At 70.1% G+C, this 57,671-nt stretch carries 49 protein-coding genes (1 of these 49 only partly in view); 33 read left to right on the top strand and 16 right to left on the bottom strand.

Translation table 11 applies throughout. The annotated features are described in order from the left end of the window. Both IF46_RS0100545 and IF46_RS0100550 read right to left on the bottom strand, forming a co-directional pair. Nucleotides 1-379, bottom strand: the beginning of a protein-coding gene (locus IF46_RS0100545; protein WP_030486249.1) for a hypothetical protein. It extends 575 nt beyond the left edge of the window; 379 of the gene's 954 nt are visible here — the first part of the coding sequence; its start codon is at nt 377-379; its stop codon lies beyond the left edge, outside the window. Further along, nucleotides 379-1,425 carry a hypothetical protein gene (locus tag IF46_RS0100550; protein WP_030486250.1) on the bottom strand — a complete coding sequence of 349 codons (1,047 nt, stop codon included), beginning with the start codon at nt 1,423-1,425 and terminating at the stop codon, nt 379-381. Before IF46_RS0100550 ends, IF46_RS0100545 begins: the two co-directional genes overlap by 1 nt. 371 nt (nt 1,426-1,796) lie before the next feature. Here IF46_RS0100550 and paaA point away from each other — a divergent pair, with 371 nt between their 5' ends. Genes paaA through paaE form a run of 5 tightly spaced genes read left to right on the top strand, consistent with a single transcriptional unit; the run spans nt 1,797 to nt 5,554 of the window. Beyond that, on the top strand, nt 1,797-2,873 hold the full coding sequence (gene paaA, locus IF46_RS0100555) for a 1,2-phenylacetyl-CoA epoxidase subunit PaaA (protein ID WP_030486251.1): 1,077 nt from the start codon (nt 1,797-1,799) through the stop codon (nt 2,871-2,873). A 32-nt stretch (nt 2,874-2,905) separates the two neighbouring features. Beyond that, nucleotides 2,906-3,190 carry a 1,2-phenylacetyl-CoA epoxidase subunit PaaB gene (gene paaB / locus IF46_RS0100560; protein WP_030486252.1) on the top strand — a complete coding sequence of 95 codons (285 nt, stop codon included), beginning with the start codon at nt 2,906-2,908 and terminating at the stop codon, nt 3,188-3,190. Beyond that, entirely contained in the window at nt 3,187-3,912 is a 726-nt protein-coding gene (paaC, locus tag IF46_RS0100565) for a 1,2-phenylacetyl-CoA epoxidase subunit PaaC (protein WP_030486253.1), read from the top strand. Before paaB ends, paaC begins: the two co-directional genes overlap by 4 nt. Before the next feature lie 53 nt (nt 3,913-3,965). Continuing rightward, on the top strand, nt 3,966-4,439 hold the full coding sequence (gene paaD, locus IF46_RS0100570) for a 1,2-phenylacetyl-CoA epoxidase subunit PaaD (protein WP_030486254.1): 474 nt from the start codon (nt 3,966-3,968) through the stop codon (nt 4,437-4,439). Then, a complete protein-coding gene (gene paaE, locus IF46_RS0100575) occupies nt 4,436-5,554 on the top strand; it encodes a 1,2-phenylacetyl-CoA epoxidase subunit PaaE (RefSeq protein WP_030486255.1) in 1,119 nt (372 codons plus the stop codon). Before paaD ends, paaE begins: the two co-directional genes overlap by 4 nt. Nucleotides 5,555-5,669: 115 nt before the next feature. Here the strand turns inward: paaE and IF46_RS0100580 are convergent, their stop codons facing one another. Further along, nucleotides 5,670-6,755 (bottom strand): AAA family ATPase, encoded by a 1,086-nt coding sequence (locus IF46_RS0100580; protein ID WP_198041320.1) that lies wholly within the window; start codon nt 6,753-6,755, stop codon nt 5,670-5,672. A gap of 379 nt (nt 6,756-7,134) precedes the next feature. On the opposite strand from IF46_RS0100580, the gene mqnC reads away from it, so the two are divergent. The 20 genes from mqnC (at nt 7,135) to IF46_RS0100685 (ending at nt 30,269) form a co-directional block, all read left to right on the top strand. Next, a complete protein-coding gene (gene mqnC, locus IF46_RS0100585) occupies nt 7,135-8,325 on the top strand; it encodes a cyclic dehypoxanthinyl futalosine synthase (protein ID WP_030486257.1) in 1,191 nt (396 codons plus the stop codon). Nucleotides 8,326-8,705: 380 nt separating this feature from the next. Then, nucleotides 8,706-10,160 carry a hypothetical protein gene (locus IF46_RS34990; protein ID WP_036390796.1) on the top strand — a complete coding sequence of 485 codons (1,455 nt, stop codon included), beginning with the start codon at nt 8,706-8,708 and terminating at the stop codon, nt 10,158-10,160. Between the two features lie 118 nt (nt 10,161-10,278). Continuing rightward, nucleotides 10,279-10,989 carry a demethylmenaquinone methyltransferase gene (locus IF46_RS0100600; RefSeq protein ID WP_030486259.1) on the top strand — a complete coding sequence of 237 codons (711 nt, stop codon included), beginning with the start codon at nt 10,279-10,281 and terminating at the stop codon, nt 10,987-10,989. A gap of 87 nt (nt 10,990-11,076) precedes the next feature. Next, a complete protein-coding gene (locus IF46_RS0100605; protein WP_030486260.1) occupies nt 11,077-11,301 on the top strand; it encodes a hypothetical protein in 225 nt (74 codons plus the stop codon). A 139-nt stretch (nt 11,302-11,440) separates the two neighbouring features. Then, the gene (locus tag IF46_RS0100610) at nt 11,441-12,718 is read left to right on the top strand and encodes a geranylgeranyl reductase family protein (protein ID WP_030486261.1); all 1,278 of its coding nucleotides are present in this window, start codon (nt 11,441-11,443) and stop codon (nt 12,716-12,718) included. Between the two features lie 192 nt (nt 12,719-12,910). Beyond that, entirely contained in the window at nt 12,911-13,276 is a 366-nt protein-coding gene (locus IF46_RS0100615; protein ID WP_007454588.1) for an NADH-quinone oxidoreductase subunit A, read from the top strand. Nucleotides 13,277-13,290: 14 nt separating this feature from the next. After that, a complete protein-coding gene (locus IF46_RS0100620) occupies nt 13,291-13,968 on the top strand; it encodes a NuoB/complex I 20 kDa subunit family protein (protein WP_030486262.1) in 678 nt (225 codons plus the stop codon). Next, nucleotides 13,965-14,693: an NADH-quinone oxidoreductase subunit C gene (locus IF46_RS0100625; RefSeq protein ID WP_030486263.1), complete on the top strand. Its 729-nt coding sequence runs from the start codon at nt 13,965-13,967 to the stop codon at nt 14,691-14,693. The genes IF46_RS0100620 and IF46_RS0100625 overlap by 4 nt, the downstream gene beginning before the upstream one ends. Further along, a complete protein-coding gene (locus tag IF46_RS0100630) occupies nt 14,690-16,015 on the top strand; it encodes an NADH-quinone oxidoreductase subunit D (protein WP_030486264.1) in 1,326 nt (441 codons plus the stop codon). Before IF46_RS0100625 ends, IF46_RS0100630 begins: the two co-directional genes overlap by 4 nt. After that, nucleotides 16,012-17,007, top strand: a complete 996-nt coding sequence (gene nuoE, locus IF46_RS0100635) for an NADH-quinone oxidoreductase subunit NuoE (protein ID WP_030486265.1) — start codon at nt 16,012-16,014, stop codon at nt 17,005-17,007. The genes IF46_RS0100630 and nuoE overlap by 4 nt, the downstream gene beginning before the upstream one ends. Beyond that, on the top strand, nt 17,004-18,320 hold the full coding sequence (gene nuoF, locus IF46_RS0100640; RefSeq protein WP_030486266.1) for an NADH-quinone oxidoreductase subunit NuoF: 1,317 nt from the start codon (nt 17,004-17,006) through the stop codon (nt 18,318-18,320). Before nuoE ends, nuoF begins: the two co-directional genes overlap by 4 nt. Next, nucleotides 18,320-20,821, top strand: coding sequence for an NADH-quinone oxidoreductase subunit G (locus tag IF46_RS0100645; RefSeq protein WP_030486267.1), 2,502 nt, complete (start codon nt 18,320-18,322; stop codon nt 20,819-20,821). Before nuoF ends, IF46_RS0100645 begins: the two co-directional genes overlap by 1 nt. Nucleotides 20,822-20,882: 61 nt before the next feature. Then, a complete protein-coding gene (nuoH, locus tag IF46_RS0100650; RefSeq protein ID WP_030486268.1) occupies nt 20,883-22,235 on the top strand; it encodes an NADH-quinone oxidoreductase subunit NuoH in 1,353 nt (450 codons plus the stop codon). A gap of 1 nt (nt 22,236) precedes the next feature. Then, nucleotides 22,237-22,878, top strand: a complete 642-nt coding sequence (nuoI, locus tag IF46_RS0100655; protein ID WP_030334137.1) for an NADH-quinone oxidoreductase subunit NuoI — start codon at nt 22,237-22,239, stop codon at nt 22,876-22,878. Continuing rightward, nucleotides 22,875-23,645: an NADH-quinone oxidoreductase subunit J gene (locus IF46_RS0100660; RefSeq protein ID WP_030486269.1), complete on the top strand. Its 771-nt coding sequence runs from the start codon at nt 22,875-22,877 to the stop codon at nt 23,643-23,645. The genes nuoI and IF46_RS0100660 overlap by 4 nt, the downstream gene beginning before the upstream one ends. Nucleotides 23,646-23,702: 57 nt before the next feature. Next, complete coding sequence (nuoK, locus tag IF46_RS0100665) at nt 23,703-24,002, top strand: NADH-quinone oxidoreductase subunit NuoK (RefSeq protein WP_030486270.1); 300 nt, start codon at nt 23,703-23,705, stop codon at nt 24,000-24,002. Between the two features lie 72 nt (nt 24,003-24,074). Beyond that, nucleotides 24,075-25,943: an NADH-quinone oxidoreductase subunit L gene (gene nuoL / locus IF46_RS0100670; protein ID WP_420063546.1), complete on the top strand. Its 1,869-nt coding sequence runs from the start codon at nt 24,075-24,077 to the stop codon at nt 25,941-25,943. Between the two features lie 64 nt (nt 25,944-26,007). Then, nucleotides 26,008-27,543, top strand: coding sequence for an NADH-quinone oxidoreductase subunit M (locus IF46_RS0100675; protein ID WP_030486272.1), 1,536 nt, complete (start codon nt 26,008-26,010; stop codon nt 27,541-27,543). Next, a complete protein-coding gene (gene nuoN, locus IF46_RS0100680) occupies nt 27,540-29,093 on the top strand; it encodes an NADH-quinone oxidoreductase subunit NuoN (RefSeq protein ID WP_030486273.1) in 1,554 nt (517 codons plus the stop codon). Before IF46_RS0100675 ends, nuoN begins: the two co-directional genes overlap by 4 nt. Nucleotides 29,094-29,183: 90 nt before the next feature. After that, entirely contained in the window at nt 29,184-30,269 is a 1,086-nt protein-coding gene (locus IF46_RS0100685) for a polyprenyl synthetase family protein (protein WP_030486274.1), read from the top strand. Here IF46_RS0100685 and IF46_RS0100690 read toward each other — a convergent pair. Further along, nucleotides 30,245-31,474: an MFS transporter gene (locus IF46_RS0100690; protein WP_051723544.1), complete on the bottom strand. Its 1,230-nt coding sequence runs from the start codon at nt 31,472-31,474 to the stop codon at nt 30,245-30,247. The two genes, IF46_RS0100685 and IF46_RS0100690, sit on opposite strands and share 25 nt — an antisense overlap. Nucleotides 31,475-31,628: 154 nt before the next feature. Between IF46_RS0100690 and IF46_RS0100695 the strand changes: the two genes are divergently transcribed. Then, entirely contained in the window at nt 31,629-32,411 is a 783-nt protein-coding gene (locus IF46_RS0100695; RefSeq protein WP_030486276.1) for an IclR family transcriptional regulator, read from the top strand. A gap of 111 nt (nt 32,412-32,522) precedes the next feature. Here IF46_RS0100695 and IF46_RS0100700 read toward each other — a convergent pair whose 3' ends face one another. Then, nucleotides 32,523-34,649 (bottom strand): PhoX family protein, encoded by a 2,127-nt coding sequence (locus IF46_RS0100700; protein WP_030486277.1) that lies wholly within the window; start codon nt 34,647-34,649, stop codon nt 32,523-32,525. A 227-nt stretch (nt 34,650-34,876) separates the two neighbouring features. Between IF46_RS0100700 and IF46_RS0100705 the strand changes: the two genes are divergently transcribed. Beyond that, entirely contained in the window at nt 34,877-35,392 is a 516-nt protein-coding gene (locus tag IF46_RS0100705; RefSeq protein ID WP_051708644.1) for a sigma-70 family RNA polymerase sigma factor, read from the top strand. Then, nucleotides 35,389-36,108 carry an anti-sigma factor family protein gene (locus IF46_RS0100710; protein ID WP_030486278.1) on the top strand — a complete coding sequence of 240 codons (720 nt, stop codon included), beginning with the start codon at nt 35,389-35,391 and terminating at the stop codon, nt 36,106-36,108. The genes IF46_RS0100705 and IF46_RS0100710 overlap by 4 nt, the downstream gene beginning before the upstream one ends. 29 nt (nt 36,109-36,137) lie before the next feature. On the opposite strand, the gene rarD is transcribed toward IF46_RS0100710, so the two are convergent. The 4 genes from rarD to eccE all read right to left on the bottom strand — a co-directional run bounded on the left by rarD (nt 36,138) and on the right by eccE (nt 40,097). Continuing rightward, a complete protein-coding gene (gene rarD / locus IF46_RS0100715) occupies nt 36,138-37,055 on the bottom strand; it encodes an EamA family transporter RarD (RefSeq protein WP_030486279.1) in 918 nt (305 codons plus the stop codon). Next, nucleotides 37,052-37,549, bottom strand: a complete 498-nt coding sequence (locus IF46_RS0100720; protein WP_030486280.1) for a GNAT family N-acetyltransferase — start codon at nt 37,547-37,549, stop codon at nt 37,052-37,054. The genes rarD and IF46_RS0100720 overlap by 4 nt, the downstream gene beginning before the upstream one ends. A gap of 128 nt (nt 37,550-37,677) precedes the next feature. Next, nucleotides 37,678-38,064, bottom strand: coding sequence for a phage holin family protein (locus IF46_RS0100725; RefSeq protein WP_030486281.1), 387 nt, complete (start codon nt 38,062-38,064; stop codon nt 37,678-37,680). Nucleotides 38,065-38,126: 62 nt separating this feature from the next. Next, nucleotides 38,127-40,097 carry a type VII secretion protein EccE gene (eccE, locus tag IF46_RS0100730; protein WP_420063541.1) on the bottom strand — a complete coding sequence of 657 codons (1,971 nt, stop codon included), beginning with the start codon at nt 40,095-40,097 and terminating at the stop codon, nt 38,127-38,129. Nucleotides 40,098-40,386: 289 nt separating this feature from the next. On the opposite strand from eccE, the gene IF46_RS0100735 reads away from it, so the two are divergent. Together IF46_RS0100735 and IF46_RS0100740 are read left to right on the top strand one after the other, a co-directional pair. Beyond that, nucleotides 40,387-40,707: a WXG100 family type VII secretion target gene (locus IF46_RS0100735; RefSeq protein WP_030486283.1), complete on the top strand. Its 321-nt coding sequence runs from the start codon at nt 40,387-40,389 to the stop codon at nt 40,705-40,707. 21 nt (nt 40,708-40,728) lie between these two features. Further along, nucleotides 40,729-41,022 carry a WXG100 family type VII secretion target gene (locus IF46_RS0100740; RefSeq protein ID WP_030486284.1) on the top strand — a complete coding sequence of 98 codons (294 nt, stop codon included), beginning with the start codon at nt 40,729-40,731 and terminating at the stop codon, nt 41,020-41,022. An 85-nt stretch (nt 41,023-41,107) separates the two neighbouring features. On the opposite strand, the gene mycP is transcribed toward IF46_RS0100740, so the two are convergent. Further along, nucleotides 41,108-42,388, bottom strand: a complete 1,281-nt coding sequence (gene mycP / locus IF46_RS0100745) for a type VII secretion-associated serine protease mycosin (RefSeq protein ID WP_051723545.1) — start codon at nt 42,386-42,388, stop codon at nt 41,108-41,110. A 152-nt stretch (nt 42,389-42,540) separates the two neighbouring features. On the opposite strand from mycP, the gene IF46_RS0100750 reads away from it, so the two are divergent. Beyond that, entirely contained in the window at nt 42,541-45,336 is a 2,796-nt protein-coding gene (locus IF46_RS0100750; protein ID WP_030486286.1) for an SseB family protein, read from the top strand. Then, nucleotides 45,333-45,698: a hypothetical protein gene (locus IF46_RS0100755; RefSeq protein ID WP_030486287.1), complete on the top strand. Its 366-nt coding sequence runs from the start codon at nt 45,333-45,335 to the stop codon at nt 45,696-45,698. Before IF46_RS0100750 ends, IF46_RS0100755 begins: the two co-directional genes overlap by 4 nt. Before the next feature lie 4 nt (nt 45,699-45,702). Here the strand turns inward: IF46_RS0100755 and IF46_RS0100760 are convergent, their stop codons facing one another. The 4 genes from IF46_RS0100760 to acs all read right to left on the bottom strand — a co-directional run bounded on the left by IF46_RS0100760 (nt 45,703) and on the right by acs (nt 54,575). Beyond that, on the bottom strand, nt 45,703-46,635 hold the full coding sequence (locus IF46_RS0100760; protein WP_030486288.1) for an alpha/beta fold hydrolase: 933 nt from the start codon (nt 46,633-46,635) through the stop codon (nt 45,703-45,705). A gap of 165 nt (nt 46,636-46,800) precedes the next feature. Then, nucleotides 46,801-49,245, bottom strand: coding sequence for an immune inhibitor A domain-containing protein (locus IF46_RS0100765; RefSeq protein ID WP_030486289.1), 2,445 nt, complete (start codon nt 49,243-49,245; stop codon nt 46,801-46,803). A 332-nt stretch (nt 49,246-49,577) separates the two neighbouring features. Next, nucleotides 49,578-52,373, bottom strand: a complete 2,796-nt coding sequence (locus IF46_RS0100770) for an immune inhibitor A domain-containing protein (protein WP_030486290.1) — start codon at nt 52,371-52,373, stop codon at nt 49,578-49,580. 237 nt (nt 52,374-52,610) lie between these two features. Continuing rightward, entirely contained in the window at nt 52,611-54,575 is a 1,965-nt protein-coding gene (gene acs, locus IF46_RS0100775) for an acetate--CoA ligase (protein WP_030486291.1), read from the bottom strand. Between the two features lie 203 nt (nt 54,576-54,778). On the opposite strand from acs, the gene IF46_RS0100780 reads away from it, so the two are divergent. Next, nucleotides 54,779-55,525: a hypothetical protein gene (locus tag IF46_RS0100780; protein WP_030486292.1), complete on the top strand. Its 747-nt coding sequence runs from the start codon at nt 54,779-54,781 to the stop codon at nt 55,523-55,525. A 128-nt stretch (nt 55,526-55,653) separates the two neighbouring features. Here IF46_RS0100780 and IF46_RS0100785 read toward each other — a convergent pair whose 3' ends face one another. Together IF46_RS0100785 and IF46_RS0100790 are read right to left on the bottom strand one after the other, a co-directional pair. Beyond that, nucleotides 55,654-56,457, bottom strand: coding sequence for an HAD family hydrolase (locus IF46_RS0100785; protein WP_030486293.1), 804 nt, complete (start codon nt 56,455-56,457; stop codon nt 55,654-55,656). A 417-nt stretch (nt 56,458-56,874) separates the two neighbouring features. After that, nucleotides 56,875-57,660: a hypothetical protein gene (locus IF46_RS0100790; protein ID WP_030486294.1), complete on the bottom strand. Its 786-nt coding sequence runs from the start codon at nt 57,658-57,660 to the stop codon at nt 56,875-56,877. Between the last annotated feature and the right edge of the window lie 11 nt (nt 57,661-57,671).

Genomic DNA, 57,671 nt, shown 5'->3' on the forward strand with positions numbered 1-57,671 from the left:
TCGAGGCGGTCGTGCTGGTCTCGCCCATGTTCTTCGAACCGATGATCTTTCCGGTCCGGCGGTCCAGGACGCTCCAGGAGTACCAGCCTTTAATGTCCAGATTGCTGAGGTCCGTGGCCACGAATGGCAGCGGCTCCAGCGAAGGGCTGGGGCTCGGTGCGGGCGAGCGGGCACTGCGGTCGGTGGACGTGCCGCCGGACCGGCCGTTCGCGTCGGAGCCGGCGTCGCCCCACTTGGCCGCGGCGGACGACTCGAACGGTGACCCGGGCAGCAGCCGCAGCGACACCAGCACCAGCCCGATCAGGATGACCGCGATGCCGATGAGCCGAAGCGGGGACGCCTCGCCGCCGCGCCGGTCTACCCGGCGGTTGCCGGCCATCAGAGCTTCCCGACCGGCAGCTGCGGCACCTTGAGCGCGGCGCCCGGCTGCGGGGTGACGAGTTGGGTGGCGACACTGGCGCAGACCTTCGCGCCGTAGTCCAGACCGTTCTTGATTGGGTAGCGCAGCATAACCGCGAGGCTCCACTTGCTGGTGACGGCGAGGCAGTTGACGTGCCAGTTGCCGTCGTACTTGAGGGGGGTCCAGCCGTTCTTGATACTAACCGGCTCCTGGGAGGTGATCGAGCGGGGCAAACCGTCGACTATCCCCCAGTGGCCGCCGCCGGACGTGGCCTTCTGGTCCTTGGCGGCGGTGGTGCCACGTACCTGGTTCATCTCACTAAGCACCCATTTCGTCCACTTCGGCCCGGCGGCCTTACCGTCCGCGATGCAGTCGCCGACCCGGGCGGCGTCACGGGGAGACATCAGGGTGTACGCCCACCAGCCCGCGAACTTTGGAATGTTGCTGGGCCTGGTGTCGGTCAGTCCGCAGATCTTGATCGCCCGTTGGAGGACCGGCCCGAGCACTCTCTGCGCCGCCGACCGGTAGCCCCCCGCAGCGCGGTAGACCTTCTCGGCGGCGGCGTCGTCGCTGTCCCGGATGGCGAGGCTGGCGGCGCTCTTCAGTGCCGCAGGTGGCTCCTTCTTGCCGAGTTGCCGTAGGTAGTCGGCGACGATCCACGCCTTGATCATCGACTCGGTGGAGCTGGTCGCGGCCATGTTCGGCGACCCGGAGATCTTGCCCGTCTTCCGATCCAGCAGAGCCCACGAGAAGAACTGGCCCTTGAAGTCCACCGACACCGGGCCGGCCGCCAGAGTGGGCGGTGGCGGCGGTGGTGGCGGCGGCGACAGTGGGGCGAGCGTGGGCGTGGGTGCGGACGCGGGCGCTGTCGCGGTCGCGGTCGCGGTCGCGGTGACGCTCGACGCGCCGCCCCCGACACCGCTGCTGTCGACACTGCCGAGCCGGGCGTACGCGGCGGGGACCACTAGGACGCCGCCGAGCACGACCGCCACGATGGCGAGCACCAGGGTCACGCGAGATCGCATGAGTTGGGGGAACTCCAGGTGTCAGGGCCGGGGGGCCGGCTTCTTGTCCGGGCGTATCGGCTGATCACCGGGGCCGGGGGAAGGGGCCTCTGGGTCGCGGCAATCGTGGCGAAACCGATCGGTGTGACGGCAAAAGTCTACGTCTGGTCGCGTGATCTGCCAGGGTTCGACACTTGACAACCTGCGTTAAAGGCGGGGTATGGGGCCGGTACGAGGTTTTTGCAGCGGTTCATCTTTGTTTCGTGGCCTAAGTCACTGCGGCGCGGCGGCCGCTGAGGTAGCGCAAAGCGCTCATTTGGTTACGCATGGGATGCTCGGATCTCTGTTACACCCCCTGGTGCGACGCGGCGCAAGCTGTAACACTTAGCCTCATGTATGGCAACGACTTCTCCGCCCCGAATGGCGCTCCGGACGAGACGCCCGGCGGCCTGCTGGGCGAGGTCGAGGCCGCCGAGGCCGAGCTGCGGGCTGCGGCGGCGCGCGGGCGGCGTGGCGGGCCCGCTCCGGACGAGGACCTGGCTGCGTACTTCGCCGAGGTGGTCGACGCCGAGCAGAAGATCGAGCCACGGGACTGGATGCCCGACGCGTACCGCCGGACGCTGATCCGGCAGATCGCCCAGCACGCCCACTCCGAGATCATCGGTATGCAGCCGGAGGGCAACTGGATCAGCCGGGCCCCGTCGCTCAAGCGCAAGGCGATCCTGCTGGCCAAGGTGCAGGACGAGGCGGGCCACGGCCTCTACCTCTACGCCGCCGCCGAGACCCTCGGCATCAGCCGCGACGAGTTGGTCCAGCTGCTGCTCGACGGCCGACAGAAGTACAGCTCGATCTTCAACTACCCCACCCTGAGCTGGGCCGACGTGGGCGCGATCGGCTGGCTGGTGGACGGCGCGGCGATCGTCAACCAGGTGCCGCTCTGCCGCTGCTCCTACGGCCCGTACGCCCGCGCGATGATCCGGGTCTGCAAGGAGGAGTCGTTCCACCAGCGGCAGGGCTACGAGATCCTGCACACCCTGGCCCACGGCACCCCGGCGCAGCACGCGATGGCCCAGGACGCGGTGGACCGCTGGTGGTACCCGTCGCTGGCCATGTTCGGCCCGCCGGACGGCGACTCCACGCACTCCGCCCAGTCGATGGCCTGGAAGATCAAGCGCTTCTCGAACGACGACCTGCGTCAACGTTTCGTCGACATGTGCGTCCAGCAGGCCGAGATCCTCGGGCTGCGCATCCCCGACGCGGACCTGCGCTGGAACGACGAACGCCAGGCGTACGACTACACCCAGCCGGACTACGACGAGCTGATGCGGGTGATCTCCGGCGACGGGCCGTGCAACCGCGAGCGGATAGCCAACCGCCGGGCCGCGCACGCCGACGGAGCATGGGTACGCGAGGCCGCCGTGGCGTACGCCGCGAAGCGGGCGGGACAGAAGGAGACGGTGACCGCGTGAGCGGGCGTAGCGAGCAAGCCGAGCAAGCCAACATGACGAGTCATTCGCCCTTGTGGGAGGTCTTCGTGCGGGCCCGGCGTGGGCTGTCGCACACCCACGTCGGCAGCCTGCACGCCCCCGACGCCGAGCTTGCCCTGCGCAACGCCCGCGACCTCTACACCCGCCGTCAGGAGGGCGTCTCGATCTGGGTGGTGCCGGCTGGCACGATCACCGCGTCCAGCCCGGACGAGAAGGACGCCTTCTTCGATCCGGCCGCCGACAAGGTCTACCGCCATCCCACCTTCTACGACGTGCCGGACGGGGTGGCTCACCTGTGAACGGGCCGTTCGACTTCACCGTGGGCCTCGCTGACGACGCGTTGATCGCGGCCCAGCGGCTGGCCGAGTGGACCACCCGTGCCCCGGAGATGGAAGAGGACATCGCGCTGGCCAACATCGCCCTCGACCAGCTCGGCGCGGCCCGCCTGCTGCTGTCGTACGCGGGCGAGTTGGAGGGCGCCGGCCGCGACGAGGACGCGCTGGCGTACCTGCGCGACAACCGTGAGTTCCGCAATGCGCTCCTGGTCGAGCTGCCCAACGGCGACTTCGCGGTGACGATGGCGAAGTTGTTCTTCCTGGCGGCGTACCAGCTGCCGCTGTACACGGCGCTGGCCGGGTGCGCGGACGAGCGGTTGGCCGCGATCGGCGCGAAGGCGCGCAAGGAGTCGGCGTACCACCTGGACCACGGCGCGCTGTGGGTGAAGCGGCTCGGCGACGGCACCGAGGAGTCGCATCGTCGGATGCAGGCGGCCGTCGACCACGTCTGGCCGTACACCCATGAGCTGTTCGCCGCGGACCCGGCGGCGCCGGTCGACCCGGCCACCCTGCGGCCGGCGTTCGACGAGGTCGTCGGCCCGGTGCTGGCCGAGGCGACGCTGATCCGGCCGGATAGCGGCTGGGCCCCGGCCGGCGGGCGGGCCGGTGTGCACACCGAGCACCTGGCCTTCCTGCTCGCCGAGATGCAGGTGTTGCACCGCGCACACCCCGGAGCGAACTGGTGAGCGCGAGGAGTGCAGCGCAGCGGAGCCCCGCAGTCGCGAACGAAGACGGCTCGGTGAACCCCAGGGATGCGGCCGCGTCGGTGGTGGACCCGGAGATCCGGGTCATCACCATCGACGAGCTGGGCATTCTGCGGGCGGTCGAGGAGGATCCGGCCAGTGGTCGGGTCACCGTCACCATCACCCCGACCTACACCGGCTGCCCGGCGATGGACGTGATCCGGGCCGACATCCGCCGCGCGCTGGCCACTGCCGGCCACCCGGACGCGGAGGTCCAGACCGTCTACAGCCCACCGTGGAGCACCGACTGGATCTCCGAGGGTGGGCTGGCCAAGCTCGCCGCCGCCGGAATCGCCCCGCCGGCCCCGGTGCCCGCCGCCGGCGTCGTGTCGCTGACCCTCGCGGTCCGCTGCCCGCAGTGCGGCTCGCCGGAGACCGAGCAGGTCAGCCGGTTCGGCTCCACCGCGTGTAAGGCGCTGTGGCGATGCCGTTCCTGCTCCGAACCCTTCGACCACCTGAAGGCGCTGTGACTGTCACCATCACCCGCCCGGTTCGCCGTCGGCCGGTCTTCCACCCGCTATCCGTCGCCGCCGTCGACCGGCTCACCGACGACTCCGTGGCGGTGACCTTCGCCGTACCCGAGGATTTGCGGGAAACCTTCGCCTTTCAGGCGGGTCAGCACCTCACCGTGCGTCTCCCCGACGGAGTCGCGCCGGACAGCACGGACGTGCGCCGGTCGTACTCGATCTGCTCCACCCCCGACGACCTGGCCCGGCACGGCCGGTTGCGGATCGGGGTGCGGGAGATCCCCGGCGGCGCCTTCTCGGCGTTCGCCTGCGGGGCGCTGCGCGGTGGCGACACGGTCGAGGTGCTGCCGCCGCTGGGCACCTTCACCACGGCGTTCGCGCCGGACCGGGTGCGGCACTATGGCGCGGTCGTCGCCGGCTCCGGCATCACCCCGGTGCTCGGGCTTGTCGCGACCGCCCTGGCCGTCGAGCCGGCCAGCACCTTCACCCTGGTGTACGGCAACCGCACGGCGAACACGGTGATGTTCGCCGAGGAGTTGGCCGACCTGAAGGACCGCTACCCCACGCGGCTGCACCTGGTGCACGTCCTCTCCCGGGAGCAGGGCGAGTCGGCGCTGCTCTCCGGTCGGATCGACGCCGAGCGGCTGGGCCGGTTGCTGGGCACCATCGTGCCGGGCGACCTGATCGAGGAGTGGTTCCTCTGCGGCCCGTACGCCATGGTGGTCGACGTCCGGGGCGTGCTGACCGAGCGTGGGCTGCCCGAGTCGGCGGTGCGCACCGAGCTGTTCCACGTCGACGCGCCGCCGGAGCCGGTGCGCCGCCCCGTCGACCAGGCGGGCGCCGGGACCGAGGTGACAATCGTGCTGGACGGCCGGTCGTCGAACTTCACCATGGGTCGCGAGGAGCGGGTGCTGGACGCCGCGCTGAAGGTGCGCGGCGAGCTGCCGTACGCCTGCAAGGGCGGTGTCTGCTCGACCTGCAAGGCGAAGGTCGTCGACGGCGCCGTCACGATGGCCCGCAACTACGCCCTGGAGCCCGACGAGCTGGCCGCCGGCTACGTGCTGACCTGCCAGTCCAGCCCGACCACCGACAAGCTCACGGTCGACTACGACGCCTGACGGACTCTCAAGCCTGCAGTAGCTTGATTCGGAGCGCCTGAAGTGGCTCATTGCTCCGGACGTGGGTCCACTGCCCCCAACCGTTGATGTCGTGGCCGACGCACGCTGCTGGTGTTCAGGCCGCGTGCGTCGGCGGAACGAGGAGGTCCAGCACCTCGTGGTCCAGGAAGGGCACGGCACCGTAGCGGCCCTTCAGGTACCTGCCCTCGACGTCGTCGAGGCCGCCGCGTACCCGAAACTCGCTGAGGGGGTAGAGCCGCGTCGCGCCGCCGCTGTCCTTTTCGGTGAGCCAGATCTGGTCCCGGCTGAGTCGGAGATTACGGTGGCGGCCGAGAAGCCCGACATCATGACTGTTGAAGATGAGCTGTGCGCCGTGCGGGTTGGTGTCCGGCGCGTGGAAGAGGCGAATCAGTTCGGTCGTGAGGAGCGGATGCAGCTCACTACCAAGGTCGTCGACGGCCAGTAGCCCACCGACGTCGAGTGCCCGCACCGCCAGTTGCAGAAGATCGAACCAACTGCGGGTGCCGGCTGACTCCCACTGCCAAGGCAAAGCTGCTTTCCCGTCCTCGGTGTGTGCCGAGTGCACAAGCTCGATCTGCGGCTCTGTTGGGCCAGTGCCAGGGTCTGACTCCCGCTGAACGAGCGCCGCGCCAACGATGCCCAGATCCGCGAATCGGAGGAGCGCGAGCATTCGATCATCTGGTAGGACGTGTGGAGGTCGAGCGATCGACACATCGCCCGAGGCGATCATCTGACGAGGACTGAACCAGCGGTAGATCTTGCTCAACTGTGGGTGGTTCAGCGTGGCTGCCGCGGAGAGGAAGAGGCTGTTTGGTCGGACAGTCTCCGCGATCAGCTCGCGCGGACCGGTCAAGTTGTTCCCGAAGTGCAGTGACCCGCCGTCGCGCTCAAGGTAGATCTGTCGCCGGCCCTTCGGGAAGGCATACAGCCACTCCTGTCGGATTGCCTCGTCGTCCAGCGAGAAGCCGAACTCGTACCTGACGTTCTCGACGACGAAGTCGAAGACGAACTCGCTTGGCCGGTTCCCGCTCTCGTGGTCGAGCCGGAACGGCCAGCGCCCTGGGATCGGTTCTTCCGGTAGCCAACGCTGGTGGGACAGTCGCACCGCGTCGCGTGCAAAGCCGAGGGCCTTGACGATGTTGGACTTGCCTGAGGCGTTCGGGCCGAAGATGGCTGCCACGGGCAGAGCGGACAGTTTCTCCCGTGGCACCGGCCGGACGGCGAGGTCCGGGTGCTCGTCGGCGGCGATGAGGCTCAGCTCGGCCTCGTCGCGGAGGGAGGCGAAGTTGGTCACCCGGAAGCGCAGCAGCATCCTCTAGCTCAACTCCTAATCCCCAGAACAGCTATAAAGATACCCCATTCCCAGGCCTCCAGGCGTCAAGAACTGACATTTTGGCCTGTCTGACTGTGCCTGAAGGCGCGTTAGCTGTCGCGAGTCGGCTGAGCTGGTGACCTGGCTACCCCACTCGATCCTGGTTCCAGAGCGATCAACTAGTGCCGAATCACAGCCCCGAGCACCCCTCAGGGCGTAGGCGTGCGGTCGGCGTAGGCTCGGGGGCGTGACGGTGAGCCGGGAGATCGACGACATCCTGCAGCGCGGCGCGGACGGCGGGCGGATCACGCCCGAGGAGGCCCTGCTGCTCTACACCGAGGCGCCCTTCCACGCGTTGGGCGAGGCGGCGGACGCGGTGCGTCGTCGGCGCTACCCGGACAACGTCGTCACCTACCTGATCGATCGCAACATCAACTACACGAACGTCTGCGTGACGGCGTGCAAGTTCTGCGCGTTCTACCGTGCGCCCAAGCACAAGGAAGGGTGGACCCACCCGACCGAGGAGATCCTGCGCCGTTGCGGCGAGGCGGTCGAGCTGGGCGCCACCCAGGTGATGCTCCAGGGCGGGCACCACCCGGACTACGGCGTGGAGTACTACGAGGAGCTGTTCTCCTCGGTCAAGCAGGCGTACCCGCAGTTGGTCATCCACTCGATCGGCCCCAGCGAGATCCTGCACATGGCCAAGGTCTCCGGGGTGAGCCTGGACGAGGCCATCGCCCGGATCAAGACCGCCGGCCTGGACTCGATCGCCGGCGCCGGCGCGGAGATGCTGCCCGAGCGGCCCCGAAAGGCCATCGCGCCGCTCAAGGAGTCGGGCGAGCGCTGGCTGGAGGTCATGGAGCTGGCCCACCGGCAGGGCATCGAGTCGACCGCCACCATGATGATGGGCACCGGCGAGACGCACGCCGAGCGGATCGAGCACCTGCGCATGATCCGGGACGTGCAGGACCGCACCGGCGGTTTCCGGTCCTTCATCCCCTGGACGTACCAGCCGGAGAACAACCACCTCAAGGGCCGCACCCAGGCGACCACGCTGGAATACCTGCGGTTGGTCGCGGTGGCCCGGCTCTTCTTCGAGACCGTGCCGCACCTGCAGGCGTCCTGGCTGACGACCGGCAAGGACGTCGGGCAGCTCGCGCTGCACATGGGCGTGGACGACCTCGGCTCGATCATGCTGGAGGAGAACGTCATCTCCTCCGCCGGTGCGCGACACCGCTCCAACCTGCACGAGCTGATCGGCATGATCCGCTCGGCGGACCGGATCCCCGCGCAGCGCGACACCCTCTACAACCGGCTCGCCGTGCACCACACGCCGGCCGACGACCCGACCGACGAGCGGGTGGTCTCGCACTTCTCCTCGATCGCGCTGCCTGGCGGCGGAGCGGGCCGATCCCTGCCACTGGTCGAGGTCAACTGACCCGGTCGACGTCCGGCCGTTCGGCTGACCGACGCTCATGCTCCCGCCGGGTCGCCCCGGCGGTACGGGTGGTCCCCGCCGCCGCAGCGTCAGGCTGTCCGCTGCGGGGGTGGTGGAGATGATCGTCGGCGGATAGCGTCCCGGCTCGTATCCGTCACCACCACCGAGCGGTGCGGCGGTCCTCCATCGGCCCGTTGAGGGTCGTTCATATAACGCACGGCAATACGGGCGGGATGGGTGACCATCCCGCCCGTACTGTCTGCCCAGCTCGGGCCGGACGGATGAAAACGCGTCCGCGTGCTGGCGTTGAAGATCGGCCTCCGATAGCGTCCGCTCGTTCCGCAACAAACAATTCTTTCTTCCCTACCCTCGGGGGACTGATGACAGCGTTCCACCGCTCGACGCTGGTGCGAGCCAGTGTCGTGGCGCTGCTCGCGGCCGGCGGCGTCGCCGCCGTCGCCGCCCCAGTGCTGGCGGCCGAGGAGGCCGATCTGGCCCTGGTGCCGCTCAGCTACAACCTGGCCAAGGGCGTCACCGAGGCCAAGAGCAAGCCGTTCAAGTTCACCGTCGACAACACCCGCAGCAAGGAAGACGCCAAGGGTGTCAGCTACGTCGTGGACACCAGCAAGCTTGACAGCGGCAAGGTCCGGGTCGTGGTGCCCGACGGCTGCAAGGTGAATGGCGAGAAATTCACCTGCCGCCTCGGCGACCTACCCGCCGGCACCAGCGAGGACTTCGGTATCCCGATCTTCTCCATCGGCGGTCGGGGCGCCGCCGGCGCTCTGGTGGTCAACATCCGCTCGACCACCGATGACCCCAACAAGGAAGACAACAGGGTCAAGCACGACATCACCGTCACCGAGCCCGGCTACGACCTGACCAGTTGGGTGCAGGACGTCAACGCGAACGTCGTGGTGAACGGCGTCAGCGGCGACGACCCCGACCTCCGGCCGGTGCGGCCGGGCGAGACGGTGCCGGTCGACTGGGCGATCTACAACGACGGCAGCCGCAAGGCCACCGGCCTCGCCTACGTGCTCACCCTCCCGGCGGGCGTCACCTTCGACACCCTGCCGGACACCTGCACCGCGCAGACCTTCGGCGTCGCCCAGGCGCTCTGCCAGGACGACGGCGCGGTGATCCGCCCCGGTGACTACTACACGGCGGACATCAAGGTGACCGTCGGCAAGGACGTCAAGGAGCCGGTGCTGCGGGTCGGCGAGCTGGTCGCGCACGGTCTGGATGCGGCCGCCGGCCAGCCCGAGGAGAAGCCCGAGCGGGCCAGCAGCGCTCAGCGGAAGACCTTCACCGAGGTCGACGAGGGTGACAACCAAGCGATCTTCGACGTCTTCGTCGACCAGGCCGTGGACCCGACGCCCACGCCCACGGTGACTCCGACGGGATCCCCGACGCCGACGGTCACCCCAACTCAGTCGCCGACTCCGACGCCGACGCCGACGGTTACTCCGACGGAGACCCCGACGCCGACCCCGACGGTTACTCCGACGGAGACCCCGACGCCGACCCCGACGGTTACTCCGACGGAGACCCCGACGCCCACGCCGACGGTTACTCCGACGGAGACCCCGACGCCCACGCCGACGGTTACTCCGACGGAGAGTACGACGACCCCGGGCACGACCGTCTCGCCGGGTACCGGTGGTGGCTCCGCCGGAGGCGGCTCGGGCGGTGGCGGCCTGCCGGTGACCGGTGTGCAGGTCGGTCTGATCGGCGGCATCGGCGTGATCATCCTGCTCGTGGGTGGAGCGCTGCTGGTGCTCTCCCGCCGCCGCAAGGTCGTCCTGGTCTCCCCGGCCGACGAGAAGTCGACCGACTGACATCTGTGACAGGTACGGCGTGAGGGCGGGGTGGGCGACCACCCCGCCCTTTCGCGTACGAATGCGTGCCACGCCACCCAGCGAGCGTTGGTTGACGGGCGGCTGGCAGAGTGGAGGGGTGAGCCGTACCCCGCAGGGCCAGCGAGCCAGCCTGGACAAGCAGCCGCACGAGGTCGCCGCGATGTTCGACGGCGTGGCGGAGCGTTACGACCTGACCAACACGGTGATTTCGCTGGGCCAGGACCGTTTGTGGCGTCGGGCCACCCGGGCGGCGCTCGGGCTGCGGCCGGGCGAGCGGGTGCTGGACGTGGGCGCGGGCACCGGCGTCTCGACGCGTGAGCTGGCCCAGTCCGGGGCGTACGCGGTCGGGGCCGATCTGTCGCTGGGCATGCTGTACGCGGGCAAGCGGTCCCGGCCGGAGGTGCCGCTGCTGGCGGGAGACGCGCTGCGGCTGCCGTTCGCCGACGCCAGCTTCGACGCGGTGACCATCTCGTTCGCGCTGCGCAACGTCAACGACACCGACGCGGCGCTGCGTGAGCTGGCCCGGGTGACCCGGCCGGGCGGGCGGCTGGTGGTCTGCGAGTTCAGCACCCCGGTCAACCCGGTCTTCCGGACGGTCTACCTGTCGTACCTGATGCGGTCTTTGCCGGCGGTGGCCCGCACGGTGTCGAGCAACCCCGAGGCGTACGTCTATCTCGCCGAGTCGGTTCGGGCCTGGCCGGCGCAGTCCGCGCTTGCCGGCCGGGTGGCCGCGGCGGGGTGGGGGCGAGTGGCGTGGCGCAACCTGACCGGTGGCGTGGTGGCCCTGCACCGGGGGATCCGCGAGTAGCGGACGGCTCGCATCGACGGGCACGGAGATTATTCAGGTTCCGTTAATATCGGCCTTTAGTCCACTTTGCCCCGTACGCTTGATCGCATGACCGGAGCAGACCCGGCGGACCCGGTGGCCGCCACCGACGACGACGCGGCCGAACTCATCGCGCAGTTGCGTGCGCTGGCCGGGGCCGATCCGGTGGAGGTCCGGCAGGTGGTCGCCGAGGTGTTGGCGGCACTGGACCGGGCTGCCGGCGGAGCGCTCCGCGAGCATCTGCCGGAGACCATCCGGGTCGATGCGGGCTTGGACGCTTCCAGCCCGGCCTGACACCTGACCGCTGTGGACGGTCCACGGCTGTCACATCGGCGAGTTAGGCACCCCTGGTCCTGCACAGGTATGACGCCGGTCATACACTCGTCCCGTCTGGCTTGTGAAGCATTTCACGAGCGTGCGGGAGGAGGCGCGAATGACCCCGGTGGAACACGATGCCGACGTCATTGTCGTGGGCGCCGGTCCCGGTGGATCAGCGACTGCGTACCACCTGGCCCGGCACGGCGTACGGGTGCTGTTGTTGGAGAAGACCGAGTTCCCCCGGGAGAAGGTCTGCGGCGACGGGTTGACCCCGCGCGCGGTGCGCCAACTGATCCGGATGGGTGTGGACACCTCACCCGAGGCGGGCTGGCTGCACAACCGTGGCCTGCGGGTCATCGGCGGCGGGGTACGCCTCGAACTGGACTGGCCGGAGCTGGCCAGCTTCCCCAACTACGGTCTGGTGCGAACCCGACTGGACTTCGACGACCTGCTCGCCCAGCGGGCGGTGGGCGCCGGCGCGAAGCTGCGGACCAACGTCAACGTGCTGGGCCCGGTGCTCGACGGCGATGGCCGGGTCACCGGCGTCGAGGCGGAGGTCGGGCCGGGCAAGGAGCCCACCACCTTCCACGCCCCGCTTGTCGTCGCGGCGGATGGCGTCTCCGGCCGGTTCCCGCTCGCGCTCGGGCTGGCCAAGCGGGAGGACCGGCCGATCGGTGTGGCGGTCCGCCGCTACTACCACTCGCCGGCCAAGGCGGACGACAACTACCTGGAGTCCTGGCTGGAGCTGCGCAGCAAGGACAGCGGCGACAACCTGCTGCCCGGGTACGGCTGGATCTTCGGCCTCGGTGACGGGCGGGTCAACGTCGGCCTCGGCGTGCTCAACTCGTCCTCGGCGTTCGGCAAGACCAACTACCGCCGGCTGCTCACCGACTGGCTCGCCAACACCCCGGAGGACTGGGGGATGACCGACGAGACCAACGCCGACGGCCCGATCCTCGGTGCCGCGCTGCCGATGGGCTTCAACCGGGTGCCCCACTACACCCGGGGCGTGCTGTTGGTCGGCGACTCGGGCGGCATGGTCAACCCGTTCAACGGTGAGGGCATCGCGTACGCGATGGAGTCCGGCGAGCTGGCCGCTGAGGTCGTGGTCCAGGCACTCGCCCGGCCGGCCGGCCCGGAGCGGGAGCGCGCGCTGATGGCCTACCCGAACGAGCTGAAGGCCCGGCTCGGCGGCTATTACCGGTTGGGCGGCATCTTCGTCAAGCTGATCGGCCGCCCTGAGATCATGCGGATTGCCACCAAACACGGCATGCCGCACCCGACGCTGATGCGATTCGTGCTCAAGCTGTTGGCCAACCTGACCGACCCGCGCGGCGGGGATGCGATGGACCGGGTCATCAACGCGATGACGAAGGCCGCGCCAGCCGTGTAGAGCAGGGATATGAGCGTGCGGTCCCCGCCGTCGCATCGACGGCGGGGGACCGGGCAAGTAGGACGGCATCGGCGCTGGTCACAGCCCCGGAGCTGACAAAGATCGACCCCCGCCGACTGCCACTGCGAGGGACGTGAATAGTGTGATTTTCGTCAAGCACCGAGGGCAGGGAAGGACGAGCAGGAGAAAACGATGTCGCTCTCGCCTTACGCACCGATCATCGGGCTGTTCGCCCTCGCCGCGGCGTTCTCGCTGTTTTCCGTGGGCGCCGCCCGCTTCGCCGGTCCCCGTCGCTACAACAAGGCCAAACTCGAGGCTTACGAGTGCGGCATCGAGCCCAGCCCGCAGCCGGTCGGCGGCGGACGGTTCCCGATCAAGTTCTACCTGACGGCGATGCTCTTCATCGTCTTCGACATCGAGATCATCTTCCTCTACCCCTGGGCGGTCTCGTTCGACGCCCTGCCGATCTTCGGCTTCGTGGAGATGGTCCTGTTCATCGTCGCGGTCTTCGTTGCGTACGCCTACGTGTGGCGGCGCGGCGGCCTGGACTGGGACTGAGGAAGGAACGTCAGATGGGCATCGAGGAGAAGCTTCCCGCCGGCGTCCTGCTCACCTCGGTGGAGAAGCTGGTCAACTGGTCTCGGAAGTCGTCCGTGTGGGGCGCCACCTTCGGCCTGGCCTGCTGCGCCATCGAGATGATGGCCGCCGGTGGTCCGCACTACGACATGGGCCGCTGGGGCATGGAGGTCTTCCGGGCGTCGCCCCGGCAGGCCGACCTGATGATCGTGGCCGGCCGGGTGAGTCAGAAGATGGCCCCGGTGCTGCGCCAGATCTACGACCAGATGGCCGAGCCGCGCTGGGTGCTCTCGATGGGCGTCTGCGCCAGCAGTGGCGGCATGTTTAACAACTACGCGATCGTGCAGGGTGTCGACCACGTCGTGCCGGTCGACATGTACCTGCCCGGCTGTCCGCCTCGGCCGGAGATGCTCATCGACGCGATCCTCAAGCTCCGCGAGAAGATCATGTATGAGCCGCTCGGCCCGAACGGCCGCAAGATGCTCGCTGCCCGCCAGGAGCGCGGCGACGTTCCGGTCGTGCCCTACGGCTCGATGCCCTCCTCGTACCGCAGCGACAAGGCCCGGCGTGCCGAGTGGACCCGGGCGGTCCGCGAGGGCCGCGAGGAGCAGCTGCGCATCGAGAACTGGATGAACGCTCAGAACCACCTCCACCCGCAGGCAGGCCCCAAATGAGCGACAAGCCCAACGACGGTGGCGTACCGCTGCCGGTGGTACCAGCCGGCGCTACCAGTGGCGCCCCCGCCGAGTTGCCACCGGCCAGCCCGGCCGGTCGCGGAATGTTCGGCAACCAGGGCACCGGCGACGTGTCCGGCTACGGCGGCCTGGTCCGCCAGCGCCAGCCCATCGAGGAAGCGTCCCGGCCGTACGGGGGCTACTTCGACGAGGTCCGCGACGCGCTGGAGGAGGCGTACCCGGCCTTCGGCGACGCCATCGAGAAGGTCGTTGTCGACCGGGGTGAGCTGACCCTGCACGTACGCCCGGAGCGGATCGCCGAGGTCTGCCAGGTGCTGCGCGACGACCTGGCGCTGCGGTTCGAGCTGTGTTCCTCGGTGTCCGGCGTGGACTACCTCGGTGCCGACGAACGCCGGCTGCACGTGGTCTACCTGCTCACCTCGATGACCTACCGGCGGCGGGTCCGGCTGGAGGCCGCAGTCTCCGTCGAGGCTCCGCACCTGCCCAGCGTGACCGCCATCTACCCGACGGCGGACTGGCAGGAGCGCGAGGCGTACGACATGTTCGGCATCGTCTTCGACGGCCACCCGAGCCTGACCCGGATCCTCATGCCGGACGACTGGGAGGGCCACCCGCAGCGCAAGGACTACCCGCTCGGCGGCGTCCCCGTCGAGTACAAGGGCGCGGAGATCCAGCCGCCGGACCAGCGGAGGTCGTACCAGTGACGACGTCGAACTACGCCAGCGAGCACGAGACCGACGAGGGGCGGGTCTTCACCGTCACCGGCGGAGACTGGGACACGATCGTCGCGGGCACCGACCCGATCAACGACGAGCGGATCGTCGTCAACATGGGTCCGCAGCACCCGTCCACGCACGGCGTGCTGCGGCTGATCCTCGAGCTGGAGGGCGAGACGGTCCGCGAGGCCCGCTCGGTCATCGGCTACCTGCACACCGGCATCGAGAAGAACCTCGAATACCGCAACTGGGTCCAGGGCTCGACGTTCGTGACCCGGATGGACTACCTCGCCCCGATCTTCAACGAGACGGCGTACGCGCTGGCCGTCGAGAAGCTGCTCGGCATCACCGACGACATCACCGAGCGCGCCACCACGATCCGCGTGCTGATGATGGAGCTCAACCGGATCTCGTCGCACCTGGTCTGGCTGGCCACCACCGGCATGGAGCTGGGCGCGATCTCGATCATGCTGTACGGCTTCCGCGAGCGGGAGTACATCCTCGACATCTTCGAGACCATCACGGGTCTGCGGATGAACCACGCGTACGTGCGGCCGGGCGGTGTGGCGCAGGACGTGCCGGACGACGCGATCGTCAAGATCCGCGAGTTCCTCAAGATGATGCCGAAGAAGCTCAAGGAGTACGAGGACCTCCTCTCCGGTCAGCCGATCTGGACCGAGCGGACGAAGAACGTCGCGGTGCTGGACGTGACCGGCTGCGTGGCGCTCGGCATCACCGGCCCGGTCCTGCGCTCCGCCGGCCTCGCCTGGGACCTGCGCAAGACCATGCCGTACTGCGGCTACGAGACGTACGAGTTCGACGTGCCGACCCACCCCGACGGTGACGTGTGGGGTCGCTACCAGGTCCGGCTCGCCGAGATCCGGGAGTCGTTGAAGCTTGTCGAGCAGGCGCTGGACCGGCTCCGCCCCGGCCCGGTGATGGTCGCCGATCGCAAGATCGCCTGGCCGGCGCAGCTGGCCATCGGCGTGGACGGCATGGGCAACTCGCTGGAGCACGTCGCGAAGATCATGGGTCAGTCGATGGAGTCGCTGATCCACCACTTCAAGCTGGTGACCGAAGGCTTCCGGGTTCCGCCCGGCCAGGTGTACGTCGCCATCGAGGCGCCCCGCGGCGAGTTGGGCGTGCACGCGGTCTCCGACGGTGGCACCCGACCGTACCGGGTGCACTACCGGGAGCCGAGCTTCGTCAACCTCCAGGCCCTCCCGGCGATGGCCGAGGGCGGTCTGATCGCCGACGTGATCGCCGGCGGTGCCTCGTTGGACCCGGTGATGGGTGGTTGTGACCGATGAGTGTTTTCACTGACGAGATCCGGGAGCGGGCACGCGAGATCATCGCCCGTTACCCGGCGGACCGGTCCCGCTCGGCGTTGCTGCCGCTGCTGCACCTGGTGCAGGCCGAAGAGGGGTACGTCTCCCCGGCCGGGGTCACGTTCTGCGCCGAGGTGCTGGGGCTGAACAAGGCCCAGGTCGGCGCGGTGGCCACCTTCTACACGATGTACAAGCGCAAGCCGACCGGTGACTTCCTGGTCAGCGTCTGCACCAACACGATGTGCAACGTGCTCGGTGGCCAGGAGGTCTACGACACCCTCTCCGAGCACCTGGGCGTCGGGCACGACGAGACCACCGCCGACGGCACGATCACGCTGGAGCACGCCGAGTGCCTGGCGGCGTGCGACTACGGCCCGGTGATGACCGTCAACTACGACTTCTTCGACGGCGTGGACGCCGCCACCGCCGTCGGCGTGGTCGACGAGCTGCGGGCTGGCGGGCGGCCGATGCCGACCCGGGGCGCCCGGCTCTGCACCCTCAAGGAGATGGCGGTGCAACTCGCCGGTTTCGCCGACGAGCGCGACGGCGCGGTCGCCGACGGCGGGCCGGGCGAGCCCACCCTGCGCGGGCTGCGGCTGGCACAGCAGCACGGCGTATCGGTGCCGGGCTTCGACCCGAACACCCCGATCCGGAGCAAGGCGGAGGCGGACAAGGCCGCCGCCGAGGCGAAGGCGAAGGCGGAAGCCGCGAAGCCGGCACCGGTCGAGGCCAGCGCGGCTCCGGTCAAGGGTGGTGATGGGGCGTCCGCCAAGGTTCCGACGGAGACCTCGCCGCCGGCACCGCGCGACGCGCAGAAGGCGCAGGCCGCCGGCGTCGCGGCCAACGAGCCCGCAGGCGACCGCAAGCCCGCCGGTGACTCCACCGGCGCGCAGGAGCGCAACCTCAACGAAGCGTCGGCGAGCGCCGATGGCGCGACCTCAGCCGACGCGAACGAAACGGGGGCCCAGAAGTGACCACTCCCCGCCCGGAGACGCTGGCCAAGCTGACGCCGGTGCTGACCAAGCGCTGGCTGTCGCCGGACGCCTGGCGCATCGGCACCTACGAGCAGCTGGACGGCTACGCGGCGCTGCGCAAGGCGCTCAAGGCCCACCCGGACGACCTGATCCAGCTGATCAAGGACTCCGGGCTGCGGGGCCGAGGCGGCGCGGGCTTCCCCACCGGCCTCAAGTGGGGCTTCATCCCACAGGGCGACGGTAAGCCGCACTACCTGGTGGTCAACGCCGACGAGGGCGAGCCGGGCACCTGCAAGGACCTCCCGCTGATGACCCACGACCCGCACGCGCTGGTCGAGGGCGTGATCATCGCGTCGTACGCGATCCGGGCCAGCCGCGCCTACATCTACATCCGGGGCGAGGCGGTGCACGCCGCACGTCGGCTGCGCAACGCGGTCCAGGAGGCGTACGACAAGGGTTACCTCGGCCGGAACATCCTGCGCAGCGGCTACGACCTGGAGCTGGTGGTGCACTCCGGCGCCGGGGCGTACATCTGCGGCGAGGAGACGGCGCTGCTGGATTCGCTCGAGGGGTTCCGGGGGCAGCCCCGGCTGCGCCCGCCGTTCCCGGCCACCCACGGCCTGTACGCGAGCCCGACGGTGGTGAACAACGTCGGCACCATCGCCAGCGTGCCGCCGATCGTGCTCGGTGGGGCCGACTGGTGGAAGAGCATGGGCACCGAGAAGTCCTCCGGGCCGATGATCTACTCGCTCTCCGGCCGGATCGTCAACCCGGGCCAGTTCGAGTGCTCGATGGGTGTCACGCTGCGCGAGCTGCTGGAGCTGGCCGGTGGGATGCAGCCCGGTCACAACCTGCGGTTCTGGACCCCGGGCGGATCGTCCACCCCGCTGCTCGCCGCCGAGCACCTGGACGTGCCGCTGGATTTCGAGGGGGTGGCGGCGGCCGGCTCGATCCTCGGCACCACGGCCACGCAGATCTTCTCCGACCAGGACTGCCCGGTCTACGCGACCTACCGGTGGCTGGAGTTCTACCACCACGAGTCGTGCGGCAAGTGCACCCCGTGCCGCGAGGGCAACTACTGGATGGTGCGGGTCTACCGGCGGATCCTCGCCGGCCAGGGCACCCACGAAGACCTGGACACCCTGCTGGACACCTGCGACAACATCCTCGGCCGCTCGTTCTGCGGCCTGGGTGACGGCGCGACCAGCTCAGTGACCTCCTCGCTGAAGTACTTCAAGCAGGACTACCTCGACTACATCGAGGGACGTACCGCACCGAAGCTCTCCGACAAGCAGCTGGTTGGAGCCCACTGATGACGGATGTAGCCAAGCAGACCGAGACCGTCACCCTCACCATCGACGGCGTCGAGGTCACCGCCCCCAAGGGGACGCTGCTGATCCGGGCCGCCGAGCAGATGGGCACCGAGATCCCCCGGTTCTGCGACCACCCGCTGCTGGCCCCGGCCGGCGCGTGCCGGCAGTGCCTGGTCGAGGTGGAGGGGCAGCGCAAGCCGGTCGCCTCCTGCACCCAGACCGTCGCCGACGGCATGGTCGTGCGTACCCAGATCACCTCCCCGGTGGCCAAGAAGGCGCAGGAGGGGGTGATGGAGCTGCTGCTGCTCAACCACCCACTGGACTGCCCGATGTGTGACAAGGGCGGTGAGTGCCCGCTCCAGAACCAGGCGATGTCCACCGGCCGCACCGACTCGCGCTTCCACGAGCACAAGCGGGAGTACGAGAAGCCGATGGCGATCAGCAGCCAGGTGCTGCTGGACCGCGAGCGTTGCGTGCTCTGCCAGCGGTGTACCCGGTTCTCCGAGGAGATCGCCGGCGACAAGTTCATCGACCTGATGGGCCGGTCGTCTGCCGAGGAGATCAACATCTACCGGGACGACGCGTACGGCGAGGAGGGCGACGCCGGGGATGTCCCGTTCAACTCCTACTTCTCCGGCAACACCGTGCAGATCTGCCCGGTGGGTGCGCTGACCGGTGCCCAGTACCGCTTCCGGGCCCGCCCGTTCGACCTGGTCTCCAGCCCGAGCGTCTGCGAGCACTGCTCGGCCGGCTGCGGGCAGCGCACCGACTGGCGACGCGGCAAGGTGCTGCGCCGGCTCGCCGGCGACGAGCCGGCGGTGAACGAGGAGTGGAACTGCGACAAGGGCCGGTGGGGCTTCCAGTACACCCGGGCCACCGACCGGCTGACCACTCCGCTGGTCCGCGACGAGCACACCGGTGAGCTGCGCGAGGCGTCCTGGAGTGAGGCGCTCACCGTGGCCGCCGAAGGGCTGCACACGGCTCGGGAGAGCGGGCAGGGCACGGCGGTGCTCACCGGCGGTCGGCTGACCGTCGAGGACGCGTACGCGTACGCCAAGTTCGCCCGGGTCGCGTTGAACACCAACGACATCGACTTCCGGGCCCGGCCGGTCTCCCGCGAGGAGGCCGACTTCCTGGCCAGCTCGGTCGCCGGGGTCACCGACGTCACCTACACCGACGTGGAGAACGCGCCGGCGGTGGTGCTTGTCGGCCTAGAGCCGGAGGAGGAGTGCCCGATCCTCTTCCTGCGGCTGCGCAAGGCGTACCTGAAGAAGACCCTGACGGTGTACGCGCTGGCGCCCTTCGCCACCCGCGGCCTGGAGAAGCTCGGTGCAAAGCTGGCCCGAGTGGTGCCGGGCGAGGAGGCCAGCGTGCTCGCCGAGCACGCCACGGTCAGCGAGGCGCTGAGCGCACCGGGCGCGATCCTGATCGTCGGCGAGCGGTTGGCCACCGTGCCGGGCGGGCTATCCGCAGCGGCCGACGTGGCTCGGCGTACCGGTGCGAAGCTGGCCTGGGTGCCGCGACGCGCGGGTGACCGCGGCGCGGTCGACGCGGGCTGCCTGCCCAACCTGCTCCCCGGTGGACGCCTGGTCACCGAGCCGGCCGCGCGGGCCGAGCTGGGTGAGGCGTGGGACATCCCGGCCGGGGTGATCCCGAGCCAGGCCGGTCGGGACACCGACGGCATCCTGACCGCGGCCGCCAACGGGCAGCTCGGTGCGCTTGTCGTCGGCGGTGTCGACCCGGCGGACCTGGCCGACCCGCGACTGGCCGAGTCCGCTCTGGACGCGGTGCCGTTCCTGGTCAGCCTGGAGCTGCGCGCGAGCGCGGTGACCCGGCGGGCGAACGTGGTGCTGCCGGTCGCCCCGGTGGTCGAGAAGGCCGGCAGCTTCCTGGACTGGGAGGGCCGGCTGCGCCCGTTCGAGGCGGTGCTGAACACCTCCGCGATGACCGATGGCCGGGTGCTCGACGCGCTGGCCGCGCTGCTCGACGTGCGCCTCGGCACGGCCGACGTGCCGAGCGTACGGCGCGAGCTGGGCACGCTGCCGGCGACGCGGATGTCTCGGCCGGCCGCGCCGTCGGTCGCCCCGGGTCGGGTGCCGCACCCGGGCGCCGGAGAGGCCGTGCTGGCCACCTGGCACCAGTTGGTGGACCTCGGCACCCTGACCGAGGGCGACGAGAACCTCGCCGGAACCGCCCGCCCGCCGGTGGTCCGGCTGGGTAAGGGCACCGCCGAGGCGCTCGGTGTCGCCGACGGTGACGCCGTCACGGTCGGCACCGACCGGGGGGCGCTGACCTTGCCGGCGGAGCTGACCGAGATGCCGGACGGCGTGGTCTGGCTGCCGACCAACTCACCCGGCTCGACCGTGCGGCGCAGCCTCGGGGCGACGTCCGGCGCGGTCGTCCGGATCTCCGTCCCCGCACCGAGCACTGCCATCCCGGCCGGGCGGGTGGCGGCCGACGAGACCGGTCTCCCGCTCCTCAACTCCGGGGGTGCGCAGTGAGCGCGAGGAGTGAACGAGCGCAGCGAGTGAGCCTCGCAGTCGCGAACGAAAGGCGGGCACAGTGACTCCGTCAATCCTGGCCCAGGACCCCACGCTTGCCGACTTCGGTCGGGATCCGTGGTGGCTGGTCCTCGGCAAGATTGTCTTCGCGTTCGCCTTCGGTCTGCTGGCCACCCTGCTCGGTGTCTGGTTCGAACGGCGTGTGGTCGGCTACATGCAGGTGCGGCCCGGCCCCAACCAGGTGGGCCCGTTCGGCCTGCTGCAGACCCTCGCGGACGGCCTGAAGATGGCCTTCAAGGAGGACATCCTGCCGAAGGCGGCTGACAAGGTCGTCTACTTCTTCGCCCCGACCATCTCGGTGATCTGCGCCGTCACCGCCCTGTCGGTGGTGCCGTTCGGCCCGATGGTGAGCATCTTCGGCCACCACACGCCGTTGCAGGTCACCGACGTGCCGGTGGCGGTGCTGCTGCTGCTCGCCTGCTCGTCGATGGGCGTCTACGGCATCGTGCTGGGTGGTTGGGCCTCCGGCTCGACGTACCCGCTGCTGGGTGGTCTCCGGTCGAGCGCCCAGATGATCTCTTACGAGGTCGCGATGGGGCTCAGCATCGTGGCGGTCTTCATGACCGCCGGCACGATGAGCACCAGCGGGATCGTCGCCAAGCAGGCGCACGGGACGCAGTTGAGCATCGGCGGTTTCGACCTGCCCGCCCCCGGTTGGTACGCGATCCTGCTGCTGCCGAGCTTCATCATCTTCTTCATCGCCACCGTGGGTGAGACCAACCGGGCACCGTTCGACCTGCCCGAGGCCGAGTCCGAGCTGGTCGCGGGCTTCATGACGGAATACAGCTCGCTGAAGTTCGCGCTCTTCATGCTCAGCGAGTACGTCGCGATGGTGACCATGTCCGCGGTCACCACCACGCTGTTCCTGGGCGGTTGGCGGGCACCCTGGCCGATCACCATCTGGGAGGGCGCCAACTCCGGTTGGTGGCCGATGCTCTGGTTCTTCGGCAAGGTGATCGCGCTGGTCTTCGTCTTCGTGTGGCTGCGCGGCACGCTGCCCCGGCTGCGCTACGACCAGTTCATGCGCCTCGGCTGGAAGGTGCTGCTGCCGATCAACCTGGTCTGGATCCTGGTCCTGTCGGGCCTGCGCTCCATCGAGGACTGGGACTCGCGCAGCAAGGTGATCGCCGTCGGCATCCCGGCCGGCATCCTGCTGATCGCCACGATCTTCTGGCCGAGCCGGAAGCCGAAGCCGAAGCCGACGACGCAGGAGCAGGTCGACAACCGGCCGTACGGGAGCTTCCCGCTGCCGCCGATGGATCTTCAGGTACCACCGAGCCCGCGTATCACGCGCGTGGTCGCCGAGCGGGAGCCGGCCAACATCGTTGCCGGCTCGGACTCCAGGGAGGTGTGACGTGGGCGCGATCACCGGAACGTTCAAGGGATTCGGTGTCACCTTCTCGCACATGTTCAGGAAGGTCGTCACCACCGACTACCCGTTCAAGCCGCCGGTGTCGGCGCCGCGCTACCACGGGCGGCACATCCTCAACCGGCACCCGGACGGCCTGGAGAAGTGCATCGGCTGCGAGCTGTGCGCCTGGGCCTGCCCGGCGGACGCGATCTACGTCGAGGGTGGCGACAACACCGACGAGCAGCGCTTCTCGCCGGGTGAGCGGTACGCCAGCATCTACCAGATCAACTACGCCCGGTGCATCTTCTGCGGGCTGTGCATCGAGGCCTGCCCGACCCGTTCGCTCACCATGAGCAACGAGTACGAGTTGGCCCGGGACAACCGGCAGGACCTGATCTTCACCAAGGAGCAGTTGCTCGCGCCGCTGCTTGAGGGCATGGAGCAGCCGCCGCACCCGATGCGGCTGGGTGACAGCGAGAAGGACTACTACGTCGGCGCGTTGGACAACCCCGGCACCTCCGCCGGTGCGGAGACGTCCCCGATGGGCCCCGGCCGCTACCAGGTCGAGGAGCACCCCGGCGTGACGTTCCCGGGCGCCGAGCAGGCCGCCCAGCGCGTCGCGGCCGGCAAGGGAGAGAACGCATGACCACGTCTACGGTGCTGGCCGCAGCGGGTGAGGTGTCCGGCGGTGAGGAGGTCACCTTCTGGATCCTCGCTCCGCTCGCGTTGATCGGCGGGATCGGGATGGTGGCCGCGCGCAACGCCGTGCACTCGGCGCTGTGGCTGGTGCTCACCATGCTCTGCCTGGGCGTGTTCTACGTGCTCCAGGCCGGGCCGTTCATCGGCATGGTGCAGATCATCGTCTACACCGGCGCGATCATGATGCTCTTCCTCTTCGTGCTGATGCTTGTCGGTCGCGACTCCACGGACTCGCTGATCGAGACGCTGCGCGGGCAGCGGGTCGCCGCGATCGTGCTGGGGCTGGGCTTCGCCGGTCTGGTTGGCGGCGCGCTCTACCGGGCGCTGGAGGGGACCACCGCGGTCGGCCTGGAGCAGGCCAACGCGGAGGGCAACGTGCAGGGCATCGCCCGACTGCTCTTCACCAAGTACGTCTTCGCGTTCGAGCTGACCTCGGCGCTGCTGATCACCGCAGCGGTCGGCGCCATGGTGCTCGCGCACATCGAGCGCCGCAAGCAGGACAAGGTCGACCAGGTGTCGACGATGCGGGCCCGTTTCGCGCCGGGCAACTACCCCGGCCCCAAGCCGGGCCCCGGCGTCTTCGCGACCTCGTCCTCGGTGGCCACCCCGGCTCGACTTCCGGACGGCCGGCTCTCCGAGCGGAGCACGCCGGACATCCTGCCGGTACGGGAGCTGACCGCGCAGGAGACCACGCTGAAGGGGACGGACCGGTGAGCGCGAGGAGTGCAGCGAAGCGGAGCCCCGCAGTCGCGAACGAAAGCGAGTCCAGCCATGACGCCTGACTACTACCTGGTGTTGGCCGCAGTGCTGTTCACCATCGGCGCCGCCGGGGTGCTCGTCCGGCGCAACGCGATCGTGCTGTTCATGTGCGTGGAGCTGATGCTCAACGCGGCCAACCTGACGCTGGTCACCTTCAGCCGGATCAACGGTGACCTCAACGGCCAGATCATGGCGTTCTTCGTGATGGTGGTGGCGGCGGCCGAGGTCGTGGTCGGGCTCGCGATCATCATGTCCATCTTCCGGACGCGACGCTCGGCGAGTGTCGACGACGCCAACCTGCTCAAGTACTAGAGGGGTCCACCGGTGGAAGAGACTGTGGAATACGCCCAGGCCACGGGGCTGCTCGGGGGCGTCTGGCTGCTGGTGGCGATCCCGCTGGTCAGCGCGGCCATCCTGCTGCTGCTCGGCCGCCGGGCGGACCGCTGGGGGCACTGGTTGGGCGTCGCCGCCATCGGCGTCGCGTTCGTGCTCGGCCTGAGCTTCTTCTTCCAGCTGCGCGGCCTGGAGAACAAGTCGGTCGAGCTGAGCCTCTGGGACTTCATCGCGGTCGGTGATCTGCGCGTCGACTTCGGCCTGCTCTTCGACCCGCTGGCCGCGGTCTTCGTACTGCTGATCACCGGGGTGGGTTTCCTCATCCACCTGTACGCAGTGGAGTACATGTCGCACGACGCGGGCCGTCGTCGGTTCTTCGCGTACTTCAACCTGTTCGTCGCGGCGATGCTGCTGCTGGTGCTCGGCAACAACTACGTGATGTTGTACTTCGGCTGGGAGGGCGTCGGTCTGGCGTCGTACCTGCTGATCTCCTTCTGGACCGAGCGGCCGAGCGCGGCCACCGCCGGCAAGAAGGCGTTCCTGATGAACCGGGTCGGCGACGCCGGCCTGGCCATCGGCATCTTCATCATGTTCGCCAGCCTGGGCACCACTCAGTACGACGAGGTGTTCAACGGTGTCGGCGCGCTGACCGGCACCACCGTGCTGGTCCTCGGCCTGTTGCTGCTGCTCGGCGCGGCCGGCAAGTCTGGTCAGTTCCCGCTGCAGGCATGGTTGCCGGACGCCATGGAGGGCCCGACCCCGGTGTCGGCGCTCATCCACGCGGCCACCATGGTCACCGCGGGCGTCTACCTGATCGCCCGGTCCAACCCGATCTTCTCGGCCAACTCGACGCTGCAACTCGTGGTGGTCAGCGTCGGCGCGCTCACCCTGCTGATCGGCTGCATCATCGGTGCGGCCAAGGACGACATCAAGCGGGTGCTCGCCTGGTCGACGGTGAGCCAGATCGGCTACATGTTCGTCGGCGTCGGCCTGGGCGGTGGCGCGTACGCGTTGGCGATCATCCACCTGCTGGCGCACGGCTTCTTCAAGGCCAACATGTTCCTGGGTGCCGGCTCGGTCATGCACGGCATGAAGGACCAGGTCGACATCCGCCGCTTCGGTGGCCTGTCGAAGCACATGAAGATCACCTGGCTGACCTTCATGATGGGCTGGCTGGCCATCATCGGCCTCCCGCCGCTCTCCGGCTACTTCTCGAAGGAGCCGATCATCGCGAGCGCCTTCGAGCGGGAGGACTGGACCGCCTGGCTCTTCGGCGGGGCGGCGCTGCTCGGGGCGGGGCTGACCGCGTTCTACATGACCCGGCTCTTCGTGCTCACCTTCCACGGCCCGAAGCGGTGGACCGAGGACATCGAGCACCCGCACGAGTCGCCGAAGCTGATGACCATCCCGCTGATCCTGTTGGCCGCCGGGTCGGTCGTGGCCGGCGGGCTGATGGCCTGGAACGACGGTGTCGCCTCCTGGCTCTCGCCGGTGCTCGGCGAGGAGGCCGCCGGTGAGGCTCACGGCGTGCTCTCCCACACGGTGATCACGATCCTGTCGCTGCTGGTCACCGTGCTCGGTGCCGGGCTGGCCTGGTTCCTGTTCCGGGCCGGCACGGCCACCGTGCCGCAGCCGGCCGGGGTGCTGGTCACCGCCGCCCGGCGCAACCTCTACACCGACACGGTCAACGAGGCGGTCTTCGAGAAGCCGGGCATCTTCCTCACCCGGGCGCTGGTGTACCTCGACAACCGGGGCATCGACGGGCTCGTCAACGGGCTCGCCGCCGCGGTCGGCGGTGGCTCGGGTCGCCTCCGCCGGATGCAGACCGGCTTTGTCCGCTCGTACGCCACCTCGATCCTGGCCGGTGCGCTGCTGGTGATGGCGGCGTTCCTGGCGGTGCAGGCGGGGTGGTTGGCGTGATCGACCTCAATACGCCCGCCCCCGCCGGCGGACCACGCATCCACGACGGAGGTAAGGCCGCATAATGTCCAACTTCCCGTTCCTCTCGGTGCTCACCGTGGCGCCACTGGTGGGTGCCCTGGTGGTGGCCTTCCTGCCGCGCCACCGGCCGGAGCTGGCCAAGCAGGTGGCGTTCGCCTGGTCGCTGCTCGTGCTTGTGCTCTCGGTGGTGATGTGGGTCAGCTTCAACGCCGGTGGTGACCGGTTCCAGTTCCGCGAGTCGTACTCGTGGATCCCGAATTGGGGTGTCAGCTTCACCTTCGCCGCCGACGGCATCGCGTTGGTGATGCTGATGCTGATCGCGGTGCTGGTGCCGTTGGTGATCCTGGCCTCCTGGCATGACGCCGAGTCGTCGAAGCGGTCGGTGCCCGTCTACTTCGCGCTGCTGCTGGTCCTCGAATGCACGATGATCGGCGTCTTCGCGGCCGCCGACGTCTTCCTGTTCTACGTGTTCTTCGAGGTCATGCTGGTGCCGATGTACTTCCTCATCGGCAGCTACGGCGGCCACCAGCGGCAGTACGCGGCGGTGAAGTTCTTCCTCTACTCGCTCGTCGGCGGTCTGTTCATGCTGGCCGCGGTGATCGGCCTGTGGGTGGTCGGCGGCAAGACCTTCGACTGGCAGGCGCTCTCGCAGGTCGACATCAGCACCGGCACCGAGCGGTGGCTGTTCCTCGGCTTCTTCCTCGCGTTCGCCATCAAGGCGCCGTTCTTCCCGTTCCACACCTGGCTGCCCGACGCCGGTGGCGCGGCCCCGGCGGGCGCAGCGGCGCTGCTCGTCGGTGTGCTGGACAAGGTCGGCACGTTCGGCATCCTGCGCTACTGCCTGCCGCTGTTCCCCGAGGCGTCGAAGTGGTTCGCGCCGTGGGCGCTGGCGCTGGGCGTGATCGGCATCGTCTACGCCGCGCTGCTGGCGGTCGGCCAGAACGATCTCAAGCGGCTGGTGTCGTACACCTCGATCGCGCACTTCGGCTTCATCGGGGTGGGCATCTTCGCCTTCACCACCCAGGCCGGCACCGGCGCGGTGCTCTACATGCTCAACCACGGGCTGGCCACCGGCCTGCTCTTCCTGGTGGTGGGCATGCTGATCTCCCGGCGCGGCTCGGCGCTGATCAGCGACTTCGGTGGCGCAGGCAAACTGGTCCCGGTGCTCGCCGGGGTGCTCTTCTTCGCCGGTCTCGCCTCGCTCGCGCTGCCCGGTACGGCGCCGTTCATCTCCGAGTTCCTGGTGCTGATCGGCACCTTCACGGTGAACAAGCCGGTCGCGGTCATCGCCACGCTCGGCATCATCCTGGCCGCCGCGTACGTGCTGTGGATGGTGCAGCGCACCACCCAGGGCACTCTCAACCCGGCGCTGACCGAGGTCGACGGCATGCGCCGCGACCTCAACCTGCGTGAGAAGGTCGTGGTCGCCCCCCTGATCGCGCTGATCGTGCTGCTCGGCTTCTTCCCCAAGCCGGTCACTGACGTGATCAACCCGGCCGTCCAGGCGACCATGGACGACATCGGCAGAACCGACCCGGCGCCGGCCGTGGGCGGCACCGTCCAGGAGGCGGCAAAGTGACCGAGTTGAAACTGCCGTCGATCGACTACGCGGCAATCGCTCCGATCCTGATCATGCTGGGCACCGCGCTGCTCGGCGTGCTGGTCGAGGCCTTCGTGCCGCGGCGCTGGCGGCACCTGGTGCAGTTGACGCTTGCGCTGCTCGCGGTGCTCGCAGCGCTGACCATGGTGGTTCTCAGCGCCGACGAGCGCATCATCACCGCCGGCCAGGCCCTCGCGATCGACGGGCCGACGCTCTTCCTCCAGGGCGCGATCCTGGTGCTGGCCGCGATGGCGCTGCTGCTGATCGGTGACCGTTCGGTCGAGCGGGGCGGGGCGTTCGTCGCCCAGGCCGCGGTGACCGCCGAGTCGGCCGACGACCGGCGGCAGGCCGAGGGGCGTAACGGTCTCACCGAGGTCTACCCGCTCACCACGTTCGCGATCGGCGGCATGCTGATCTTCGTGGCGGCGAACGACCTGCTGACCATGTTCATCGCCCTGGAGGTCTTCTCCCTGCCGCTCTACCTGCTCTGCGCGCTGGCCCGTCGCCGGCGTCTGCTGAGCCAGGAGGCGGCGATGAAGTACTTCCTGCTCGGCGCGTACGCCTCCGCGTTCTTCCTGTTCGGCGTGGCCCTGATCTACGGCTTCACGGCCGGCATCCCGGGCCGCTCGGCGGGGGTCGACTTCGCCACCATCCACGCGGCGGTGAGCGATTCCCCGGCCAGCCCGGTGCTGCTCTTCGCCGGCATGGCGCTGCTCGCCATCGGTCTGCTCTTCAAGGCCGCAGCGGCCCCGTTCCACGTCTGGACCCCGGACGTCTACCAGGGCGCCCCGACTCCGGTCACCGGCTTCATGGCGGCCTGCACCAAGGTCGCCGCGTTCGGTGCTCTGCTGCGCGTCTTCCAGGTCGCGTTCGCGGACGCCACCTGGGACTTCACGCCGGTCCTCGGCGCGGTGGCGGTCCTGACCATGCTGGTGGGTGCGGTGCTCGCGGTCACCCAGACCGACATCAAGCGGCTGCTCGCGTACTCCTCGATCGCCAATGCCGGTTACCTGCTGGTCGGTGTGTTGGCGCCGAGCCGCGACGGGCTCGCCGGCACGATGTTCTACCTGGTCGCGTACGGCTTCTCGGTGCTCGCCGCGTTCGCTGTGGTGACCCTGGTCCGGGACAACGACGGCGAGGCCACCCACCTGTCCCGCTGGGCCGGGCTGGGCCGGCGGTCGCCGTTCTTCGCCGCACTGTTCACGTTCATCCTGCTCGCCTTCGCTGGTATCCCGCTGACCAGCGGATTCACCAGCAAGTTCGCCATCTTCGGGCCAGCGCTGGAGGGCGGGCAGGCCTGGCTGGTGATCGCCGGTGTGCTGACCAGCATGGTGCTCGCGTTCCCGTACCTGCGGGTCGTGGTGATGATGTGGCTCTCCGAGCCGGGCGAGTCCACCCCGACCGTCATGGTGCCCGGTGGGCTCACCTCCGCCGCGCTGATGATCGGCGTGCTGGCGACCCTGGTGTTGGGCGTCGCCCCGGCGCCGTTGCTCGATCTGGCAGCCGGAGCCGCCGAATTTGTTCGATGACCGAAGGATCGATCACGGGGGGTCGGCACGTGTTCACGTGCCGGCCCCCCGTGCGTATCCCCGGCCCGGAGCAGGTCGAACGGGTGTGGCATGGTTGATAGCGTGGTGAATCCGGCGGGCGAGCGTTCAGGTGCCTCCGGCTCCGGCGGTCGACGGGGTCGGGCGAGCACGAGTCAGTTCGGCGCGCTCGGCCTCAACCTCGCCGATCCCCGCGTCGAGGCGTCCGTGCTGGGTCTTCTGGACACGGTCGAGGTCGAGTTGCGGTCCAGCGTGTCCAGCGCCGACCCGTTCGTCACCGAGGCTGCCCGGCACCTCGTCGAGGCCGGCGGGAAGCGGTTCCGGCCGCTGCTGGTGGCGCTCGGCGCCCAGTTCGGTGATCCCAGCGGTGCGCAGGTGGTCCCGGCCGCCGTGGTGATGGAGCTCACTCACCTCGCCACCCTCTACCACGACGATGTGATGGATGAGGCCGCCGTCCGTCGGGGTGCGCCGAGCGCGAACTCCCGGTGGACGAACTCGGTCGCCATCCTGGTCGGCGACTATCTCTTCGCCCGCGCGGCGGACATCGCCGCGGACCTGGGCCCCGAGGCGGTCCGGTTGCAGGCGCGCACCTTCGCCCGGCTGGTGCACGGCCAGATCGCGGAGACCGTGGGGCCGCGCGCCGACGACGACCCGGTGGCCCACTACCTGCACGTGATCGCCGAGAAGACCGGCTCGCTGATCGCCACGTCGGCCCGGTTCGGCGGCATGTTCGGTGGCGCTCCCGCCGAGCACGTGGAGGCCCTCGCCGGGTACGGCGAGACGATCGGTGTGGCCTTCCAGCTCTCCGACGACCTGCTGGACATCGCTTCCGAGTCGGTGCAGTCGGGTAAGACCCCCGGCACGGACCTTCGCGAGGGTGTCCCGACGCTCCCGGTGCTCTACGCCCGCGAGGCGGACGACTCGGACGCGTCGTCGGTGCGTCTGCGGGAGATCCTGGCGACCGGCCCGTTGACCGACGACGCGCTGCACGCCGAGGCGCTGGGGCTGCTGCGGGAGAGCCCGGCGCTCAAGCGGGCCCGGGAGACCGTGCGTAGCTACGCCGAGGAGGCCCGCGCGCAGCTTGCCCCGCTGCCGCACGGCCCGTCCCGCAGCGCGCTCGAGTCGCTCTGCGACTACATCGCCGACCGCACCAGCTGATCCACGTCCCGGCCCGCTGCGGCGCCGGCGCGGGTCAACAGTCGGCTGCCGACGAGCATCAGGGCGGCGGCGAGCAGCATCGCCACGGCCGCGATGGCCCACATCACCGGATAGCCGAGGTGGGCGGCGAGTGGCCCCAGGCTCAGTGGGCCGAGGCAGCCGCCCGCGTACACCCCGGTCTGGGTGATCGAGGTGGCGGCGGCCGGTGACTGTGGGTGCAGCCGGACCACCGCGAAGTTCATCAGGCCGGGCCAGGCCCAGCCCAGGCCGAAGCCGAGCACCACACCGACCACAAGCGGCACCGAGCCGGTCAACGCGAGCAGGCCCAGCCCGACCGCGCCGACGACAAGCATCCCGGCGATGAGGGCGACGTGACCGGTGTCGCGGCGATCGGCCAACCAGCCGGCGCCGACCCGGGCTGCCACGCAGACCGCGCTGCCCAGGGTCAGCGTGAGGCCGGCGAGGCCCGGCGACAGGCCCCGGGCCGCAGCGGAGTCCACCAGGAACGTGCCCAGCGAGTTGGCCGCGCCCGAGGCCAACGTCGCCGCCGCGCCGATCACCACGAGCGCCGTCGTGGCCCGCCCAGCGCGCGTGGCGCCGGCCCGTCGGGCCAGGCCGGGCAGTTGCCGGGGTACGGCGGCAAGCGTCGTCAGCGCGGCCACAGCGGCGGCCACGAACGCCCAGCGCCAGCCGGCGGTGAGCGCGATGGCGGGCACTGCCGCTCCGGCCAGCAGGGTGGAGATCGGGATGGCGGCCTGCTTGACGCCGAACGACAGCCCCTGCCGTCGTGCCGGCACGTGCTGGGCCAGCGCGGCGTTGCTGGCCAACTGGCCTAGGGCGTTCGCGGCGGCGCTGAGCGCCAGCAGGCCGACCAGCACCGGGTACGACCGGGCGAAGGCGGCCACGGCCAGCATCGACCCGGCGGCCAGCAGGATGCCGCAGCGGGCGACCACTGCCGGTCCGTACCGCTCGACCAGGCGACCGGAGGGCACTGAGGCCAGCGCGCTGACCCCGAAGTAGACGGAGACGGCCAGGCCCAGGCCGGCCGGCGAGAAGCCGAGGTCCGTGCCCATCTGCACGGCGAGACCACCGAGCAGGAAGACGGGGAGTACGCAGGCCACGGTGGTGACGACCGCACCAGCGCTGGCCCGGACCGGGCGGGGTCGGGCGACGGTCTGATACGGGGTGCCGGAGGTGTTGGTCATCGTTCGGCAAACTTACGCGAGCCCCGCTCAGAGCACTCCTGGTGACTGGCGGGGCACAAGCTGTGGATGGTGATCTGGCATCCTCGACCCGAACAGGCATTTCGCACCGGGCCTGTTTTTCATATGGTGTAAGTCCCCGGCGGCGGAGGTGGTTGTGCGCGACCCCTTGGCAGAACCTTCGGACCTGATTCGCAGCGTGTCCCGAGCGCTACGGGTGCTGGAGTCGGTCGGTCGCGCCCCGAAAGGCCTGACCGTCAAGCAGATCGCCCGGCGCTGCGAGCTGACCGTGGCCACCACCTACCACCTGGTCCGCACCCTCGCCTACGAGGGCTACGTGATCCGTCGCGAGGACGGCACGTACATCGTGGGGTTGGAGGTGGCCGACCGGTACCGGGAGCTGGTGACCGCGTTCCGGGGCCCGCCGGCGGTCGGTGAGACGCTGCGGCGGGCGGCCCTGGACACCGGCTACAGCCACTACCTCGGTCGGTTCGTCGGCGGTCAGGTGGCCCTCACCGCGGTCGCCGAGGGGCACCGCTCGCCCTACCTGGAAGAACTGGTCCCCGGCTTCGACGAGGGTGCGCACGCGACAGCCCTCGGCAAGTCGCTGCTCGCCACCCTCACCGCCGATCAGCGCTACCGCTACCTGCGGGAGTACGGCATGCGCCCGTTCACCACCGCCACGCTTACCACCACCGAGAGTTTCGAGGCCGACCTGGCCGCTGGCGACCGGCGTGGCATGCAGTTGGAGATGGGGCAGTTCCGGCAGGGGGTGGCCTGCGCTGCGGTGCTCGTCACCCCGGACAAGGACATGGAACGCCGCACCGTGCTGGCCTGCGCGTTGCCGGCCAGCGAAATGATGACCTCCGCTCGGGTGGTACGCGCCAAGCTGCTCACCGTGGCCCGCAGCGTGGCCGACGGCATCGCCGCCGACAGCTGACCCGCATCGACGCGGAGAGGCCCTCTCCCAGGCTGGGAGAGGGCCTCTCCGGGCGGTCCAACCCCGGACCGCCGGAACAACGTCAGCGGCTGCTCGGCCGCGGGTGGAACGTCAGCTGCCCACCGGGCCGCCGTCGAGGCGCCAGGTGACCACCACGCCCGGCTTGGCGTAGTCACCGTCGGGCCAGTTCGAGGCCGGGTTCTCCACCGAGGCCCCGGTGATCTCACCCGGGTGCTGCACCGCGACGAAGACCGAGCGGTTGTCGCCGGTGATGAACGGGCCGCAGGTCTCCGCGCCGAGCGGCACGGTCAGGAACTGCTTGAGGTGACCCCGCTCCGGGCCCTCCACGGCGACGGCGAACAGGCCGTCGTTGCTGCCCAGCGCGTTGCCGTCGGTGGAGATCCAGAGGTTGCCGGTGGCGTCGAAGGCGACGTTGTCCGGGCAGGAGATCGGGGAGACCTTGGTCTTGTCGTACCCGGCGAAGAAGGTCGACGCGTCGGTCGGGTCGCCGCAGACGATCGGCAGCGACCAGGCGAAGGTCTCCGAGGCGTTGTCGTTGCGGTCCTCGACCAGCTCCAGGATCTGCCCGTGCTTGTTGGCGTTGCGCGGGTTGGCCTCGTCCGCCGCCGCCTTGCCGGCCTTGCCACGGTCGGTGTTGTTGGTCAGTGCCACGTACACCTTGCCGGTGAGCAGGCTCGGCTCGACGTCCTCGGGGCGGTCCATCTTGGTCGCGCCGACCTTGTCACCGGCGAGCCGGGTGAAGGTGAGCACGTCCGCGGCGGTCATCCCGTCGACGAACGACTTGTTGCCACTGACCAGCTTGATCCAGTGACCCCGGCCGTTGAACGCGCCGTCGGTGGGGAGGTTGCCCGAGCCGTCGATCTCGGCCGCGCTGGTCTGGTCCAGCTTCGCCACGTACAGCGTGCCGGACTCCAGCAGGGTCAGGTTGTGCTTACGGGCAGCCCAGGAGTTGCCCTTCATGAACTTCTTGTCCGAGACGAACTTGTAGAGGTAGTCGAACCGCTCGTCGTCGCCCATGTACGCGACCACGTGGCCGTCCTTCGCGACGATCACGTTGGCGCCCTCGTGCTTGAACCGGCCCATCGCGGTGTGCTTGCGCGGGCGGGCCTCCGGGTCGAACGGGTCGATCTCGACGACCCAACCGAACCGGTGTGCCTCGTTGGGGTGCTTCGCCAGGTCGAAGCGCTCGTCCGCGCGCTCCCACTTGCGGCTGCCGCTGGGGTAGCGGCTGGCGGTGCTGATGCCGTAACGGTCCAGCTTCGGCTTCAGCTCGGCCGGGGCGGCGTCGGCGCCCACGAAGTACTGGTTGAAGTTCTCCTCGCCGGAGAGCACGGTGCCCCACGGGGTCACGCCACCGGAGCAGTTGTTCAGCGTGCCCACGACCGTACGGCCCTTGGGGTCGGCGGCGGTCTTCAGCCAGGCCGAGCCGGCGGCGGGACCGGTCAGGTCGAACTTGGTGCTCAGCGCGGTGACCCGCCGGTTGTACGGCCGAGCACCCTTGTCGACCGGCTTCCACTGCCCGGTTCCCGCGACCCGCTCAAGCTCCACCACGGACATGCCGTGCGCGGCCATGGCGGTGCGCAGCTGCTCCACGGAGAGCCCGTCCAGGCCGGGGAAGCCCGGGAACATCAGGTCCTCGTTCGTGTACTCGTGGTTGACCACGAGCAGCGCCCGCTTGCCCTGCTTGTCCAGCGGCAGCACGCCCACGAAGTCGTTGTTGTAACCGAACTGCTTGGACTGCGCGGCGGCGGTCTGGTGGTGCAGGTTGAACGCCGGCGCGCCCGGCAGCACCGGGTCACCCCACTTGATCACCACGGCGTGGTCGTAGCCGTTCGGCACGACCAGGCTGTCCAGCTTGTTCGGCGGGATCGGCTTGAAGGTCAGCGCGCCGTTGCCGACTCCGGTGCTGGGACGGCCGAAGCCGAAGCCTTCCGGGACGTCCGGGGTGGCCGGGGCCGCCATGGCCGGGGCCGCACCGGCGAGCGCACCGGCTGCCGCGCCGCCGAACCCGAGGACCAGCGCGCCGACCGCGCCAGCCCGGACCACGCCACGCCGGGACACCTCGGCGTTCACCACGTCCCCGAAGTACGGGTTGTCGGAGGTGTTCGGTACCGGGTGGTCACAGGCGTTTCCGCAGCGGTACAGGCAGGTCATGGCGTCACGGGTGCCGTGGCGGTTGCCGGTCAACAGGGGGAGCAGCCGGGGACGGTCGCTCATGGGAAAGCCTCCAGAGAAGTCGGTGGCACGACATGCGGCGTTACCAGCCGGACGCTAGGAGGACGTGGTGAGCGGTCGTCGGCCACGATGTGAACCAGGCATGAACACCCTTCGTGGGCGCTACCGTCACGCAACCGGGCTGACCTCGGGCTGAACCGATCGGCGTGACCGCACGTATTCCCGAGCGGACGCACCGCCGGACGCGCGCTGGAAGCGAGGAGACCGCCATCAGCGACCACGACGCTCAACTGCTGCGCGCGCTGCACGACGAGCACGCGGAGGCGCTCTACGCCCACGCCCTCCGGCTGGTCAACGGGGACCGGCAGCGGGCCGAGGACCTGGTGCAGGAGACGCTGCTGCGGGCCTGGCGACATCCGGAGTCACTCGACCCGCGACGCGGTTCGGTGCGGTCCTGGCTGTTCACCACCGCCCGTAATTTGGCCATCGACGCCTGGCGGCGACGTTCCACCCGGGTCGGCGAGGTGTTCACCGACGACCTGCCCGAGCCGCCTGAGGTGATCGACGAGGCCGAACGGGCGGTGGAGGCGTGGACCGTCGCCGAGGCGCTGAACCGGCTCAGCCCGACCCACCGGGAAGTGCTTGTCGAGTGCTTCTACCAGGGGCGGTCGGTGGCTGAGGCGGCGTCCCGCCTCGGCGTACCGCCGGGGACCGTGAAGTCGCGCACCCACTACGCGCTGCGGTCTCTACGGTTGGTCCTGGCTGAGATGGGGGTGACGGGATGAACCGGTGCGAGTTCGCGTACGACGATGGCGCGTACGTGCTGGGTGCCCTGGCCCCCGCCGAGCGAGCGGCCTACGAGCGGCACCTCGGCGGCTGCGCCTCGTGTCGGGAGGCGGTCGCCGAGGTCGCCGTCCTGCCTGGCCTGCTCGGGCGGCTCGACCCGGTGGGGTTGGAGCAGATCCTGCCGCCGCCGGCCCCGCCCCGGGTGCCCGCGCTGCTCGACGAGGCCCGGCGTCGCCGTCGTCGGGAACGCACCGCGGCCCGGCGACGCTACGCGCTGACCACACTGGCCGCCGCCGGGCTGGCGCTGCTGGTCGGTGTGGGCGCTGCCGTGGTGCTGCCTGGACCGGCCGGCCCACCGGGCACTCCCAGAGCGCAGGGCAGCACGCCCGCCCCGCAGGTGTCGATGGTCGCCATGCGGCCGGTGGCCGCCGCCGGGCCGGTGCACGCCGACATCGGGCTCGCCGGCACCAAGTGGGGCACTGCGGTGACCATGCGCTGCGGGTACGACGCGCGGACCAGCTATGGCAAGGCGTACCCGTTCCGCCTGGTGGCGCGCGGGCCGAACGGCGCCACCGAGCAGATCGGCTCCTGGCTGGCGGCCCCTGGCGATGCTCTGCAGTTCAGCGGTGCCACGAGGTTCACCGACGCTGAGCTGGTCAGCGTAGAACTCCAGAAGTCCGACGGCACCCCTCTCCTCACCTACGCGGTCCCGTGACCCCCCTCGATCTTGCGGGAAGAGGTGGGTCAGGGGGTGGGGAGGGGGATTGCGAGGGTTCGGGTCTGGCGGGTCTGGCGGGAGGTGCGAATGGCATCGGCGGTGAAGACGATCAGGGCTAGCCAGACCAGCGCGAAACCCGCCAGGCGAGCCGGCGGCATCGGCTCGTGGAAGATCAGCACACCACAGCCGAGCTGGAGGATGGGCGCCAGGTACTGGATCATGCCCAGGCTGCTCAGGGGCAGTCGGTTGGCCGCCCCGGCGAACAGGAGCAGCGGGATCGCGGTGGCCGCGCCGGCCAGCACCAGCAGAGCGGTGTGGCCGGCCGAGACGTGCCCGAAGGTCAGGTCGGCTCTCGCCGTCAGCCAGCCGAGGTAGCCCAGAGCGGGCAACGCCAGCACCGCCGACTCGACGAAGAGTCCCTCGGCCGCCGGCAGCCCGAGCCGCTTCTTGACCAGGCCGTAGCCGGCGAAGCTGAACGCCAGGGTCAACGCCAGCCAGGGCAGCCGGCCGTAATCCACGGTGAGCACCACGACCGCCGACGCGCCGATCCCCAGCGCCACCCACTGCGCCGGGCGGAGCCGCTCCCGCAACACCGTCACCCCGAGCAACACCACGACCAGCGGGTTGATGAAGTAGCCGAGCGCGGTCTCCACCACCCGGTCGGAGTTGACCCCGTAGATGTAGGTGCCCCAGTTGACCGCGATCAGCGCGGAGGCCGCGACGATCCCGGCCACCGCCCAGGGGCGGCGCAGCAGCGCCCGCAGGAAGCCGATGTTGCGCAGCGCCGCCAGCAGCAGGGCCACGAAGACCACCGACCAGACGATCCGATGGGCCAGGATCTCCAGCGGGCCGGCTGGTCGCAGCAGCTTGAGGTAGAGCGGAAAGAAACCCCAGAGCAGGTACGCGCCGAGGCCGTAGAGGTATCCCAGACGGAGTGGCGTCACGCCTCTACCGTAAGGGGCGTACCACCGACTTGTTCCTTTCCGGTGAGCGGGGTCACCGGGGGGCGTTGGTCGAGCTGCATCCACCGTTGCGGCCCGTCCAGTGGCGTGAACCCGACCCGCGCGTACACCTGGTGTGCGTCGTTGGTGATCAGGATGATTCGGCGTACGCCCAGCTCGGCCAGGTGGTCGCGGACCGCGCCGGCCAGCCATCCGCCCAGCCCGCGACCCCGGGCGGCGCGGTCGACGTACACGTCGCAGAGCCACGCGAAGGTGGCGCGGTCGGTGACCACCCGGGCCACCGCCACCTGGCGGCCGTCCTCCGGCCGGTAGATCCCGAACGGCAGTGAGCCGGCGAACGCCCGAGCGGTGGTCTCCCGGTCTCGGCCGAGCGCCCAGTACGCGTCGGTGGACAACCAGTGGTGCACCAGGTCCAGATCGATGCGCGCGGGATCGGTGCTGAGCAGGTGGCCGTCGGTGTGGGTCAGTGAGAACATGCCGCGACGCTAGCCGTCGAGATGGGCACCCACGTCGGTCAATTCCCGGATTTTGGTCATCGGCCCGCCCGGCCCCGGCCGAGGTCGGGAACGCCGGGCGGGCCGGGTCGGTGCGGGCTGCTCGCCGGTCAGTCCCGGTCGAGGACGGCGCCGAGGATCCAGGTCACGATGCTCACGAAGAGTGCGCCGAGCACCGCTGCCGGCCAGAAACCGTCCACCGTGAACGGCAGCCCGGCCTGGTCGGCGATCCAGCTGGTGAGCAGGAACAGCAGCCCGTTCACCACCAGCGCGATGAGACCGAGGGTGAGCAGGTAGAAGCCACAGCCGACGGTCTTGATGATCGGCTGGAGCACCGCGTTGACCACGCCGAAGATCACTGCCACCAGGAGCAGCGTGGTCACCGTCTCGGTGGCGGAGTCGGAATCCAGGGAGATGCCGGGGATGAGGAGCGTGGCCAGCCAGAAAGCCAGAGCTGTGCTGGCCAGCCGAATCAGCAGACCTTTCAGAAAACCCATGGCGGGGATCGTGCCACGGACCGCGCACCGACGTAACCCGGCAGACGATCAACCGGGTGAGATCAGCCGCGCGTCGGCGGCCCGATCAGTTGCGCCTCGATCGGGGTGGGGGTGAGCAGTGCCCAGCGCAGCGCTCGGCGGTTGACCACGGCCACCATGTCGTCCCGGATCCGGGTCAACCACTCGGCCGAGCCGCCCAGCCCCAGCGCGGCTCCGGCCAGGGTGGCCTCGGCGTTGTTCAACGGCTGGAGCAACGCCAGGTCGGCCCGGCTCAGGGCGTCCACGTCGGCCGGGGTCAACTCGTCGCGTACCACCAGAGTGGCTCGCCACGGCTGACCCGGCGCGGCCTCGGCCGTCACCGGCCCGACGTCGACGATCAGCAGCAGCGGCCGCAGCGCGGTGCCGACCCCGTCGGCGACCGAACGACCGGGCGGGAGCAGCGGGATCGTGCCGCCCGGTGCGCCAACCCCCCGGACGAACGGCTCCCAGGCGCGCGGCCGTGCGGTCTGCACCACCACCAGGGCACCCAGTGCCAGGGCGCGCAGGGCCACCAGTTGGGCGGCGCGCACCCCACCGACAAGCAGTACGCGGGTGCTCTCCGGCCGGAACAGGCGCACCGTGACGGCACCGCCGTGCCGGTTGGTGCCGACCAGCATCCCCGCGTCGCCCAGGGACAGCTCCCAGTCATCCCCCGATGGGCGGGCGACTGCCGGTGAGCGGGGCTGCGCCCCGGGTGCCGGCAGCGCCAACGGCAGCGTGGCGGCCAGCCCGCTCAGGTGGGCGCCGTCGAGCCGACGCAGCTTGCCGCCCAGGTCGGTCACCAGCCGGTTCAGCGCCTCGGTGGCCGCGGCCAACTCGGCCGTCGTCCCGGCGGCCAGGCGTACGGTCAGCGCGGTCGGCACTCCGGCGGCGTCGGTGGTCGACGCTGGACTGGCCGACCTGGGCGCTGTCGACGCCGGACCGGCCGAGATGGGCCACGTCGGCGCCGGGCCGGCCGACATCGACACCGTCGTCGCGGTCGCCGGCAGGGCGAGCAGTCGCGGCACCAGCCGACGCCCAGCCGTGCCTGCGTCGGGCCACTGGATCAGCTGGAAGGTGGCCTGGAGCAGTGCGCCGGACCGGATCGTCGGCCAGGACTCCCGGACCGGCTCGCCGTCGTGGTGGGCCAACTCGCTCAGGACGCGCAGTGCCGCAGGCACGCCGAGGGGCCGTGCGGGCACCGACCCGAGTCGGCGGACGATCCGGCGTACCGTGCCGGCGAGTGCGCGGCGCAGGTCCTCCGCAGACCAACCGTCGACCCGCAGCACCCGGACCGCCAGCACCGCTCGTTCCCGCCCGACGAGCCGCCCGTCGGTGAGCTGCCGGTACGACGTGCCGACCGTGCCGCCCGCACCCGGCACCGGAGCCGGTGCTCCGGCGAGCAGCAGTTGGACCAGCAGCGGGGGCATGTCCGGCCCGGCCGGGGGCAGCAACGCGGTCGGGGCGGGAATCGCCTGGGACGCGTCGCCGAGCAGGTCGCCGGGGTCACCGAGCTCCAGCAGCGCCACCATGCCCGCGGTGTCCTCCAGGACGGCCGCCGGGCCGGCGGTCAGCTCCGTCGAGCGGACGACGGTGCCCGGAGCCACCAGGTCGAGCAACTCGGCCGCTCCGGTCGGCCCGGCCAGCGCCCGACGACGGGTGAGGTGACCGATGGCGGTGCCCAGCCACTCGAAGAGCCAACGACCCCGAACCGGAACCCAGGCGGCCAGCACCAGCAGCACGGCAACCAGTACGGCCGTCGCGACCACGGGTGCGGGCCGGCCGAGGGCGACGAGGACGAGCGCTGCCGCGACCTGGGCGGCAACCAGTTGACCGGCTCGCACTCCTGTACCCGGGCGCCGGCTGAGGGTGACCCAGTGGCCCACCGGCGATCGGCGGCGAGGTGTGCGGTGATCGGGTGAGCCCAGGGCTCGGTCGGTGGGTCGAACCGGCCCGATCGCCCCGGACCCGGCCGGGATCGCTGGAGGCGGACCTCCGGTGGTGATCGCCGGCACCGTGCCTCCTCGACCAGTGGGGACCGGGTCGGGCGGTCGGCCGCCCTCCGGCGACCCGTCACGCGCCGCGACGTGGCTGCGGCACATCGTAAGCGACCGATGGCTGCCCTGGTTGTCCACAGGGGAGGCGCGGGGGGTAGCAGAACCGCTATGAGGTCGCTACCGTCAGCCACGAAGTCCTTCGCTGACCCGTGTCTCAGTGCTCGACGACCGGGCCAAGCGACGACGCGTCCCCACCGGTGGGCGCGCCGACGGCCAGGTGCGATCGGAGAGACGAGGTGACGTCCGGGTGTCCCAGACCAAGGCAGAAGCCGCGGTGATGCAGCAGACCGCCGCGAAGTTCGAGCAGGTGGACCAGTCGTTGCAGTCCATGTTGACCGGCCTGCTGGCCGAGCTGGAGGTGTTGCAGCAGGCCTGGCGTGGCGCTGGCGGCCGGTCGTTCGAGCAGGTCAAGCAGCAGTGGTCACAGGACCAGGCGGCGCTGCACCGGGCGCTGCGGGAGACCGCCGGTGCGATCCGCACCGCCGGTCGGCAGTACGACGTGTCCGACGACGAGGTCTCCAGCCGGGTGGCCGGCACCAACCGCGGCGGCATCCAGCTGCCGCTCTGATCCCGCTGGGGAGGAAATCCGATGGACCACGGTGTGCTGGTCGTCAACTTCGCCGCGCTGCAACAGGCCGGCGCTGACATTCAGAAGGCGTTGAACACCCTCGACACGCAACTCGGCCAACTCGAACGGGACGCTGCCCCGCTGGTGGCGAGCTGGACGGGTGAGGCTCGGCAGGCCTATGAGCAGCGGCAGGCGCGGTGGCGCTCGGCCTCACAGGACCTCCAGGGGATGCTGCGTGACATCAGGCTGGCGGTGAACGACTCCGCCACCGACTACCTGGACACCGAAAAGAAGAACACCGGGCTGTTCCAGTGAGCGACGTGGGCCGGGAGCGCTGACCGTGTCCGGGTCAGCGCCCCGGCCGCAGCCGGCCCGAGGTTGGGGCCGCGAGCGGGCCGGGTCAGCCAGTGCCGCCAGTGCCGCCAGTGCCGCCGGCGGTGCTAGCCGGACCAGCGGTGCCGGCTGGGGCTGCTGGGCGCCAGCGTCGGCGTACGCCCCGGGGCACCACCAGGGCGAGCAGCGCCACGGTGACCGCCGTCATGCCGACCACCGCGCCGACCAGCAGGGCTCGGTCCCGAGCGGTGGCCCGGCGGGCCTGGCGGGCGAGCTGTGCCGGGTCGGCCCGGTCGTCTGCGAGTGCGGCGACCGGCCGCGACCCGGTCGCCCGGCCGCCGCTGGTCTCGGTGACCGCCCGATAGGGGTTCAACACGCCGGCGCCGTACCCGCCGCCGTGGCCCACTCCCGGAGCTGGATCGGCGGTGGCGATGATTCGTTCCGCCACCTGGGCGGCGGTCAGCTCCGGCCGATACTCCCGCAGCAACGCGGCGGTGGCGGCCACGAAGGGTGCCGCATAACTGGTGCCTTCGACCCGATGATGGCCCGCTCCGGGTGCGGCGGTCAGCACCTCGCTGCCCGGCGCGACCAGGTCGACGTACGGCCCGGTCTGCGAGAAGGTCGCCCGCCCGCCGTCCGCCCCGATCGCCCCCACACCGAGCACCCCGTCGTAGCCGGCAGGGAACGGTCGGGGGTCCCCGCTGTCGTGCAGGTTGCCGGCGGCGGCCACCAGCACCACGTCCCGGTCGACCGCGTACCGCACGGCGGAACGGACTTCCGGGTCGTCCGCGTACAGCACGACGGACAGGTTCACCACGTCGGCGTCATGGTCGACGGCCCATCGGATGGCTCGGGCGAACTCGGCGGCGCTGACCGTACGCCCCGATTCCCGCCCCTGCACCACCTGCTGCTCACTGACCCGTACCGGAAGAATCCGGGCACCCGGCGCCAAGCCGCGGAAGGCGACGTCGGGGCGGGGTGCCGCCGCGATGATGCTCGCCACACCGGTGCCGTGCCCAGCGCAGTCGCGACCACCGTCCCCACCGGGGTCGAGCAGGTCGGTGCCGGCCAGCACCCGCCCAGCCAACTGCGGGTGCACCCGGTCCACCCCGGAGTCGACCACCGCGACGGTCACCCCGACGCCGGTGGCCAGCGGCGCGAGCCGCGCGTGGTCGTACCGTTGCTGTGGCCAAGGCACGGCGGTGACCGGCCGGACGGGGGCGAGCGGGGTGGCGCAGGCCGGCGCCGCCCGGAGCCCGGCGGTGGCGGCGGCGGTCGGAAGGGCCGGTACGGTCAACAGGCTGGCGGCCAGACCTGCGAGGACCGGACGCGTGATCGATCGGGACATCGACACCCTCCGTATCGTGTCGGCTCCGGAACGGGATGTTATCGCCTCGTCCGCGCCCTGGCAGACCGCCGCCGGCCAGCCATTGTGATCTTGTTGCCACCTTGTAGGTTGTACGCGATACCTGTGGCCTGTTCTCGGAAGGGGAGGTGGCCGTGACCGAATGGGAGCCGGCCACGGAGGCCGAGGTGGCGATGCGCGACGCGCTGCGCGCCAACGACCAGGAGCTCTACTTCCGGCTCCTGTCCCGCACCGATGTGTTGTTGCCGGTGTCCGCGCCGGCGCAGCCCGGCCAGCCACCCTCCGGATGGGGCACTTGGACCACTGGCGGCCGGACCCACGTCCTGGCCTTCACCTCCGCCGCCGCACTGCGGGCCTGCCTCGGCGATCACGCCGGCAGCAACCGACGTGTCCCCTTCGCCGACCTCGCGGCCAGTTGGCCCAATCACGAGTGGTGGCTCGCCGTCAACCCGGGCCTGCCGGTCGAGGGCTACCTGCCGGCCTGGTTCGTGTCGCAGCTGTCCCGAGGTGACGTGCGACTGCCCGGCCGTGCCATGGGTGCCCGCGCTCGCCTGGAGCGGGCGGAGACGTTGGCCCGCACCCGGCCCGGCATGCCGCAGCGGGACGCCGCGCCAGCCGCTGGATCGCCCCCGGCGACTGCGGCCTCGCCCGGGCCCGAGTCGACCCCGGCTGCTCCGATCTCACCCCGACGGCCAATGCGGGGCGGGCTGCCCCGAGTCAGTGCCCCACCAGCGCCGGGCCCGGCACCGCAGCCACCCATCCCCGCTGAGCCGTCGCGCCGATCCGGCGAGGAGGACCTGCCCGCCGCCGGTCTGCGGCGCCCGACCGAGCAACCCCGCCCCGCGCCGGGCACCGGAGCCCTGCCCCGCACCGGTCGGCCGTCTCGCTTCATCCCGTTGGCGTCCACCAGCCCCGCTACCGATCAGCCTGGGCCAGGCGTGGGCTGGCCCGCAGCGGCCCGGCCGGCCGACGTCGACGGCCCCGCCGGTAACGGCAACAGCAGCCCCCAGGCGGCACCTCGGCGCTCCTTCTTCGACCCCAGCCCCGCCCGCGACCGAGCGCCTGACCCGATCCGTGACCGGGCGTCTGATCCTGCCCCGAGCGGGGGTCGTTCCGGTGACCGCGCGGCCCCGCCGTCCCGGTTCGGGCGAGGCAGCCAGCCCTTCCCTCGCCGTCGCCCAGTCGATGCGCCGGCCGACGAGACCGCGACACGGGCCTTTCCGCTGGCCGACCCGGACGCCACCCGGCCGATGCGTCGGCCGCCGGGCGGCCCGGGGGCGTCCCGTGGGGTCGGCGCACCGCCGTCCGGCGAGGAAGTCACCCAGCCGCTGCCTCCGCGTCGGCACAACCCGCTGCCCGAGGAGCCCACCCGCGCGTTCCGGATGACCGGTGGGCCGCCGCTGGCCGGGGCACCTGCCCGGCCCGCTCCGACGCCGGAGGAGACTCAGGCGATCCCCCGGGGCCGGTTCGGGCCGGTGCAGGATCTGCCGGCGTCCGTCGCGGAACCGGTCTCCGGCCCGCCCGCGCCGCGCCGTGGCTTCACGCCCATCGTCATCGAGGGCACCATCATCGAGTCCCGTGACCTCGTCGACCCGGTCGAGAGCAGCGGGTCAGTCGATGCCAGCCCGGCTGAACTCGCCCCGCCATTGTTCGGCTCGGCGTCCGCCGACCCGGGGCTGTTCGGCCCGTCGTCGTTCACCCCCGCACCTCCCGGTCCCGGGTTGTTCAGCCCGAGCCAGCCGGCTCCGAGCCCGCATCCCACCAGCCCGGCAGAGGCCGGCCATGCCGACGTCGGCACCGACGACCCGGCCGATGCCCCGGTCAGCGCCGATCGCGCCGACAGCGGCGGTTCGTCGGTCGGCGGGACCGCTACCGACCAGGTCAGCAGCGAGGTCAGCGGCGAGAGCACGATCGCGGGCGATAGTCACGGCCCGCCGGCCGACGAACCGGCGCCGGTCGAGTTCGAGCCGGCCAACACGGTCGAGGAGGACCTGCTCGGCGCCGCCAGTTCCGGCAGCACCGACACGTTCCTGTCCACCCTGCTCCTGGCCCGGGTGCTGCTGCCGGCGGCACCGGATTCGGTGCCGGGGAGCCGCCCGGGGGATGCCGGCTTCGTCTGGCGTACCGGGCAGCTCGACGGCGAGACGTACGTGGTGGTCTACACGTCGCCGGAGCGCCTGGCCGACCACGTCGAAGGCGACGTCGACACGGTCGGGGTGAAGTTCGCCCAACTGATCCGACGCTGGCCCGACGAGGACTGGTCGTTCGCCGTCAACCCGGGCACGCCGGTCGGCGCCAAGTTGCCCGGCGAGCAGATCGTCGCGTTGGCCAACTGGGCCGCCGAGGTGGGGCTCGGGGACGACCTGGAGGTGGACCAGGCAGAGGCACCGGCTGCGGCGGAGCCTGCCGCCCGCCCCCGGTACGCCCCCGCCGCAGTCGACCCGACCCGGCCGACGGTCATGCAGAAGGCGATCGCGCCCAGCCAGCTCGCCTACTACCTGGATCGGGGGTACGACCGGGTCTCCGGGTTCGTGCACCGGGCCGGTGAGCTGTCCCACCTGACCACCCCGGCTCAGCTACACGACGCGCTCGGCCTCAGCTACCCCGGTTCGCCGTTCGCTCCGGACGCCGAGGAGATCTACGTGCTGCGCTGGCCGGCGCACCGGCCGAGCCTCTACCGGATTCCATACGGCGGTCAGAACGAGCCGGCGATGCGGGCCATGGAGGGCTGGGTCATCGAACGCCCGCCGTTTAGGGGCAACGGCTTCGCCCCGGGTGAGAGCAGCGATGTGGTGGCCGAGTTCAAAGTGGACAGCGCCCGCCTTCCGCACGGCGCCCGACTCTGGCGGATCGGCTCGGATGGCACCGAGCGGGTCGTCGCGGAGTTGGACACCGACGCGGTCACCTGGCGACGGGTCGGTGAGGCGTGATGCGCGACGGTTACGTGGCCCGTTGGCAGGGCCGGGAATACCAGGCCAGCCCGGATGGCGACGACATTCGCCTCTACCAGCCCGAGCCGGGCGAAGGCTTCGAGGAGGTCCGCGCGGGCCGCTACGTCCGAGTGCTGCCGGCGAGTGAGATCGAGGATCTGGCGTACGTGCGGACCACCTGCACCTGGCAGGGGCAGCCGTTCATCGTGCTCGGCGAGCACGACGCCTGGCTGCGGGTGGAATACACAGGTGGTCGCTGGCCGGTCGCCGAGGCGATGCGGCTGGAGGTCTTCGACTTCGGCGTCTACCAGGGTTGGGCACCCGCCGCCGAGGTCACCGACCTGCGGGAGCAGCGGGTCTGACCGGTCAGGTCTTGGCCCACCGCAGAATTTCGCCGAGCACCAGCTCCGGTGCCTCCAGGTGCGGAAAGTGCCCCACCCCGTCGAGCAACCGCCACTCGTACGGGGCGACGACGTACCGGCCGGAGCCCAGCGCGGTCCGCGGCAGTGAGGCGGAGTCCAGGGCGCCGTGCAGTTGCAGGGTCGGAGTGGTCAGCGGCTTCTGCATCAGACGGACGAACCGGTAGCCGTGCAGCCGCAGCAGCGAGCGGAACGCCCAGCGGTAACCCTCCAGCGCGCAGAACGCGGCCTGCGGGATGCGCATCGCCTCCCGGCACCGCTCGGCGTACGCCTCGAAGTCCGGCCCGGCCACCCACTGGGGGCCGCCCCAGCGGTGCATGATCTCCCCGACGGCCGCCGCGCCGTCGCGGGTCAGCACGTGCTCGTAGCGGGGTAGCTGGAACTTCAACGCCGGGGTCGAGGCGGTGAACTGCCCGCGCGGGTCGGCGAAGATGGCGGCGCGCAGCCGCAGCGGGTGCGGTGCCCCCAGCACCACGAGCCGGCGGACCAGGGACGGGTGGAACGAGGCCACCGTCCAGGCCACCATGCCGCCGAGGCCGCTGCCGACGATCGTCGCTGATCGTTCTCCGAGCGCGCGGATCAACCCGGCGATGTCGGCGGCGAGGGTGTAACCGTCGTACCCCCGGGGTGGTTTGTCGCTGGCGCCGTAGCCGCGCAGGTCGACGGCGACCGCTCGGAAGCCGGCGTCGGCGACCGCCGGCAGCATCTGGTGCCAGGCCCACCAGTGCTCGGGGAAGCCGTGCAGGAACAGCACCATCGGCCCAGTGCCGGCCTCGACCACGTGGAACCGGCTGCCGTTGGCGCCGACGAAACGATGCGTCCACGGCCCCTCGGTGAGGACACAGGACTCGTCGACGACTCCGCCGCGCTGGTCGGTCATGGCAGACAGCCTAGGACCCGGTTGCCGCCGACGACCCTGGTGGTCGCGTTGAACAGGGGAAAGCCCCGGGTAGTCCCGGACCGGGACCAGGGAGCCGGCTCGGCAAAGGGCGACGCCCGGGCAGGTCACCTGCCCGGGCGTCGCTGGTTGGTGCGGGATCAGTGGTCAGCTGACCCGGATCTTCATCGAGGTGCCGTCCTGCTCCAGAACCTTGATCTTGACACCGGCTGCGGGGAGCTTGACGCCGTGGTTCGGCAGCTCCTCGTAGAAGTACTTCTTGGTGTCGTCGAACAGCGGCTCAGCGGCCTGGCCACGGATGTACTGCGGCTGGCTGTTGAGGTGCAGGGTGAACGAGTCGGCCTTGTTCAGGCTGAACGGTGCGTCGTACACCTGGACGCGAGCGCGCCACGGAGCACCGGTGAGGTTGTAGATCGGGCGCGGGTGCGCGTCGATGTACAGGTTGCGACCCTCACCCGGGTGACCACCCGGGTTGTTCACCGGGTCGTACGGCGCGGTGTTGTTGTCGGAGAAGCGGGTGTTCCAGTACGAGATGAGCAGGCCCTCCTGGTACGCGTAGTGGTCCACCCAGTCCGGGCGGGTGTTCGCGTAGCCGAAGAAGTACGGGCCGGTCTTCAGGTACTTGTCGTACGAGACGTACGACCGGTTGCCGGCGATGTAGTAGTTGTCGAACAGCCGGGTGTAGGTCGCCCCGACCACCTGGAACTTGGCGAGGGTCCAACCCGCGTCGGTCTCCGCACCGTCGCTGAACACGGTCTGACCGTCGGCGGTCACGGTGATCGCGTCACCGAAGAAGCCACCCTCGGAGACACCGCCATCGGTGACGTAGTGCAGGCGGACCTGCGCCGACTTGCCGGCGACCGAGGTCAGCGGAACGTTGATGTCCGCCCAGGCGCCGTTGCTGCTGCCGGCCAGGGCCGGGCGGCCAGCGCCGTCGACGCCGATCGGCCTGCCGTTGACCGTGCCGTCCAGGTCGGTCCAGGTCTGACCGCCGTCCGTCGAGGCCTCAAAGTAGAGGTAGTCGTAACCCGCTTCGATGCTGTACTTGCCCTTGAGGGATAGCGCAGCCGTGGACTTGCCGGTGAGGTCGAACGTCCTCGTCATCTTGCTGTCGAGGTCGTCCTCGTTACCGGAGAAGTACTGCTTGCTGCCCTCGAAGGGCGGGCCGTAGTTGAACGTGTATTCCCGCTGCGGCAGCACGACCACCGCGGCCTGCGCCTTGTCGGAGTTGTACTCCTGCGGGCCGAGCTCCAGCGAGCGCTTCTGCCCGGCCACGACCACCTCGTAGTCGAGCCAGCCGAGCTGGAGCTTGTTCCACGCGCCGAGGTCGCCGCCCCGGTCGCCGATGCCGGCGTCGTTCTTGGCGCCGAGCCGGCTCTGGGCCATCAGGGTCCAGTGCTCGTTGTTGTTGTCCGCGGGGCCGTAGTCGTCCGGCAGGCCCAGGTCGTGGCCGTACTCGTGGTAGAAGACGCTACGACCGCCGTTTTCCGGCTGGATCGTGTAGTCGCGGATCCAGACGCCGGTGTTGCCGATCTGGGTGCCGCCGATCGGGAAGTTCGGCGGGCCCACGGGCGAGCTGTTGAACGCCGACCAACGGTGGCTCCAGATCGCGTCCTCACCCTGCTGCGGGTCACCGTCGGCCTGGTCGCCGCCGGAGTGGACGATCTGGAAGTGGTCGATGTAGCCGTCCGACTCGTTGAAGTCGCCGTCACCGTCGTAGTCGAATCGGTCCCACTGGTCGAAGGACTTCATCTCGGCGGCGATCTGCGCGTCCGTCCGGCCCTTGGCCTTCTGGTCGGCGACCCACTGGTTGGCGGCGTCGCGGATCAGCGCCCAGGTGTTCGAGCAGACGCTGTCCGCGCAGACGGCGGGGTCGTTGGCCGGGTTGTCCGAGTCGTCCGCGATCGGGTCGTCGGAGCGACCGTAGCGAGCCTCGTTGTACGGGACCTTGACCCAGTCGGTCACCTCACCGTCGACGGTGTAGCGACCCGAGGACTGCGCCTCGTAGTACTGCTTGAGCGACTCGTCGCCCGGGTTGGTGCCGAAGTAGACCTGGCGGAAGTACTCCGGGCTGAAGTCCGGCTGCCAGATGGTGGAGTTGTCCACGGCCCGGTTGGGCTCGGGGATCTTGTTGTGCAACGGCCCGTCGAACGTCGCCGGTCCGGCGATGTCCGGGTTCAAGTCCTTGTCCGGGTAGGACGGGTGCCGCTGGTCACCGAACTCGGCCAGGATCACGAAGATCTTGTCGGTCCGCTCACGCTTGAGTTCGACGTACTGATCCTTGGTCTTCGTCGCGCCAGCGGCGGCGCGGGCGTTGGCCCCCGCTCCGCCGGCCTTGCCGACCTCGCCGACCTTGACAACCGTGCTGCCGTTGCGCTCGATCGGCTTGCTGCGCCCACTCAGCACGTCGCTGAGCCCCTGCTCGCGCAGCGCGCGGCGCTTGTCCTCGAGCTTGTCGGGGAGTTCGTCCTTCAACGCCTGCGGTTCGGCAGCGGCCGGTGCTGCTGCCGGCAGTTTGGGCTGAGGCGCCGCCGAGGCGGACGGGCCGAAAGCAAGGCCTGTCGCCGTCAGTGAGAGCCCGAGCAGACCCACTGCGACTTTGCGCACGTGGTACCTCCGGTGTGAGGGAACCGGCCCAACGGGGGTACGGGCCGGTGGGAGATCGATCCCACTAGTGGGACCAATGGTGAACTTAGACACTGGCGGGACGGGTGGGAAGATGAACGCGTCGATTTGTTGCAAGATTTTGTTGGGAATGCTTTTCACCGTCACACACCCGCGCTTCACCAGATGTGCCCTGACCAGCGCGTACCGGACAAACCAATAGCAGCGACATGCGTCGATAAGCATGATCGAAATGCGACAGTGGGGCCGGCAGCGTCTCCGCCACCGGCCCCACCGTCAGTTGTCGATCAGTGAAACCGTTACTTCTTCGCCGGCGTCACGTAGATCGTGGCGGACGAGTTGTCCCCGGCCGCCTTCTTGATCGTCAGCGAGACGCCGTAGTTCACGCCCTGGTCGCCGGGGTTGCCGGTGCCAAGCACGATCGCGCCACCGCCCAGGGTCACGCCGTAGAACTCCGGCGCGGGGCTGCCATCCGGGTTGGTGACCCGGGTGGTGTACGGCGCGTTGTTACGCGACGGCAGGACCACCGACGCGTCGTTGTCCCGGGCGTAGGCAGCGCCATCGCGCATCTCGATGCCCGGGTACCAGCCCTTGGCGTCGGTGAACGCCTTCACCGGCGCCTGACCCTTGAACTTCGTGCAGTACGCGCTGTACGGCTCGTTCGCCGCCTCCAGGCACTCGGTGAACGGGTACGTCCGCTGCAACGAGAAGGCCGCGTTCGACGACTGCGGGCGGCTGGGCAGGTTGTCCGTCACCGACGGGTCCTTCACCGCCGCCTCGCCCGTGCGCCGGTACGGGTCGAAGTGCGAGTCGACGATGAGCAACCCGCCCTTCGCGCCGTAGCTGGGCAGCGCGGTCATCTGCCCGGTGACGTGGTTGACGTCGCCGAGCGCGGTGTCCCGGTACCACACCAGCATGCCCGGAGCGTTGTAGGAGATCCGGTCGACCTTCCACGCCTCGTGCGAGTAGATGGTGTCGTAGGCGTACTGCAGGCCCTTGTCGAAGCCGTCGAAGTTGCGCCACTCCGCCAGGTAGTACTGGGCGTGGACCTCGGTGCCGCTGGAGACCTTCCAGCCCGCGCCGGTGGTGTCGACGAAGGTGCCGCCGGTGGCCGTCCAGCCGTTGTCGCCACCCTCGACGTCGTCACTCCAGGTGGTGGCACCGCCGCCGGTGACCGAGAAGTCGTCGACGAACCAGTTGCGCTCCTCGAACGCCTCGTCGGTGGCGAGGCGCAGCCGCACCTGCACGGTCGTCCCGGCGTACGCCGACAGGTCGACGTAGTCGTGACGCCAGCCGTCGGTGCTGCCGGTCAGGCCGTACTTCTTGCCGCCGAAGTCGTTCATCCGGCCGTTCGGGTCCGGGTAGCCGTCCGGCGTGGTGACTACCGCGCCACCCTCGTCGTACACCTTCTGCTCGGTCCAGGTCGTACCGCCGTCGGTCGAGAGCTCGACGAAGCCGTAGTCCCAGTCCTCCTCGATGATGTAGTTGTTCCACATCCAGAACTTCGAGTCGGCCGCTGCCGGCACGTCCACCGAGCGGCTCAACTTGACGTCGGCCCACTCCTGGTCGTTGTTGCTGTGCCACATCTTCGTGCCGCTGTGCGGGGTGGCCAGCGTCGTCACCTTGTCCGGCAGGTCGACCTTGATGCCGTCCTCGGAGTCGATCGGGGTGCGTGACGTCTGGCCGAGCTTCACCTCGCGGGGGTTCGACCCGGGGCGGATGGTCAGCGGGTCGGCCCAGCCGAGCACCCACTTGTCCCAGATGCCCATGTGCGTCGGCAGCGCCTGGAAGATCTCGCCCGAGTGCGAGCCCGAGGCCATCAGGTCCCAGAAGTCCACGTCGGAGTCGGCGTTGCCGGACGTGTCGTAGAGGTCCGGCAGGCCCAGGTCGTGGCCGAACTCGTGGGCGAAGACACCGACACCGGCGTCCTCCGGCTGCACGATGTAGTTCGACGCCTTGAGGTTGGTGCCCGGGATGGTGTAGCCACCGGCGACCGTGGAGGAGTGCGCCCAGACGGCGTACACGCCCTCGGCGCCACCGCCACGGGACTTGCCCTGACCGGCGTGCACCAGCACGAGGTGGTCGATGACGCCGTCCGGCTCGAAGACGTTGCCGTCACCGTCGCGGTCGGCCTGGTCCTCGATGTCGTAGTCGGCCCACGGGAAGTTCGGGTCCTTCGCGACGAGCGCGTCGATCGCGTCGGTCGCCAGACGGCCCGCGCCGGCCGGGTTGTCCGGGTGGCCGTTCATCGACTGCTCACGGCCGGGCACCCAGGCGCCAGTCTCGTCCTGGAAGCAGCGGTTGGCGGCGTACCAGCCCTCCGAGTGCGGCACGGTGATCCACGGGCTGGCCTGCCCGTCGACCGTGTACGCGTTCTTGGACATCTCCAGGTACATGTTGTGCATGGTGCGACCGGACAGGTCGATGCCCTTCTTGCCGTCCGGGCCCTTCAGGTCGGTGCGGACCCGCTCGGTGATGCCCTTCTTGCTGTAGAGCATCTTGTTGTAGTGCGACGGCGAGAAGTCCGGCACCCACATCGAGTTGTTGTCCTCGTGGGGCAGTCTCGACGGGTCCGGGATCTTGTTGTGCTTCGGGCCGTTCTGGACGCTGCCGGGGACGCAGGTGCGGTCCTCGAACACCGTCTTGGGGACCATCACGTCGGTGAAGTCGTCGTTGGCCTTGTCGTTGAACTCCACCAACAGCGTCAGCAGCTTCGCCGTCTGGGTGGTCGGGGCCTTCTTGAACTTGCGGGGGTTCTGGCCGGTCTTCAGCGACTTGGCCTCGTCCTTGGCCAACTGCCGCGCGGTCACCGGGTTGCCCCGGGCGTGCTTGCGGTCGAACTCGCGCGCGGACTCCGCAGCAGGGGTGTAGACGCCACCCTTGCCCTTCACCTCACGGCCGGTGGTGTCCGGCTGCACCTCGGGCTCGGCGTAGTTGATGTAGTGCTCGTCCGCACCGATCACCGCCCTTGGGGTGCTGGACGAAGGTTGGGCGGCCGCGCTGCCACTCACGGTCAGTGACGTGGCCGCGAGGGCTATGACGGGTAGCGCGACGAGTAGTCGTCGGCGCGACCCCGGACGGGAGTTTCTGTTCATGCCACTCCGTTTCTCGGGCAGAGGACGTCGGCCGGATCCGGTGGGCGTTGAAGCTCATCGAGGGCCGCCCGACGAGCGTGAAACTAAATGACGAACATCCCGCGCGGCGGGATCGTGATCGATGCGTTATCTGCTTAATGAGCGCACCCGGTCGATCTTTCGGTCGTACCTCCACAAAAGACAACGGTGGGTGGCGGTCCGTCCGGACCGCCACCCACCGCTGGGGTACGCCTACCGTCAGTCCTCGTCGGACTTCGCGCCGCTCATCCCCGAGGAGATCAGGTCCATCACCGAGGAGTCCTGCAACGTGGTCACGTCACCCAGTGACCGGTTCTCCGCCACGTCCCGCAGCAGCCGGCGCATGATCTTGCCGGAGCGGGTCTTCGGCAGCTCCGCCACCAGCATGATCTGCCGCGGCTTGGCGATCGGGCCGAGCGTCTTCGCCACGTGGTTGCGCAGGTCGGCGATGAGCTGCTCACCCGCCTCGCCGGCGATGTCCGTGCTGCCGCGCGGAATGGCGAACGCAACGATCGCCTGACCGGTGGTCGGGTCGGTCGCGCCGACGACCGCCGCCTCGGCCACCGACGGGTGCGACACCAACGCCGACTCCACCTCGGTCGTCGAGATGTTGTGCCCGGACACCAACATCACGTCGTCGACCCGGCCGAGCAGCCAGATGTGCCCGTCGTCGTCCTTCTTCGCGCCGTCGCCGGCGAAGTACATGCCCGGGAAACGCGACCAGTACGTGTCGATGAACCGGTCGTCGTCACCCCAGATGGTGCGCAGCATCGACGGCCACGGCTCGCGCAGCACCAGGTAGCCGCCACCACCGTTGGGCACCGACTGGCCCTGGTCGTCCACCACGTCGGCCACGATGCCCGGCAGCGGCGTCATCGCCGAACCCGGCTTGGCCGCGGTCACCCCCGGCAACGGCGAGATCATGATGGCGCCCGTCTCGGTCTGCCACCAGGTGTCCACGACGGGCAGCTCGCCCCGGCCGATGTGCTGCCGGTACCAGATCCACGCCTCCGGGTTGATCGGCTCGCCGACGCTGCCCAGCACGCGCAGCGAGGACAGGTCGAAGCCGGCCGGGATGTCGTCGCCCCACTTCATCATCGTCCGGATCAGGGTGGGGGCGGTGTACAGGATGCTCACCCCGTACTTGTCGATGATCTCCCAGAACCGGCCCTTGTGCGGGGTGTCCGGGGTGCCCTCGTACATGACCTGGGTGGCGCCGTTGGAGAGCGGGCCGTACACGATGTAGGAGTGCCCGGTGACCCAGCCGATGTCGGCGGTGCACCAGTAGACGTCCGTCTCCGGCTTCAGGTCGAACACCGCGTGCGTCGTGTACGACGCCTGGGTGAGGTAACCGCCGGTGGTGTGCAGGATGCCCTTCGGGCGGGCCGTGGTGCCGCTGGTGTAGAGGATGAACAGCGGGTGCTCGGCGTCGAACGGCTGCGCGGTGTGCTCGGCCGACGCGGTCTCCACCGTCTCGTGCCACCAGTGGTCCTTCTCCGACCACGCCACGTCCTCACCGGTGCGGCGGACCACGAGCACGTGCTCCACCGAGGGGCAGCTCGCCACCGCCTCGTCCACCGTCGGCTTCAACGCCGACGGCTTGCCCCGCCGGTAACCACCATCCGCGGTGATCACCACCTTGGCGCTGGCGTCCTGGATGCGGTTGCTCAGCGAGTCGGCGGAGAAGCCACCGAAGACCACGCTGTGCGCGGCACCGATCCGGGCGCACGCCAACATCGCGACCGCCGCCTCCGGGACCATCGGCAGATAGATCGCCACCCGATCGCCGGCGGTCACGCCCAGCTCGGTGAGCGCGTTCGCCGCCCGGCAGGTCAGCGCGTGCAGCTCGGCGTACGTGATGGTGCGGGTGTCGCCCGGCTCGCCCTCCCAGTGGATCGCCACCTTGTCGCCCCGGCCCGCCTCGACGTGCCGGTCCAGGCAGTTGTACGCGACGTTGAGCTGCCCACCCACGAACCACTTCGCGAACGGCGGGTTCGACCAGTCGAGCACCTCATCCCACTTCTTCGACCAGGCCAGCCGATCGGCCTGCTTCGCCCAGAAGGCGAGCCGGTCAGTCTCAGCCTCGGCGTACGCGTCGATGGTGACGTTGGCGTGCGCGGCGAGTTCGGCCGGCGGGGGGAACTGGCGCGTCTCGTTCAGCAGATTGGCCAATGCCTCGCTCATGCCGTGACTCCTCATCCTCGGGGTGACCTGGGTCTCGATGGCACGAGGGTAGTCGCGGGGCCATCGAGGAGCCACGGCTGCCCACTTAGTCGCGCCGAGTGGCCCCCGGCGCGCGCCCGACGGCCCGGCGCGCGCCGGGGGCGTCTTGATCAACACGGGTGCCGGCCTGACAGGGTGCCGGGTGGGGTCGTTAGCGTGGCAGGGTGACCACCGACCCGCTCGCCCCGTTGCTCGCGCTCGCCGACATCGCCGCCGCCGTCGAGCAGGCCCGCGAACAGTTCGACCAGGCGCTCGGGCACCGGGCGCTGCGCCGGCACGGTGGGCAGGTCGCCGCCGAGGTCAGCCTCCGCTCAGCGGTGGCCAGCGCCGCCCTTGAGGGGGCCGTGCACGAGCGCGAGGCGGTCCGGGCCGGCACCGTGACCGACCCGGTGCTCCAGGGGGCGTTGCGGGTCGCCGGAGCGCTGCCCGGCCTCAGCGAGCTGTGGCCGAAGGCGCCCCGCCAGGCGCTCGCGAAGCTGCACGTGCTCGCCGCCCGAGACCTCGTGCCGGAAGCCGAACTGGGCCGCCCGGTGGCCGACCCGGTGGTCGCCACCCGGCTGGACGGGCTGGCCGGGCTGGTCGCCGGCGGCACGAAGGTCTCCCCGCTGGTGCTCGCCGCGGTCGTACACGGGGAGTTGCTGAACCTGCGCCCGTTCGCCGGGCCGTCCGGCGTGGTGGCCCGCGGGGCCGCCCGGCTGGTGCTGCTCGCCAGCGGCCTCGACCCGCGTGGCCTGCTCGCCGTCGACGTCGGGCACCGCGAGCGGGAGCCCGAGTACGTCGGATCGGCCGGTGCCTTCGCCACCGGCACCCCCGACGGGCTGCGCTCCTGGCTACGCCACTACACGGCCGCCGTCGAGGTCGGCGCCGCCCAGCTCACCACCATCGGAGACGAGATCCTCGCCGCCGCCTGAGCCCGCCCCGCCTTCGCGGCGTCGATCATGAAGTTGTGGTGCCCCGCAAAGGGTGCCAATCGCCCGAAAGTGCCCACCACAACTCCATGATCGACCCGAAGGGGTGGGGGTGGGGTGGGGGTGGGGGGTTAGGCGGTGGTGGCGGCTCGGGTGCGGCGGTGTCGGCCGTACCAGGCGATGCCGATCGCCACGCCCACCCCGACACCCAGGGCCGCGGCAGCCACCGGGACCGCCGGCCGCTCTCGCAGACGCCGGCCCAACGGAATCGGGTGCCGGAACTCCAGCACCGGCCACGCGTTCTCCGAGGCCAGCTTGCGTAGCTGCCGGTCCGGGTTGACCACGCTCGGGTGGCCGACGCACTCCAGCAGCGGGCGATCGCTGTACGAGTCGGAGTAGGCGTACGAATCGGCCAGGTCGTAGTCGCGGGCGGCGGCCAACTCGCTGACCGCCTCGACCTTGCTCGGGCCGGCCGCGTAGAACTCGACCTCGCCGCTGTACCGGCCGTCGCGCACCGTCATCCGAGTGGCGATCACATCGGTCACCCCGAGCAGCTCGCCGATCGGTCGGACCATCTCCTCGCCGGACGCCGACACCAGCACCACGTCCCGCCCAGCCGCCTGGTGCTCCTCGATGAGGGCGGCGGCTTCGGCGTACACGTAGGGGTTGATCAGCTCGTGCAGTGTCTCCGCGACGATCTGGCGGACCTGCTCCACCTGCCAGCCCTTGCAGAGCGCAGCCAGGTAGTCCCGTGTTCGGGCCATGGTCTGCTCGTCGGTGCCGCCCAGCCGGAACATCAGCTGCGCGTACGCCGACTTGACCACGTCACGCCGTGTGATCAGCCCGTCCCGGTAGAACGGCCGACCAAACGCCAGGGCGCTCGACTTGGCGATGACGGTCTTGTCTAGATCGAAGAAAGCGGCACTTCGGCCCACGGCGCGAAAGTCTAGCCGGATGGTCTATCGTCGGCGGGTGCCCGGGGTCATACCACCCCTCAGACCTGCGGGCTGGCACCACCATCTCCGCTCCGCGTGATCGCGCTCACACTCTGCGAGGAGATTTTCGCAGTGAGTGGAGACGGCACCACTCGACGTGACGGGCCCGCTCAGGCAGACTTGTCCGTACGACGAGCTTTCACATCCTTGAAACAGGCAGACCCTCAGCGGTTGCACCCCCCGTGGCCGCTGAGTGGTTCGGCTCGACCCCCCCGGAGCCGAACCTCCGACGACCCCCGTCTCCCCCCGACGGGGGTCGTCCCTTTGCCGGGAGCGCTTCCGGCCGGGGGAGGGCGGGTTTCCCGGGCTGGCCAGCCGGTCGAGGCGACGGGGCGAGAAGCCGAAAGCGAGCCCAGTTCACAGCGCGACCAGCACCGCCTGGACGGGTCCCGACACCAGGAGCCCGGCCGACATGCCGAATGGCCTTGGCAGGCCCAGGTGGATCGCAATGATCCCAACTGCGCCCGCCCCCATCAGCGTAAGGACTCGCCTGCGCGCGGCCCGATCGATGCCCATGGCGGTGGCCAGGGTCAGGGCCAGCACGGCCGCGAACGTCAGGCCGCTGACGGCATCGCTGAGCCGTGAGGAGATCGCGAATGCGGGGTAGAACCCCGGATCGATGGAGTCTGCCGGTAGCGGCCCGTAGTAATCCCCGAGCAGAGGGGTCGCCGCTGCGGTCAGCGTGGTGACTGCGGCGGCGGCGGCGAGCAGCCAACGCCCACGGCGCGGCAGCAGGTCCAGGCCGTGGCCGACCGGAGCGGCAACGCTCAACAGCACTGCTGCCGCGACCGCCAGCAGCAGCGGCCATGCCAGCAGGTCAAGCGACACGTCGTAGCGTCGGTCGCCGCTGATGCGGGTCGCCGCCACGACGATTTCGTACAACACGGCCGACCAGGCGCCCAAGGTCGCAGCGGTCTGCCACCCCGCAACGATGGCAAGGCTGATCGCGACCCACACGGCCGCGCGGGGCCAGGTAGCCGACGGTAAGACGGTCACCGTTTCGCCGGTGCGAGCGAGGAAGGCCGCCGCTTCGGCGAGCGGACGTAGCTGGCGAGCGGTCAGGATCAGGGTGAAGATGATGGCGACAACGACGGTCGCGTCCGCCCAACGAACTCGACTGGGCGGTTGATCGAGGCTTTCCACGATTACCTAGA

It is taken from the genome of Micromonospora chokoriensis (genome assembly GCF_000718555.1).
Taxonomy (GTDB): domain Bacteria; phylum Actinomycetota; class Actinomycetes; order Mycobacteriales; family Micromonosporaceae; genus Micromonospora; species Micromonospora chokoriensis_B.

Coding starts and splice junctions, on each gene's coding strand:
- IF46_RS0100550 (WP_030486250.1), bottom strand. CDS start 1,425: ATGCGATCTCGCGTGACCCTGGTGCTCGCCATCGTGGCGGTCGTGCTC.
- paaA (WP_030486251.1), top strand. CDS start 1,797: ATGTATGGCAACGACTTCTCCGCCCCGAATGGCGCTCCGGACGAGACG.
- paaB (WP_030486252.1), top strand. CDS start 2,906: ATGACGAGTCATTCGCCCTTGTGGGAGGTCTTCGTGCGGGCCCGGCGT.
- IF46_RS34990 (WP_036390796.1), top strand. CDS start 8,706: ATGACAGCGTTCCACCGCTCGACGCTGGTGCGAGCCAGTGTCGTGGCG.
- IF46_RS0100605 (WP_030486260.1), top strand. CDS start 11,077: ATGACCGGAGCAGACCCGGCGGACCCGGTGGCCGCCACCGACGACGAC.
- IF46_RS0100610 (WP_030486261.1), top strand. CDS start 11,441: ATGACCCCGGTGGAACACGATGCCGACGTCATTGTCGTGGGCGCCGGT.
- IF46_RS0100615 (WP_007454588.1), top strand. CDS start 12,911: ATGTCGCTCTCGCCTTACGCACCGATCATCGGGCTGTTCGCCCTCGCC.
- IF46_RS0100620 (WP_030486262.1), top strand. CDS start 13,291: ATGGGCATCGAGGAGAAGCTTCCCGCCGGCGTCCTGCTCACCTCGGTG.
- IF46_RS0100625 (WP_030486263.1), top strand. CDS start 13,965: ATGAGCGACAAGCCCAACGACGGTGGCGTACCGCTGCCGGTGGTACCA.
- nuoE (WP_030486265.1), top strand. CDS start 16,012: ATGAGTGTTTTCACTGACGAGATCCGGGAGCGGGCACGCGAGATCATC.
- IF46_RS0100645 (WP_030486267.1), top strand. CDS start 18,320: ATGACGGATGTAGCCAAGCAGACCGAGACCGTCACCCTCACCATCGAC.
- IF46_RS0100660 (WP_030486269.1), top strand. CDS start 22,875: ATGACCACGTCTACGGTGCTGGCCGCAGCGGGTGAGGTGTCCGGCGGT.
- nuoK (WP_030486270.1), top strand. CDS start 23,703: ATGACGCCTGACTACTACCTGGTGTTGGCCGCAGTGCTGTTCACCATC.
- IF46_RS0100675 (WP_030486272.1), top strand. CDS start 26,008: ATGTCCAACTTCCCGTTCCTCTCGGTGCTCACCGTGGCGCCACTGGTG.
- IF46_RS0100685 (WP_030486274.1), top strand. CDS start 29,184: ATGGTTGATAGCGTGGTGAATCCGGCGGGCGAGCGTTCAGGTGCCTCC.
- IF46_RS0100690 (WP_051723544.1), bottom strand. CDS start 31,474: ATGACCAACACCTCCGGCACCCCGTATCAGACCGTCGCCCGACCCCGC.
- IF46_RS0100700 (WP_030486277.1), bottom strand. CDS start 34,649: ATGAGCGACCGTCCCCGGCTGCTCCCCCTGTTGACCGGCAACCGCCAC.
- IF46_RS0100710 (WP_030486278.1), top strand. CDS start 35,389: ATGAACCGGTGCGAGTTCGCGTACGACGATGGCGCGTACGTGCTGGGT.
- IF46_RS0100720 (WP_030486280.1), bottom strand. CDS start 37,549: ATGTTCTCACTGACCCACACCGACGGCCACCTGCTCAGCACCGATCCC.
- IF46_RS0100725 (WP_030486281.1), bottom strand. CDS start 38,064: ATGGGTTTTCTGAAAGGTCTGCTGATTCGGCTGGCCAGCACAGCTCTG.
- IF46_RS0100740 (WP_030486284.1), top strand. CDS start 40,729: ATGGACCACGGTGTGCTGGTCGTCAACTTCGCCGCGCTGCAACAGGCC.
- mycP (WP_051723545.1), bottom strand. CDS start 42,388: ATGTCCCGATCGATCACGCGTCCGGTCCTCGCAGGTCTGGCCGCCAGC.
- IF46_RS0100760 (WP_030486288.1), bottom strand. CDS start 46,635: ATGACCGACCAGCGCGGCGGAGTCGTCGACGAGTCCTGTGTCCTCACC.
- IF46_RS0100770 (WP_030486290.1), bottom strand. CDS start 52,373: ATGAACAGAAACTCCCGTCCGGGGTCGCGCCGACGACTACTCGTCGCG.
- acs (WP_030486291.1), bottom strand. CDS start 54,575: ATGAGCGAGGCATTGGCCAATCTGCTGAACGAGACGCGCCAGTTCCCC.